This is a genomic window from Micromonospora sp. NPDC049497 (genome assembly GCF_044465805.1).
Taxonomy (GTDB): Bacteria; Actinomycetota; Actinomycetes; order Mycobacteriales; family Micromonosporaceae; genus Micromonospora.
This window is the reverse complement of record NZ_JBITMC010000003.1, coordinates 116,511-172,655: the sequence shown is the minus strand read 5'-3', so window position 1 is coordinate 172,655 and position 56,145 is coordinate 116,511. Positions and strand designations below refer to the sequence as shown.

The following is a 56,145-nucleotide window of genomic DNA, read 5'->3' as shown; positions in this document are numbered from 1 at the left end:
CGTCTCACCGGTGACAGGTTCGGCCCGCGTCGGCCGGCGACACCGACGTAGAGGTGGGTACTGGCGACGAGGAGCCTTACTCGCGGGAGTTGCAGGTGCACTGCTACGGCGGTCAGCCGAGCAGCGGGAACCAGCCGGCGACCTCGCCGAGCTCCATCCGGTCGTGCTCCGTCAGCGGCAGCCGGCCGGTCGCCTTCAGCAGGTACTCCTCGTCGTCCCAGCTCGCTGGTCGGACCGCGTCGTCGCTGAGCAGGCCGTCCATCGTCGCCACCGCCACCCGTAGCGCGGCCTGCCCCGGGCGGGGCGCGTCGGGCAGGTCGACCACCAGGTCCAGATGGTGGATCACGGCCTCGGTGGCGAGGGTGGTCAGCAGGTCGCGTACGCGGAGCACGTGACCCTGGGTGGTCACGCAGCTGTCGGGATCCGCGCGACCGGCGGCGCGGACGGCGGCGGGGGCGGTGTCGGTCCACACCCGGACGATGCCGCCGGGTCGGTGGAAGGCGGCGGCGGAGCGGCGGATCCACCAGGCGTGCCGCGTGTCGTCGTCGCCGGGCCGGAAGGACCGCCAGTAGCTGATGTCGTCGGTGTCGGGCGGGCCGTCGGCCGGGCTGGCCAGGGCTACCAGTGCCCGCTGGGCGTCGCCGACGACGTGCAGGAGCAGGTCCGCGACGAGCCAGCCCCGGCAGCGGGTGGGGCGTTGCAGGTCGGCGTCGTCGAGGTCCGCGACGGTCCGGGTGATGCCGTCGTACGCCTGCGCGAGCGGGATGTGGTGCCCACCGGACGTCATGCGACGCAGCCTCGCACAGCGGGTGCCGGTCGGCACGTGGACAAGGGGGAGCCGGGCCGGCGGGCTGCCGGCCCGGCCGCAGGAGCTCAGCCGAACATCTCGTCCAGGAAGCTCTTGTGCTTCTTGCGCTTGTAGTGGCCGTGGTAGCCGTGGTGCTGCTGCCCGTGGCCGTACGCGGGGGCGGGTGCCGGCGGGTAGCCGTGCGCGGGCGGCGGGGGCGCCGCGCCGTAGCCGGGCTGGTGCGGGGCGGGCGCGGGCGGCGGCGGAGGCGGCGGGTAACCGCCCTGGGCGTAACCCGGCTGCTGGGCGGGCTGCCCGGCGGGCGCACCACCCTGCTGGCGCTGCCAGTTAGCCTCCGCCTCGAACAGCTTCTCCAACTCGCCGCGGTCGAGGAAGATGCCTCGGCACTCCCCGCACTGGTCGATGACGACGCCGCTGCGCTCGTACTGGCGCATTTCTCCGTGACACTTGGGACAGGTGAGGCTCATCACCCGACGGTACCCGGTCTGCTCACGCCGTCGCGGTTAGCGCCTCGGTGACCTCGTCGTCGGAGACCTCGTGGAAATCGTCGTAGTAGCTGCTGACGGCCATGAACTCCGGCGGGTGCTGTGCGCAGACGACCTGGTCGGCTTCGGCGGCGAGCATCTCGTACGCCTCCTGGGAGCCGACCGGGACGGCGACGACGACCCGGCGGGCACCGAGGTGCCGGGCGACCTGGACGGCGGCGCGGGCCGTGGCACCGGTGGCGAGGCCGTCGTCGACGATGACGGCGGTGCGGCCGGTGAGATCCAGGGGTGGACGACCGGCGCGGTAGAGCTTCTCCCGGCGTTCCAGCTCGGCCTGCTCGCGGCCCCGGACCTCGGCGATGGCGTCCGCGTCGAGGCGGCTGGCGACCATGTCGTTGAGGACCTGCACGCCGCCGGGGCCGAGTGCGCCGAACGCGACCTCGGGTGCCCAGGGCATGCCGAGTTTGCGCACCACGAGCACGTCGAGCGGGGCGCCGAGCCGTTCGGCGACGACCTCCGCCACGGGTACGCCGCCGCGTACGAGGCCGAGGACGATGACGTCCCGGTCGCCGATCAGAGCGGTGAGCCGGTCGGCGAGCATCCGCCCAGCCTCGGCCCGGTCTCGGTACGTGGTCATGTCTTCAGGTCTACGCCCTGTCGAGGGATTCCGCCCCCCGGATGCCGGAACCGATGGAGGGAACCCGGGCGGCGATCGCGGGTGCCCACACCAGGAACGCGAGGGGGTAGAGGAGGTAACCGAAGCGGGTGGAGGGCATGAGCAGGATCGCGGCGAGCAGCCCGTACCCGCAGATGAGCGCGACGGTGGCGGCGTCGCGCGGTGGGCGGCGGGCGAGCCGGACGGCGATCGCCAGCCCGGCGGCGAGCAGCAGACCGGCGGCGATCGCGCGCCCGGTGGGAAGGGCGGTGGCGATCAGGTGGCCGGGGAACGGCGACTGGGCGGGGCTGGTGACGAGGCCGTGGCCGAGCGGGAAGCGGAGCACGTTCTCGACCAGGGCGTCCCGGTCGACCAGCAGCACCGGGAGCAGGGCGGCGGCGGGCAGGCCCAGCGCGCCGGTGGCGACGCGGAGGCCGGCGCGGCGGGTCAGGCCCCAGACGATCAGGACGAGCGCGACGGGCCAGGCGAACAGTTTCAGCGCTCCGGCGAGGCCCACCGCGATGCCGGCCCGGCCGGGGCGGTCGACGGCGGCGTAGGCGAGGGCCAGCAGGCAGAGGGCGAGGACGGGCAGGTCGTCGCCGCCGGTGGCGAGGGTGAGCGCGCAGACCGGCAGCACGGTGGCGGCCTGGACGGCGCGCAGCACCGGCGCGGAGGCGGGGGCGCCGGCGCCGCGGTGGCCCGGCCGGAGTGTGTGTACGGCCAGCGCCAGCGCGATCGCGGTGCCGAGCGCGAACCACACCCGGGCGTCGGTCCACCAGGCGTCGGCGGCGGCGCGGGGCAGGCCGAAGAGGGCCATGCCCGGCTGGTACGGGGTGTAGCCGAGAAGCTGCTCGCCAGGGGGCAGGGCGGCGATCGCGTCGTGGCCGAGGTACGGAGTGCCGGTGTCGGCGAGTCGTCGTCCGGAGTCCTCGACGACGAGGACCTCCTCCTGTGCCCGGTCGGTGCGCCCGCCGGCCCGCTCGACGCTCTGCAGGACCACCGGCAGCAGGGCGGTCGTCGCCCAGGTGACGGCGGTGACCGTCCACCGCGCGGGCAGCCCGGTCAGCCGGGCCGCCGCGTCGCGGCGGCGCAGGAGCAGTTGTCCGGTCACCGCGAGCGTGGCGAGGAGGTACCCGACGGCGGCGACCGCACCCCAGGCGCGGTGCGGGACCAGCGTGGAGGTGGCGGCGGTGACCGCGGCGAAGACGGCGGATACCGCGTACAGGCCGAGGTCGAGGGTGAGGCCGCCGGAGGCGGTGTCGAGGGCCCGCCAGCCGCGGCGGGTCGTCGGGGCGGGGGCGGTCACGGCCGCCAGTCTGGCAGAGGGCCCGGTCAGGCGGGCAGGTGCCGGTCGGTGCGGCCGCGCGTGGCCGGGCGGCGGCCGGGGGCGAGCCGGATCACCGCGCCACTGTCGTGCAGAGGCGGAACGAGGACGCCCGGGCTGCCACCGGAACCGCGGCGGAGCGTGGCGAGGAGGGTCCCGGCGGGCGTCGGCCGGGCGAAGAGGTGGCCCTGGCCGGCGGTGCAGCCCAGTTCCCAGAGCGCCCGGCGTTGCGGCTCGTTCTCCACGCCCTCGGCGACGACGGTGAGGTCGAGGCTGCGGCCCAGGTCGAGGGTGGACCGGATGACGGCGGCGGCCTCCGCGGAGGTCTCCATGGCGGTGACGAAGCTCCGGTCGATCTTCAGCTCGTGCACGGGGATGCGGGACAGCAGCGACAGGGATGAGTAGCCGGTGCCGAAGTCGTCCAGGGCCAGCCGGACGCCCTCGTCGCGGAGCCGGCTGAGCACGCGGTCGACGACGTCCAGCTGGCTGAGCGTCAGCGTCTCGGTCAGTTCCAGCACCAGCCGGTCCGGTGGCAGGTCGTGGGCGCGCAGGCGGGCCAGCACCGAGCCGGGGAAGCGGGCGTCGAGGAGGCTGCGTGGCGAGACGTTGACCGCCACCGGTACGTCGAAGCCGGCGTCCCGCCAGCTGCCCGCCGCGATGAGGGCCTGGTCGAGGATCGCCTCGGCGAAGGCCGGGAGCAGGCCGGACCGCTCCACGGCCTCCAGGAAGCGCAGCGGGTCGATCACGCCGTGGGTGGGGTGGTGCCAGCGGGCCAGTGCCTCGGCGCCGATCACCCCGCCGGTGCCCAGGTCGACGATGGGCTGGAAGTTCACCGTGAACTCGTGGTCGGCGACCGCGCGGGACAGGTCGCCGCCGAGGGTCAACCGGCCGATGTCGGCGGTGTCCCGGGTCGGCGCGTACGTGGAGATCCGCTGGCCGGCCCGCTTGGCCTGGTACATCGCCACGTCCGCGCGGCGTAGCAGCTCGGCGATGCCCCCGCTGGCCGGGGCGGCGGCGATGCCGCCGCTCGCCTCCACGCTGATCCGCATGCCGTCCAGGTCGAACGGCTCGTGAAGCGTCGCCAGCAGCGACTCCGCCCGATGGGCGGCCACCGCCGGGGCCGGCAGGCCACGCAGGAGCACGGCGAACTCGTCGCCGCCCAACCGGGCCACCAGGTCCCCGTCCTGGGCGGCGGCGCGCAGCCGCTCGGCGACCTGCACGAGCACCTGGTCGCCGGCGGCGTGCCCGAGCGTGTCGTTGACCTCCTTGAAGTGGTTGAGGTCGATCAGCACGAGCGCGGTGACGCCCTCGGCGTGGCGGCTGCTGAGCTGCTCGGCGCCCTGGTCGAGCAGGTGCCGGCGGTTGGCGAGGCCGGTCAGCGCGTCGTGGGTGGCCGCGTACGCGTGTTCCGCGGCGACCCTTGCCAGCTCGGCGTACGCCTGGGCGTTGCGGACCGCGGTGCACAGAGCCGAGGCGAAGGTACGCAGGGTGTACTGCTCCCGCTCGGACAGCTGCACCGGCCCGCGGAAGCGCAGGCGCAGTACGCCGACGTCGGCCGTGCGGTCGTGCCCCTCCAGCGGGGTGTCCAGCACGGTCCCGTCCACCGTGCCGGGATCCCCGGCCGGGCCGTCGTGGGTGATCCCGCCGGCCCCGCCGCGGACGGTCCGGCCGCCGTGGTGCAGCTCGATCTCCACCTCGTCGGCGGAGAAGAGCTCGGCGGCCTGGGTGACGGCGGTGGTGAGGACGGTGTCCAGGTCGACGACGTTGAGGGCGTCGGTGGTACGGGCGAGGCGTTGCCACGCATCGCGTTCCGACCGGTTCCGGACGCGATTGGAGTAGGCGAGGTGAAGACTCAGCACGAGCGGAGGGACGACGACTAGGAAGCTGGGGTTGCTGCGCAGGATGACAAGCGTCGAGACGATGACCAGGAATCTGGCTGCGACGCTGGCCAAGCGTAGGTCGTAGTGCTCCCGAAAAAGATCCCTGGCGCGAGTGCGGGTTGCCAGAGCGATCACGGGAATGGTCAGGACCTCATCCAGAAGAACGGCTGCAAGATAAGCTGCAAGAAGGGCTGGAACGAGGTCGATAAAGGGCTCGTCGCTGCCCCACCGCCAATCCGCCATGATCAAGATAAGACCTGCGGTGGCGGCCAGTAGCGAGTCCTTTGCCACACCGAATGCGAGCTTGAGTGGTGCCAGTCGCACGAGCGCCCGCGCGATTCCCATGCCGAGAGCGGTGGCCAGGATTGCCAGCGGGACCGGGGCCACGGCAAGGCCGATCATGAACGCGACCTCGGTCCAGGAGACGCCGTGGGTGGTAGCTCTGATCCGAATCCTGACGTTGACCTTGGCGGCCACGGTGACCAGGAAGGTCAGGGTTGTAAGAAGCGTCAGGGTTCGACTGAGGGGCTCGTCGCGCCGCGCGACCGCCCAGGTGGCACCGAGGAGGACCAGCGAGGCAGCGAACACGACGAGACCGACTAGCAGCAGAAGCCGCCTGTCGGTCTCGTTGTCGCGTTTCGTAACCTGAGTCACGTCTCCCCTGCACGGTCAACGCCTGCAGTGTGTGCTTCCACACTCTACGGACGTCCTTCACGCGCCGAAAGAGGCTGGTCACATCCAGTCGTGAGTCTTCATTTCCGGCCTCCGTCCCAGATTCGGTATGCGGTCTACTCTTTACCGACCCGGGGATCTTATGACGGTTGCAGCCCTCTTGGTACCGTTAGATGTCTTTTGCTGCATGATGCGCTAATGTGCGCGCTTGATGTTACTCACGGTTCTGATGTGAGGGCGACCGGTAAGGTTCGTCCGGCTCAATTATCAAGCATTTTCGACCGCCACTCCTCCCCCGGACGGATGCAGTGAATCGTGGGAGCTGGCTTTGGTTGTCGGCCGCAGTCGCCCTCAACGCATAGAGAAAATGTCGTCGCTCTCTGATATCTTCCGGAGGGCTCACGCTATTTGGCGTCTATGCGCTAATTGTGTGTTACGTACTAAAAGTCAGGGGGTTCAGCGGTGGAGGTACGACTCCTTGGTCCACTGGAGTTGCTGACCACGGTCGACTCACCTCTGGCGATCGGCACACCGAAACAGCGCCTCGTTCTGGCGATGCTGGCGACGGATGCCGGTCGGCTGGTCACCATCGATCAGCTTGTGGACGAACTCTGGCCGGTCGATCCGCCCGCTTCCGCAGTGGCGAACGTCCGTACGTACGCGGCGAATCTCCGGCGGCTCTTCGACGAGGTGTCGTCGTCCCGAGGGCTGCTGCTTCGGGAGACGGGCGGGCGCTGACCGGGCTGGCCGAGCAGCACGGCGCGGAGCTGTCGTCGTACCGGAAAGATAGGCTCCCGACCGTGACCGATCCCGCGCAGCTCACCCACGTCGACACCGCCGGTGCCGCCCGGATGGTCGACGTCTCCGCCAAGGAGATCAGCGGCCGGTCGGCCGTGGCCGCCGGTCGTCTGCGCACCACGACGGAGGTGATCGACCTGTTGCGGCGTGACGGCCTACCGAAGGGTGACGCGCTCGCCGTGGGCCGGCTGGCCGGCATCATGGGCGCCAAGCGCACGCCGGACCTCATCCCGCTGTGCCACCCCATCGCGCTGCACGGCGTCACCGTCGACCTCACGCTCACCGCCGACGCCGTCGAGATCACCGCGACGGCCCGGACGGCCGACCGCACCGGCGTGGAGATGGAGGCGCTGACCGCCGTGGCGGTCGCCGGCCTCGCGCTCGTCGACATGGTCAAGGCCGTCGACCCGGCGGCGAGCGTGGACGCCGTCCGGGTGCTCCGCAAGACCGGCGGCAAGACCGGCGAGTGGGTCCGACCGGAGGACCGGCCGTGATCCGGGCGCGGGTGGTCGTGGCCTCCAACAGGGCGTCCGCCGGGGTGTACGCCGACACCAGCGGCCCTCTCCTCGTCGCCGGCCTGCGCGACCTCGGCTGCGCGGTGGACGAGCCGGTGGTGGTGCCGGACGGCGACCCGGTGGGTGCGGCGCTGCGGGCCGCCGTCGCCGACGGGATGGACGTCGTGCTGACCAGCGGCGGCACCGGGATCAACCCCTCCGACCGCACGCCGGAGGTGACCCGGGCCCTGCTCGACCACGAGATCCCCGGGATCGCCGAGGCCATCCGTGCCCACAGCCGCGACAAGGTCCCGGCGGCGGCGCTCTCCCGAGGGCTGGCCGGCGTGATCGGCCGGACCCTGGTCGTCAACCTGCCCGGCTCGACCGGTGGCGCGCGGGACGGGCTCGCCGTGCTCGGGCCGATCCTCACCCACGCCGTCGACCAGCTCCGCGGCGGCGACCACCCGGCAGCGGAAGCGCCCGGCGGGGCGCACCGATAGGCTCGGCCGGTGAGCACGGAAACCGCATCGACCGCCGATCGGGTCGGCGCGCCCCCGCCGGCGGGCTGGGACGAGGCGCGCTCCCGGGTGTACGCGGTCGGCCTGGCCGCCGCGCTTCCGGCCGCGAGTCGCCCCCTCGCCGAGATCGACGGACACACCCTCGCCGAGCCGCTGACCACCCGGACGGACCTGCCCGCCTTCCCGACGTCGAGCGTCGACGGCTGGGCGGTCCGCGGTCCCGGCCCGTGGCGGATCGTCGGACGGGTGCTGGCCGGCAACACTCCCGCGCCGCTGGGCGAGGACTCCACGACCGTCGAGATCGCCACCGGCGCGATGGTCCCCGAGGGCACGACCGCGGTGCTGCGGGTGGAGGAGTCGACCCGTACCGCGGAGGGCCTCGTGGCCGGCACGCCGCGGCCCGCGCCGGAGTGGCGCGAGCCCGGCGAGGAGGCGTACGCCGGAGAGGACCTTCTCCCCGCCGGCACCCCGGTGGACCCGGCGCTGATCGGCCTGGCCGCCTCCTGCGGGCACGACAGCCTGCGGGTCCGGCGGCAGCCGCGCGCGGCGCTGCTGGTCTTCGGCGACGAACTGCTGACCGCCGGGCCGCCCGCCGCCGGGCGCGTCCGCGACGCGCTCGGGCCGGCGGTCCCGGCGTGGCTGCGCCGGTACGGCTGCCAGGTGCGCCCGTCGGACGTGGTCGGCCCGGTGGCGGACACGCTGCCCGCCCACGTCGCCGCGCTGCGGGGTGCGCTCACCAACGCCGACCTGGTCTGCACCACCGGCGGCACGATGCACGGGCCCGTCGACCACCTGCACCCGGCGTTGGAGGCGCTGGGCGCGGACTACGTGGTCAACACGGTGGCGGTGCGCCCCGGTTTCCCGATGCTGCTGGCCCGCCTCGTCGGCGCGGACGGTCGGGTCCGGTTCGTCGCCGGCCTGCCGGGCAACCCGCAGTCCGCGATCGTCGCCCTGGTGTCGCTGGTCGCGCCGTTGCTCGCGGGTCTCGCCGGCCGGCCGATGCCCGCCCTGCCGCACGCCACGCTCGCCGAGCCGGTGCCCGGTCGGGGCGCCTACACGCACCTGGCGCTGGTACGCCTCGACCGGGTCGCCGGCACCGCCCACCCGGTCCGGCACGTCGGGTCGGCGATGCTGCGCGGCCTGGCCGGCGCGGACGGGTTCGCGGTGATCCGTCCCGGCACCTCCGGTGAACCGGGCGACCGGGTGCCGGTCGTGCCGCTGCCCCTGCTGTCCGGGGAGCGTGCCTGGTGACCGCGCCCGCCACCACGTTCGGCACGGTGACCGACCGGCCGCTGGACCTCGCCGCGCACGAGGCGGCGGTCGCCGACCGCCGGGCCGGCGCGGTCGTCTCGTTCCAGGGCGTGGTCCGCGACCACGACCACGGCCGCGCCGTGACCAGCCTGGAGTACGAGGGTCACCCCACCGCCGAGCGGATCCTGCACGAGGTCGCCGCCGAGATCGCCGCCGACCCCGACGTGTACGCGGTGGCCGTGTCGCACCGCGTCGGCCCGCTCGCCATCGGCGACGTGGCCCTGGTCGCCGCCGTCAGCACCGCCCACCGTGCCGCCGCGTTCGCCGCCTGCGCCCGGCTGGTCGACGAGGTGAAGGCGCGGCTGCCGATCTGGAAGCGGCAGGTGTTCACCGACGGGACCGAGGAGTGGGTCAACTGCCCCTGAGGGCGACCACCCGCCGGTCCCGCGTCAGCGGCGGCCGTGGAACGTCGGCGTACGGCCCAGTCGGTCGGCGTAGAAGGCGGGCTCCGCCCCCGGACGCCACGGCAGGGCGGCGACCAGCACGATCAGCGCCAGCGCCAGCGAGTTCTCCATCAGGGCCCCGAACAGGCCGTCCTGGTAGTGCGACACCTCGGGAAGCTGGTGCTCGTACGGCCAGATCGGCGAGATCAGGAACAGCAGGTAGAGCACCACCGCCGCGACGCCGTGCCGCACACCGGTCAGCGTCGGGTACCAGATCGGGGAACGCAGCCCGTTCACGCCGGGCAGCCCGCCGTAGCCGGCCCGCTGAGCCGGACCGCGACTGGCCTCGTGGCGCCGGACCGCGGCGTCGGCCAGCACGATGATCGCCGGGATGACCCACACCAGGTGGTGGGTCCAGGAGATCGGGCTGATCACGCTGGTGGTGAGGCCGACCAGGGTGAAAGCGGTCAGCTCGTCGCCGTCGGCCCGCGCGTTCGCGGCCCGGGACAGACCGAGCGCCAGCATCAGCAGGGCGAACGACAGCCACAGCAGCCCGGGCGTCTCGATCGAGTCGTACAGCCGCGCGAGCAGGCCGGCGAGCGACTGGTTGGGCGTCATGTCCGCCGCGCCCACCCGCTCGGTCTGCCACAGCACACCCCCGAAGTAGGCGCGCGCCTCGGGGCCGACGACGGCGAACGAGCCCAGGGTCACCGTGATCACCGTGCCGACGGCCGTCGTCGCGGCCCGCCACTGACGGGTGATCATCAGGTAGAGGATGAACAGGGCAGGGGTCAGCTTGACCGCGGTGGCCAGACCGATCCCCACACCCGCCCAGGCGCCGCTGTAGACGAAGCGCAGCAGGAGCCCGTCGGTGGGGGCGACGTGGGTGCCCCGGCGGGCCCGCCACCGCAGACCGACCAGGTCGGCGATGATCAGCGCGAAGAGCAGCAGGTTCACCTGGCCGTAGCCGAGGGTCTCCCGCCCGGGCTCGATGGCCACGGCCAGCGGCGTCGCGATCGCCACGGTGAACCACAGTGGCCAGCCCAGCCGGTCGACGATCGGCCGGAGCAGGGCGGCCAGGACGACGGCCAGGGCGGCGATGCTGGCCGCCGCGTTGACCAGGCCCGCCGCGCCGACCGGCAGGTGCGCCATCGGCAGCATGACCAGACCGGCGAACGGCGGGTACGTGAAACCGAGGGTGGTGCCGGGTGCGATGAAGTCGTACAACTCGTGGCCGCTCGCCCACCACACCACCGCACCGTGGTAGATCTTCATGTCGAAGAAGTTGTACGGCCGCCCGAAAGCGCCGATGGCGAGCCATGCGGCGTAGGCGACGGCGGCCACGATGCCGGTCCGTACGACTGTCCTGCGATCAATACCACGCGTTACGCGGCGGACTGGGGCGAGGCGGTCCACCCGTCTACCGACAGTCGTCGGCATGGTGTGGCCACCCCCGTATAAATGTCGTCGCACCCGTCCAGGTCCTGCACGGAGCCTAGAACGGTCCTCCACGTCTGCGCCTCCCGCGTTATGCGACCGTGTCCGATCCCACACAAGTTTTTGACATTTCCGCCGCGTTAACTGCGTCCGGGTGGTTCAGGAGATTCGCGGCGTTGGTGGGGGTGGTGGCTGGTGGAGGGGAGGATCGACGCAGGTCAACCCGGCAGTCGTCGAGCCGTCGCCGCCGATCGTACGGCGATCCGGGCCTCTCGGCGGGCGGTACGGACAGCTCGCTGCACCGAACGTCGGGAGTGGCCGATCCGGTGACCGGTCCGCCACCGCAGACTCGGCTTGCCCTCGGTGTCGGCGGCGGCCAGCAGCAGCCCGCCGAAGAGACCGAGGTTCTTCAGGAAGTGGATCTGGTTGTTGTTGCGCGTGGCCGGGTCGTCGTTGCTCCAGAAGGGATGTCCGGCGATGGTGACCGGGACCAGCGTGCCGGCCAGGACCAGCGCGGCCGGCCGGGTGAAGCGCCCGGTGGCGAGCATCAGCCCGGCACCCAGTTGAACGGCGGCGTTGACCCGGATCAGTGTCTCGGTGTCGGTGGGGATGCGGGGATTGGCCCTCTGGAGCAGTGGCGTGACGCGGTCCGTCACCGGCTTGGCGGCGGGAGCCAGCCGACCCGGGTTCTGGAAGTTCTTCACCCCGCTCACCACGAAGATGCCGCTCAACATGGTACGGGCGAGGGAGCGCACAGGCTTCATGGATCAGTCATACCCCGTCGCGAGCCGTGCTACCCGTGCAACCGCCGATCCGAACCGGTCATCGTGAACGTCGCGCCACGCCAAATCGAGCGACCGTCTCGGATGGACCGGCTACGGCGGGTAACGTGCCCGGCGTGACGACACTGCGGCTCCGCCCGGAGGACCCGGCCGACACCGGCGCGGTCCGTCGGGTGCTCGCTGCGGCCTTCGCCCGTCCCGACGTGACCACCCCACCCGAGGTGGGGCTGGTCGACGAGCTGCGCGGCAGTGAGGCGTGGCTGCCCCCACTGGCGATGGTCGCCGAGTACGGCGGTGAGGTCGTCGGGTACGCGCTGCTCACCCGGGTCCGGGTGAAGTCCGACGGGCGCAGCGCGCCGGCCCTGGTGCTCGGCCCGGTGGCCGTCGCGCCGCACCGGCAGCGGATCGGCCTCGGCACGTCGGTGGTGCAGGCCGCCCTCGACGCGGCGACCGAGTTGGGTGAGGGGCTGGTCGTGGTGCTCGGCGATCCCGCGTACTACCGGCGGTTCGGCTTCGGCCGCGCCGACGCGATGGGACTGACCAGCCCGTGGTCCGGGCTCGGTGAGCCGTGGCAGGCGCTCGCGCTTCCACCCGCCACCAGCGGCGACGGCCCGCCGCCCCGGGGCGAGGTCGACTTCCCACCCCCCTGGGCCAAGGTCTGACCCTGCCGGACCCCGGTGACCCCGAACGGGTGGTCAGGCCGGTTGGGTGCGGAGGTAGCGGCCGAAGTGTGGAACGGTGAAGGCCACCGTGCCGCGCTCGCCGGAGTAGATGAGGCCCTTCTTGATCAGCGCGTCCCGGGCCGGGGAGAGGCTGGCCGGCTTACGGCCCAGCGCGCGGGCGATCTCGGCGGTCGGCACGGCGGCATCCATGTCGTCCCGTCCACCTCCGTCGGCCTCGCCCTCCACCAGCGACAGTGTCGCCATCGCCCGCATGTACTCGCGTTCCGCCGGGGTGGCCCGCTCGAAGCGGGAGCCGAAGAAACCGACCGCCAGCTCCGCTTCGGCCTCCGGCGCGGCGACCCGGACGTCGGCGGCGGTAATCGGCGAGCGGGGGGCATGGTCCCAGGTGGCCTTCCCGTACGCCTGGACGAAGTACGGGTAGCCGCCGGACTTCTCGTACAGCAGGTCCAGCGCCTTCTGCTCGTACTCGACCTCCTCCCGCTCGGCCGGCGCGCAGAGCGCCTGGTCGGCGGCGATCCGGTCGAGCCGGTCGATGCGCTGGTAGCGGAAGAGCCGCTCGGAGTACGACTTCGCGGCGCTGAGCACGGCCGGGAGGTGCGGCAGCCCGGCACCGACCACGATGAGCGGTGCGCCCAGCTGGGACAGCTCGTGGCAGGCGGCGCAGAGCGCGGAGACGTCCTCCGGGCCGAGGTCCTGCATCTCGTCGATGAACACGGCGATGCCGGTGCCGACGTCGGCAGCGATCGAGGCCGCGTCGGTGAGCAGCTCGACCAGGTCGATCTCGATGTCCCCGGAGTCGGCCCGACCGTGTGCCGCCGGTACGTCGATGCCGGGCTGCCAGCGGTCGCGCAGCTTCGGCGCGGCGGCGCCGCGGCCGGTGGGCGCGGACCGTTGGGCGAACGCCTTCAGGACGCCGAGGAAGGCGTCGATCCGGTCCGGGGCGCGGTGCCGGGGTGCCAGCTCGCGGACCGCCATGTGCAGCGCTGCGGCGACCGGCCGGCGCAGGGACTGGTCCGGTCGGGCCTCGATCTTGCCGGTGCCCCAGAGATGGTTGATGGCCTGCGAGCGCAGCGTGTTCAGCAGGACGGTCTTGCCGACGCCGCGCAGCCCGGTGAGCATCAGGCTGCGTTCGGGCCGCCCGCGGGCGATCCGTTCCAGCACGACGTCGAAGACGTCCAGCTCGCGTCCCCGCCCGGCGAGTTCGGGCGGGCGCTGGCCGGCGCCCGGGGCGTACGGGTTGCGGACCGGATCCACGCATCGGAGAGTATCGGGCCGTCTAGCGGCGAGGCTAGACATCCGTAGATGCGGCTACCGGCGTGTCGGCCCTCCTCGACACAAAACTAGGGCTGTCTAGCGTCCACGCTAGACAGCCCTAGTTTTGGTAATCAGCGGTTGGTAATCAGCGGCTGCTCGTCAGCGCTCCCGGAGGCAGAGCACGTAGTCGAGCAGGTCGACCGGGTTGTCGTGCACGTAGTTCACGGTCGCATCCGGTGCCCGGGTGGCACACCGCTCGCCGTCTACGGTGGCCGGGATCCGCAGCAACACCTCGTACGTGTCCGGACCGCACGGCACCTTGCGCAACTCGGCGTCGTCCTCGGTGCCGTCGTTGACCACGCAGTCGCCCCGCGCGAACTCCGCCTCGTCGTCCTCGGTCGGACTGGGCTCCGCCGTGGTCGGCGCGGGCGTCGGCGCCCCGGTCGGATCGGCGGGTGCCGTGGTCGCCGGCGCGGAGACCGACGGGTCGTCGGAGTCGTCGGCCACCTGCCAGACCGCCCAGCCGGCGAGAGCGAGGCACGGGCAGAGCAGGAGCAGCGCCACCAGCCCGATGATCAGCGCGATCCGGCCACCCCGCCGGTTGCCGGAGGGCGCCACCGGTGGCGGCGTCCCGTACCCGCCCGGGCCCGGCCACGGCGTACCCGCACCCGGGGCGGGCGTCGGCCCGGCCGGTGGGAACGGACCCGGCGGCGGGTAGCCCGCGCCGGAGGTCGGCGGCTGCGGCGGGCCCGCCGGTGGTTGCCCCGGACCCGCCGGCGGCTGCCCCCACAACGGTGCCGTGGGCGGCTCGCCGCCCGGCGTGGGCTGTCCCCAGTGCGGCACGGTGGGCTCCCCGCCCGTCGGTCGCGGGGGCTGTCCCCACTGCGGCAGCGTCGGATCGACCGGCTGGTTGTCGGACGGTCGGCGGTACGGGTCGTCAGGCTGGCCGGGCGTTCCGTTGGTCATCTCTCCCCCTGGCGGGTGCGACGGCTCAGCGCTGCTTCAGACAAAGCACGAAGTCGAGGGTGTCCAGTTCGCTGTCGAAGAAGTACCAGTTGGTGTAACCCTCGACCTTGGCGCACTTCGCGGCGGCGTCCTTCTCCCCGGTGGTCGCGCCGTCGATCCGCCGGAGCACCTCGTACGTCTTCGGGCCGCACTCGCTGATCAGCAGCTTCGGCTTGCCGCCGGCCGGCCCCTCGTTGCGGACGCACTGCCCCGCCTTGGCGAACCGCGGATCGGCCGACGACTCAGGTGCGGGCGCGCTCGGCGCGCTCGGCGTCGGCTCCGACCCGCCGGCCGGTTCGGTGGTCTCCACGGCGGCGGGCGCCGGCTCGGTCGGCCCGGCCGTCGGCGCCGGGTCGTCGCCGCGACCGAGCAGGTAGAGCACCGCCGCGCCGCCGACGACCAGGGCCAGCACCGCGGCGAGCACCGCGATCACCGCACCCCGGGACCGCTTGCGCTCCGCCGGGGGAACGGGCGCGCCGGCGTACGCGTACGGCCCGGCCCCGGGATCCGGGTGGGACGCGTACGGCTGGTCGCCGGTGCGGTACGGCTCCGCGCCGTACGCGGGCCCCGCGCCGTAGCCCGGACCGGACCCGTGACCCGGAGTGCCGCCGGGGCCGTAGCCGGGCCCACCACCGGGGCCGGGGCCGTAGCCGGGCGTGCTACCGGGGCCGTAGCCGGGTCGCGGGTCGGGGCCGGCGTAGCCCGGCTGACCCGGGCCGTAGGGCGCGTCCCCGTAGCCGGGCTGCGGATTCCCCTGGCGCTGCGGGTACGGGCCGTTCGGGTCGTCCCAGCCGCCCGGGCCGGATCCCCCGCCCTGTGGGCCGGGTCCGTCACCCGGTTGCTGTCCCCGCCACGGGTCTGGTCCCGCCCCACCCGGGGGTCCGTAGTTCGCCATGCACGCCCTCCTGCACGAGTGGTGAGAGGCCGGCCACCAACACCGGACGCCGACGCCCCCGCCACCGTAGCGTGGTCCAACGATGAGCTCACCTCCGCCAAGTGCCGCACCGTCCGCCGAGTCCCCGCCGTCGGCCACCGGTCCGCACCGCCCCACCGCCGCGCCGGTTCTGATCTGGACCGCATTGGTGCTGGTCTACGTCCTGTGGGGCTCGACCTACCTCGGCATCCGGATCGCCGTGGAGACGATGCCACCGCTCGGTTCGGCGGCGGCCCGGTTCGCCGTCGCGGGCCTCGTGCTGGCAGCCGTGCTGCGGCTGCGCCGTGGCCCCGGCGCGCTGCGGGTGGACCGGCGGCAGCTCGGGTCGGCCGCGCTCGTCGGGGTGCTGCTGCTGGCCGGCGGCAACGGCCTGGTGGTGCTCGCGGAGTCCGGCCCGCCCGGCGTGGCACTGCCGTCCGGAATCGCCGCGCTGCTGGTGGCCACCGTGCCGCTGCTGGTGGTGCTGCTCCGTTCCACCGTCGGCGACCGGCCGGGCCTGTGGACGTTCGTCGGAGTGACGCTGGGCTTCGCCGGCCTGGTCCTGCTGGTGCTGCCGACCGGCGGGACGGACGCCGTTCCGCTCGTCGGTGCGCTGACCGTGGTCGCCGCGGCCACGAGCTGGTCGGTCGGCTCGTTCCTGGCCGGACGGATCCGGATGCCCGCCGACCCGTTCGTGGCCACCGTCTACGAGATGGCCGCCGGTGCGGCGGTGCTCGCCGTCCTGGCCGCCGGCCGTGGCGAGTTCCGCGGCTTCGACCCGGCCGCCGTGTCCACCCGCTCGTGGCTCGCGCTGGCGTACCTCATGGTCGCCGGCTCGCTGGTCGCCTTCACCGCGTACGTGTGGCTGCTGCACCAGGCGCCGATCTCGCTGGTCAGCACGTACGCGTACGTCAACCCGGTGGTGGCGGTGGCGCTCGGCGCGCTGTTCGTGGCGGAGCCGGTCACCCCGCAGGTGCTGCTCGGTGGCGCGGTGATCGTCGCCGGCGTGGCGCTGGTGGTCACGACGGAACGACCCCGCCGGCAGTGAGCCGCGTTAAGAGGGGTCCCTTCCTCTACACCAGGCGTTAAGAAGGGGCCCTTCCTTACACCTCAGATGAGGCGGAGCTGGCGGTCCTTCGGCCGGCGGGGTTCGGCCTCGCCGAAGCGCTCGAACAGCCCCGGGTCGATGACGTCGAGGAACGGCGACGGGCGGCACTCGCGTTCCGACCCGTGTCGCACCCGCCGCGCCGCGTGGCTGACGTAGAGGCGGTCCTGGGCGCGGGTCAGCCCGACGAAGAACAGCCGGCGTTCCTCGGCGACCGCGTCCGCGTCCGGCTCGGAGCCGGGCCAGCGCAGCGGCAGCAGCCCGTCCTCCGCGCCGACCAGGAACACCACCGGGAACTCCAGGCCCTTCGCGGCGTGCAGGGTGAGCAGGGTGACCGCCTCGGCGCGCGGGTCGAGCGCGTCGACCTCCGCGCCGGTGGCGAGCTGGGACAGGAACAGCTCCAGGTCGTCGCCGCAGCGCCGGGCCAGCGGGGTCAACAGGTCGACCGCGGAGCGGACGTCCTCCGGCCGGACCGCGCCGGCGCCGTCCAGCGTCGGCACCGCGAAGCGCTCCGCGACCACCTGTCCGGCGAGGCGTACGCGGGCGGCCAACGAGCCGTCCAGCCCGTCGGCGTGGCGCAGCTCGCGCGCGATGGCGGCCACGCCGGGCCGGTCGCGCAGCCGGTCGTGCGAGCGCTTCTGCACCGGGATGTTCGCCCGGGACAGGGCGTCCACGATCGGCGCCGCCTGGGAGTCGGTGCGGTAGAGCACGGCGATGTCGGAGAACGACAGCGTGGTGGACCGGCCGTCGATCCGGCCGGAGTCGAGCGAACGGTGGGACAGCCCGCCGACCAGCTCGTCGACGGTACGGACCACGAAGTCGGCCTCGTCGGCGACGGAGGCCGCGGAGTAGCGGCCGACCATCGGGGCCTCCGGGTCGAGCCGGGCCGGGTCCAGTCGCCGGCCGCGGACCAGCGACGACGGCGCGATGGCCTGCACCGCGGCGGCCAGGATCGGCGCCGAGGAGCGGTAGTTGCGGTTGAGCCGGACCAGCCGGGCGTCGGTGAAGTCCTGCGAGAAGCGCAGGAAGTACCCGACGTCGGCGCCCCGGAACGAGTAGATCGCCTGGTCCGGGTCGCCGATGGCGCAGAGGTTGCCGTCGGCGGGGCTGAGCAGCCGCAGCAGCTCGTACTGGACGGCGTCGACGTCCTGGTACTCGTCGACGAAGATCCACCGCCAGCGCTCCCGGTAGCGCTCCACCAGCTTCCGGTCGCCCCGCAGCAGCGCCACCGGCAGGGTCAGCAGCTCGTCCAGGTCCACCAGGTCCTGCTTGCGCAGCAGCGCCGTGTAGCGGGCCGGGTCGTCGCCGGCCTCGCTCCGCGCCGCCGCCCGGTCCGCGTCGTCGGCGATCCGGAAGTCCGCCGGCACGCCGGCGGCCGCCGCGTTCTCCCGCAGGACGGCCAGGCCGAGTGAGTGGAACGTGCCGACGGTGACGTCCTCGGCGACCGGCCCGAGCAGCCCGTCGAGGCGGTGGCGCAGCTCCTCGGCGGCCCGCCGGGTGAACGTGATCGCCAGGCACTGCTCCGGGAAGACGTTCAGCTCCGCACACAGGTACGCGATCCGGTGCGTCAGCGTCCGGGTCTTGCCGGTGCCGGGCCCGGCCACGATGAGCAGCGGCCCGCCCGGTGCGGACGCCGCCACCCGCTGCATCGCGTCCAGCCGGTCCAGCAGGCCGGTGCCGACCTCCTCCATGCCGGCCAGCATCGGCTCGAACGGCTCGTGCGGCGAGGGCGGGGGAGCGATCGGGGGTGGGGGCGGCGGCGCGGCCCGGCGCTTCGGCGCGGCCTTCACGGCCGCCGTCGGGCGCCGGGGCTTCGCGGTGCCGGCCGGCTCCGCGGGGCGTCGCTGCGCGGGCACGGGTACGTCGAAGAGTGTCTCCTGCGCGGCGGCGTCGCCCGGGCCGCCCAGCTCGGCGGGGTCGAAGAGGGAGATGACGCCGTACTCGCCGTCGTAGCCGGGAACCCGGCGTACGTCGCCGCGCCGCAGCCGGCCGATCCCCTCGGCGAGCAGTTCGCCGCCGACCCGGCCGATCTCGTCCAGTGGCGTACGGGTGAGGATCTCCAGCTCCGGGCCGAGCGCGGCGACCAGGTCGTGGAGCTTCCCCTCGACCTTCTTCGACCGGGCGCCCACCCTGTTGATCTCCCCGAGGATCTCGGCGAGCTGCACCAGGTGGGTGACGTCCGGGGCGTGCGCCGGTCGGTGCCCCTCCGGGCGGTCGGCCAGTTCCTCGACCCGGCTCAGCACCCCGACGGTCAGCGGCCTGCCGCACTCCGGGCAGCGCCCGCCCGCCTCCCGGGTCCGCTCCGGCGACCAGTTGACGCCGCAGAGCCGGTGCCCGTCGGCGTGGTACTTGCCCTCCTCCGGGAAGAACTCGATCGTCCCGGCCAGCCCTTCCCCGGTCCGCAGGGCCTCGCGGATCGCGAAGTAGTCGCGGGCGGAGTCGAAGACGGTCGCCTCCCGGGCCAGCGCGGGGGGCGAGTGTGCGTCGGAGTTCGACACCAGCCGGTAGCGGTCCAGGCTGGCGACCCGCCAGTTCATCTCCGGGTCGGACGAGAGGCCGGTCTCCACCGCGAAGATGTGCTCGGCGAGGTCGGCGTAGCAGTCGGCGATCGCGTCGAAGCCGGACTTCGAGCCCAGCGCGGAGAACCACGGCGTCCAGATGTGCGCCGGCACGAGATAGCCGTCGGCGCTCGCCTCCAGGGTGATCTCCAGCAGGTCCCGGCTGTCCAGGCCGAGGATCGGCCGGCCGTCCGAGCCGAGGTTGCCGATCCGCCCCAGTGCCGTGTTGAACCGGGCCACCGCGTCCAGGTCGGGCAGGTAGATCAGGTGGTGCACCTTGCGCGTCCGGTCGTCACGCTTGTAGATCGTGGAGATCTCCACGCTGAGCATGAACCGCACCGCGTCCGTCTCGGCCTCGCTCGCCAGTCGGGGCGGGAGCCGCCGGGCGATGTCCCGCTCCGCCTCCGGGCTGAGCCGGTGCAGGCCGGGCTCGGCCGGGTGCAGCGTCTCGCGCAGGTGGTCGTACCAGGCGGGGTGGGTGAAGTCGCCGGTGCCCAGGACCGCGATGCCTTTGCGCCGGGCCCACCAGCCCAGGTTCGGCAGGGTCAGGTCGCGGCTGCACGCGCGGGAGTACTTCGAGTGGATGTGCAGGTCCGCGACGAAGGGCGGGAGGCCACCGGGGGGTGCGGCGCTGAACGGAGGCACGCCGCATCCTGTCACGACCGGCCAGACACCGCCCGGCCGCCACGCTCGGAGGTGAGCTGCGCTATGCCGATCGAAGCTCCACCAGGGTGATCTGGGGGTTGGCCCCGACCCGGACCGGCGGGCCCCAGAAGCCGGCGCCGTTGGTCACGTACACCTTCGTGCCGTCGACCTCCCCGAGCCCGGACACCACCGGCTGCTGGAGCTTGACCAGGTAGTTGAAGGGCACCATCTGGCCGCCGTGGGTGTGGCCGGACAACTGCAGGTCCACGCCGAACTTCGCCGCGTCGAACGCGGCGACCGGCTGGTGCGCGAGGAGCACGACCGGGCGGCTCGGGTCGCGGTCACCCAGCGCCGCCGCGTAGTCCGGCGGCCCGGCCACGCCGGTGCCCGCGGCCGTGGCGTCGTTGACGCCGGCCAGGTCGAGCACGCCGCCCCGGGCCGCGATCTCGACGCGCCGGTTCTGGAGGACGCGCAGCCCGAGCCGGTCCACCTCCCGGACCCACTCCTCCACGCCGGAGTAGTACTCGTGGTTGCCGGTGACGAAGTAGCTGCCGTACCGGGAACGCAGGTCGCGCAGGGGCGCCGCCGCCGGCCCCAACTCGGCGACCGAGCCGTCGACCATGTCGCCGACGACCGCGACGATGTCGGCGTCCAGGCGGTTGATGGCGGCCACGATCCGCTCGGTGTGCGCCCGTCCGCGCAACGGGCCGAGGTGGATGTCGGAGACCGTCGCGATCCGCAGGCCGTCCATGCTGCGGGGAAGCTTGGCCAGCGGGATCCGCACCCGGTCCAGCTCCGGCGGGCCGAGGGCGTTGCGGATGCCGTACCCGGTCAGGCCGGTGGCGGTGAGCCCCGCGAAGATCGCCGCACCGCGCGTGAGCAGCAACCGGCGGTCCGGGTCGTGGTCGGCCGGGGTGACGGCGTCGGTGGCCGGCGGGTCGGCGGGGCCCGCGGCCCCGACCAGGGCCGGTTCCGGCGCGGCCGTGGTCGGCTCGGCGGCGGTCAACCGGCGGCGCACCACCAGCCGGGCCACCAGCATCGGAATCTCCAACGCCACCATCAGGACGAGCAGGTAGAACATGACCGCGAGCCAGAGGTAGCCCGGCCACGCGAGCCAGTAGAGCCCGGCCTGGGTGCCCGCCATCGTGGCCGGCACGAGCAGCGCCAGCACCAGGGCGGTGATCCCGCCGACCCGCCGCCAGCGCCCCGGCACGGTGGTGTCCCGCACCAGCCGCTTCCAGAGGTAGAGGTGGATCAGTCCGGTGATGAGGCCGAGTGTGGCCACGAACCCGACTACCGCCAACACGTGGGCCTCCCTCAGCCGCCCGCGAAGGGGGGCAGCACGTCGATCGTGGCCCCGGCCGGAAGCGGTGCCTGACGATCATGACAGGTCACGCCGTCGACCAGGAAGCTCGCCACCCGCAGCACGCCGGCCAGCCGGTCGCCGTGCCGCGCGGACAGGTCGATGAGGAGTTCGTCCAGGCAACGACCGGCGGATGCGGTCTCCTCGGTGCGGCCGGCCGCCGCGCGCGCCCCCGCGAAGTAGCGGACGGTCAGCGTCCCGGCCGCCCCCGGCCGCTCCGCCGCGGCCGGTCGTGCGTCGTCCACGCTCAGCCTCCGATCGCCGACATCGGCCGGGCCGGCTGCAGGAAGGTCGGGTCGTCGATGCCGTGGCCGGCCCGCTTGCCCCGCGTCGCGGCCTGCCACCGCCCGGCCAGCTCCGCGTCGTCCGCCCCGGCCCGCAGCGCACCGCGCAGGTCGGACTCCTCGGTGGCGAAGAGGCAGTTCCGGATCTGGCCGTCGGCGGTCAGCCGGGTCCGGTCGCAGTCGCCACAGAACGGCCGGGTCACGCTGGCGATCACGCCGACCCGGGCCGGGCCGCCGTCGACCAGCCACGTCTCGGCCGGCGCCGCGCCCCGCTCGGCCGGATCGGCGACCAGCGTGAACTCCTGCTTGAGGGCGGCGAGGATCTCGTCGGCGGTCACCATCGTCGTGCGGTCCCAGCCGTGCTGGGCGTCCAACGGCATCTGCTCGATGAACCGTTGCTCGTAGCCGTGGTCGAGGGCGAACCGCAGCAGGGCCGGCGCCTCGTCGTCGTTGACGCCCCGCATCAGCACCGAGTTGACCTTGACCGGGGTGAGCCCGGCGTTCGCCGCACCGGCCAGCCCGGCCAGGACGTCGTCCAGGCGGTCCCGCCGGGTCAGCCGCGTGAACCGCTCCCGGTCCAGCGTGTCGAGCGACACGTTCACCCGGTCCAGACCGGCGGCCCGCAGGGTCGGGGCGAGCCGGTCCAGGCCGATGCCGTTGGTGGTCAGCGAGATGCGGGGGCGAGGCTCCAGCGCGGCGACCGCCGCCACGATGCCCACCAGACCGGGCCGGATCAGCGGCTCGCCGCCGGTGAACCGCACTTCGGTCACCCCGAGCTGCTGCACCGCCACCCGGATCAACCGGACGATCTCGTCGTCGCTCAGGAGCTGCGGCCCGGCCAGCCAGGGCAGGCCCTCGGCCGGCATGCAGTACGTGCAGCGCAGGTTGCACTTGTCGGTCAGGGAGACCCGGAGGTCCCGGGCGACGCGGCCGTACCGGTCGACGAGGACGCCGACGGTCGGCGGGGCGGCGCTCACCCGTCGACCGTAGCGCGCCCGAGCCCGGTCAGGGCTTCCCGGGCGGTCCGGGCGACCGCATCGCGGTACGCCCCGCCGAACTGGGCGGTGTGCACGAGCATCAGGTGGAGCTGGTGCAGCGCCACCCGCTGACGCCACCCGTCGGCGAGCGGCCACGCCTCGTCGTACGCGGCGATGATCCGGTCGTGGTGCGGGACAGCGCCGAAGAGCGCGAGCTGCGCGAGGTCGGTCTCCCGGTGCCCGCCGTGCGCCGCCGGGTCGACCAGCCACACCCGGTCGTCGGCGCCCCAGAGCACGTTGCCGGGCCACAGGTCACCGTGGATGCGGGCCGGCGGCTCGTCCCCGCCGACGTCGGAGATCCGCGCGACCACCGCCTCGACGGTTCCGCTCTCGGCGCCGGTCAGCGCGCCGTTGTCGACCGACATCCGCAGGTACGGCAGGAGCCGGCGCTCGGTGAACCAGCTCGACCACGGGCCCCCGTGCGGGGTGTTGTCGGCCGGGAGCGCACCGATGAAACCGGGCCACGCCGCCCCGAACGCCGGCGCACCGGCCCGGTGCATCCCGGCCAGGTCCCGGCCGAACCGCTCGGCCGCTTCCGCACTCGGCTCGCCCGGATCGACCCATTCCAGCGCCAGCAAATCCGGCAATGCCACCACCACCTCCGGTACGGCCACCGTCCCCGCCTCCCGCAGCCAGCGCAGTCCGGCCGCCTCGGTGGCGAAGAAGCCCTCCGGCGCCGGCCGGGCGGCGGTCTCCGGCCAGGTTTTCGCGAAGACCGAGTGGCCGTCGTCCAGGGTGAGGCGTGCGGCGGAACAGATGTCGCCCCCCGACACCGGCGTCTCCCGGATCCGCTGGTGGGTCAGGAACGTCGGCAGGTGCTCGGGGTGCGTCCGCAGGTACGCCAGATCCATGCAAGGCAACGTAACCCCTGACACCGACGACGGGAGGACCGCCGCCCGCAGGCGAAACGGCGTGAGCTGCGGGAACACGCTGCGTGACTGTGGATGACCCGCGTGTCGTCCACAGGGCCTGTCGGAGCGCCCCGCAGGACCGCAGGCTGCGGACATGACCTCGACCGACGCCCCCCGGCTCGCCGTCCGTTCCCCCGCCGACCTCGTCGCCGCCGTGCCGTACCTGCTCGGTTTCCACCCGACCGACAGCCTGGTGGTGGTGGCGATGCGGGGCCGCCGGGTCACCTTCGCCGCCCGGCTCGACCTGCCCGCTCCCGCCGACCCCGTCACACCCGCCCGGCACCTGGCCGTCGTGGTCGCCCGCCAGGCCGCCGAGACCGCCACGGTGCTCGGCTACGGGCCGGCGACCCGGGTCACGCCCGGTGTCGACGCGATACGCGCCGCCCTCGCCGACGAGGGCATCCCGGTCCTCGACGCCCTCCGGGTCACCGACGGCCGGTACTGGTCGTACCTCTGCGCCGAGCCGGAGTGCTGCCCGCCCGACGGCACCCCGTACGACGTGTCGGCCAGTGCGGTCACCGCGGCGGCGGTCTTCGCCGGTCAGGTCGCCCTGCCCGACCGCGCCGCCCTCGTCGCGCAGGTCGCCCCGGTCCAGGGGGCCGACCGCGCCGCCCTGACGCGGGCGGCGGAACGCGCCGAACGCCGGCTCACCGACCTGCTCGACCGGGCCTCGCGCACCGACCTGACGTCGGGCCGGTCGGTACGGGTCGCCGGAACGGCCGCGGTGCGCCTCGCGCTGCGGGGACAGCGGCGGGGGCGACGACTCACCGACGACGAGGTGGCGTGGTTGGCACTGCTCCTGACCGACGTGACGGTCCGGGACTTCGCCTGGGAACGCACCGACGGTCGGGACGAGGACATCGCGCTCTGGGCCGATGTGCTCCGACGCGCCGAGCCGGAGTTCGTCGCCGCTCCGGGCGCCCTGCTGGCGTTCGCCGCCTGGCAGGCGGGGCAGGGTGCGCTGGCGGCCGTGGCCCTGGAACGGACGCTGGCCCTGCACCCCGACCACTCGCTGGCCCGGCTCCTGGACGACCTGCTCCGGCACGGTGTACCACCGGCCCGGCTGGACGGATGGCCGGCGGTCGGTGTCCCCGGTGTGGTCCGCCGTCGGCGGCGGAGAAGTGACCGTGGCCCCCGCTGACCATCCGACGAGTGGTGGTGCCACCCGCCGCCACGGTGCTGCCGGCCGGGTGGAGCATCCTCGCCGTCGACCGACCGACCACGGCCGGCGACGGCGACGTCGGACGGACGTGCCACCGCGTGGAACGATGTACGCGATCTTCGTGCCGACGGACGAGTCCGTCTGCCTGGAACGGCCGGAGGATGATCAGGTGGTCGCACACCGAACGGTTCCGGCGTGAGCGCCGGCCTGCTGCTGTCCCTCGCCGGTCTGGCGCTGGTCGACAGCACCAGCATCGGCACCCTCTTCATCCCGGTCTGGCTGCTGCTCGCGCCGGGGCCGGTCAGCGTCCGGCGGATCCTGACCTACCTGGGCACCATCACCGCCTTCTACTTCGTCGTCGGCCTGCTCCTGTTCGCAGGCGGCAGCCGGCTGGCCGACGCGCTCGGAGGAGCGCTCGACAACCGGCCGGTGCTCTGGGCGCAACTGGTACTCGGTGTCGCGTTGTTCCTGCTGAGCTTCCGGTACGGCGGAAAGCGGAAGACGCGTACGGGCGGTGTGCTGCGCTGGCGGGACCGGGCCACGGCCGGCGACGCCTCGGCGCGGTGGCTGGTCGGGCTGGCCCTGTTCGCGGCGCTCGCGGAGGTGGCGACGATGCTGCCGTACCTCGGCGCGGTCGGCCTGCTGGCCACCTCCGGCGTGGGAGCGGCCGGAGTCGTGGGCCTGCTCGCCGGCTACTGCCTGGTGATGGTGCTGCCCGCGGTCCTGCTGCTGGCCGCGCGGGTGGCGCGGCCCGGGCGGATCGAGCCGCTGCTGGCCCGGCTCAACGACTGGATCACCCGGACGTCCGGCAGCACGCTGGGCTGGGTCCTCGCCATCGCCGGCTTCCTGCTGGCCCGCGACGCCGCCACCCGCCTCGACCTGTTCGACGCGCTCGACCGCTGGGGATCGTGACGCGGCCGGCGGCGCGAACGGGTCCGCCGCGGCGACGGCGTCACGTCGTGACGCGCTCCGGGTGGGCGTAGACGTTCATGGTCCGGTCCCGCAGGAAGCCGACCAGGGTGATGCCGGCCTCGTCGGCGAGGTCCGCGGCCAGGGTGCTGGGCGCGGACACCGCCGCGAGCAGCGGCGATCCGGCCATCCAGGCCTTCTGCGTCAGTTCGAAGCTGGCCCGCCCGCTCACCAGCAGCACGTGCCCGGCCAGCGGCAGCCGCCGCTCACGAACCGCCCAGCCGACCACCTTGTCCACGGCGTTGTGCCGGCCGACGTCCTCGCGCAGCACCACCAACTCCCCGTCGGCGGCGAACAACCCCGCCGCGTGCAGGCCGCCGGTGCGGTCGAAGCCCCGCTGCGCCGTACGCAGCCGCTCCGGAAGGTCGGCCAGGACCGCCGCCGGGACACGCAGCGGGTCGTCGGCCACCGCGAAGATCGACCGGGTACGTACCGCGTCGATGCTCGCCTTCCCGCACACCCCGCACGAGCTGGTCGTGTAGAAGTTCCGCGCCGGGTCCGTGGTGGGTTCCGGCACGCCGGGAGCGAGCGCGACGTCCACCACGTTGTACGTGTTGGGTGTCTCCGTGCCGGCGCAGAGTTGCGCGGTGAGCACGTCGTCGGTCGACCGGATCAGGCCCTCGGTGAGCAGAAACCCGATCGCCAGGTCCAGGTCGTCGCCGGGCGTCCGCATGGTGACGGCCAGCGGTCGACGTCGACCGGGACCGGCCGCGCCCACCCGGATCTCCAGCGGTTCCTCCCCGGCGAGGCTGTCCGGCCGGCGTACCGGTGTGCGGCCCTCGGCCACCGCGTCGAGGTCGATCCGGAGTACGCCCCGGCGGCCAGTCGCCCGTCCCATCCCGCCATCCTGCCTCGCCCACGCCCCCGCGGCACCCGCTCCCCGTCCCGCACCGGTCCCGTGCGACGCGGCACCTGCCACCAAAAGATCAACTCGACGTCACTGATACCGAGTCGATCAACACGTCTCCGGAGGGCGTCGCGGGGTTACCGTGTCCGGATGGGTGGATACGCGGCGGTGGTGCTGGCGGGTGGCGCCGCCCGACGCATGGGTGGGACGGACAAGCCGGCCCGACCGGTCGCCGGCCGACCGATGCGGGACCGGGTGCTGGCGGCGGTGCCGGACGCCGATCCGCGGATCCTGGTCGGCCCGGCGCCCGGGACGTCGGCCGGGGCGTCGGCCGGGGCGCTGGTCGGTGGCGGGCAGCCGCCCGGCGGATCAGTGGCCGCGCTCGACGGGGTACTGGTCACCCGGGAGCAACCCCCCGGCGGCGGACCGGTGGCCGCGCTCGCCGCCGGGCTGGATCTGCTGCCGGCGACGACCACCGTGGTGGCGGTGCTCGCCGCCGACCTCCCGCTGCTCACCCGCGATGCGATCGGCCACCTGCTCGGCCACCTCGACGCTCCGCAGCCCGCCGAAGCGACCTCGGCCGACACGCGGGCGTCAGCGCCGGGCGGGAGTGACGCCGCGACGATCGACGGGGTCTGCTTCGTCGACGCTGACGGGCGGCGGCAGACCCTGTGCGGGGTGTGGCGGGTCGACGCGCTGCGGGCCGCCCTGGACCGGCTCGCCGCCGAGCGGGGTGGGGTGCTCGCCGGGGCTCCGCTGCGGGCGCTGCTCGCCGGGCTGACCGTCGTCGAGGTGCCGTGGTCCTCGGACGGCCCGCCGCCGTGGTTCGACTGCGACACTGACGAGGACGTACGCCGGGCGGAGGAGTGGGCGCGATGACGGTGATGGACGACTGGATCACGGCGGCCTGCGCCGAGTTGGGGCTCGACCCCGCGCAGGTGCCGGTGCCCGCCGTGCTCGACCTGGCCCGGGACGTGGCGCACCAGGTTCTGCGGCCGGGCGCGCCGGTCAGCGCGTACCTCCTGGGGCTCGCGGTCGGTCGTGGCGCGGACCCGGCCGGCGCCGCGGCCCGGCTCCGCGACCTCGCCGCCACCTGGCCGGTGGAACTCGGCGCCGAACGTCCCGGCGAGAGTCCGGCCTGACCGGTCCGCCGACGGTGTCCGATCCCGGCCGGCGTTGATTCGTGACCCCGGTTCCGTGGGTAGGGTGACCTTGACGGACGGAGGCGATCATGACGGCAGACCACCCCTCGGCGCCGGCTGGTGAATCGCCCGGCAGCCTGCCGGAGCACCACGAGTCGATCCTGCTCGACGAGCCGACCACGGCAGACCTGCGGGAGAAGGTGACGCAGGCGTGGCGGGAGTTCGCGCGGGCGCTGGCCGAGCGGCTGGCCGCGCTGCCCGGCGGTTCCCACGTCGGGTTGACCCTCGACCCGACCGCCTCCGGTACGGGTGACGCCGTCTACTCGATCAGCATCGACGTGGGAGCGGACCGGGCAGTGGCGGCCCGCGCGGTGGGCAACGCGAGCCTCCCGGAGGGCTACCGCCTGGACCGGGCCGCGGTGGCGGACATGGTCGCGCTGGGCTGGTCCCCGCCGGGCGTGCTGGAGGGCTCCGGCGAGCACTTCGGGCTGCACGGCGGCGCCGAGGAGACCACCAAGCTGGCGGCGCTCTTCTCCCGGACCCTGCGGGACGTCTACGGCGCCCCGCACCCGGCCTTCCTGGTCTACCTGATCCACGACGCCGAGGGCGAGCCGCTGGAGAGCGGGCCGCTGGGCACCGCCCGCAGCGAGTTCGGCCCGGACCGGAACGTCGAGGCCGACCTGGACGAGGCGCTGGCGAAGGCCGCCGCGCAGCCCGCCGGGGACGACGTGCTGGGGCTGCCGGAGCGGGTCCGCACGGTCGTCTCGACGATGCTCAAGTCGGACGAGGACCGCCTCCAGGTCGACTCGGACGGCGACATCACCATCCGCGCCGGCTCGGCCATGGTCTTCGTACGGGTGCGGGACAACCCGCCCCTGGTCGACGTGTTCTCCCCGATCCTGACCGAGGTGGAGCCGACCGAGCGGCTGTACGTGAAGCTGTCCGAGCTGACCAACCGGATGCCGATCGGCCGGCTCTACTGCGCCGACGACACGGTGTGGGCGTCGATCCCGGTGTTCGGGCGGAACTTCCAGGCCACCCACCTGATGCTCGCCGTGCAGGTGATGACCGGTCTCGCGGACGAGCTGGACGACCGGCTGCACGGCGAGTTCGGCGGCAAGCGCTTCTTCGGCGAGGGCGACAAGCCTACGAAAAGCGACCAGGGCGAACACCGCACCGGCATGTACCTGTGACACCCCTGCCCCGCTGACGGTGGGTGGAGCCCGGTAACCCCGAATGAAACCGGGCCCCACCCACCGGGGGAGGGAGGGTCAGGTCGAGGGGAGCCAGGTGAGGCTCCGGGCGGTGGTCGGGTCGCTCGCCCGCAGGCCGGTCTCGGAGACCGTCCACAGCACGCCGCCGACCAGCAGCGACCGTGTGACGGACGGGTGGGACACCGTGCCGTGTTCGGTGAGAGCGTCGCCGGTCACCCGCAGCAGGCGTACGCCGTCGCCGACCGGGACGGCCACCAGCCCGGTCGACGGGTCGTGCAGGAAGGCGTGCGGGTCGTACTCGGCCGCCGACACGCCGTCGGGGTCGTGCCACTGGTCCAGCCGGGTCGGTCGGGTCGGGTCGCGCACGTCGAAGAGGGAGACCTGTACGCCCCGCACCCGCCCGCTGGTGTCCGCCTCCTGGCCCACACCGAGCAGCCGCCCGTCGGCCACCGGGTGCAGGTACGACGAGTAGCCGGTGATTTTCAGCTCTCCGGTGACCCGCGGCGCGGCCGGTTCGGTCAGGTCGAGGGTGTAGAGCGGGTCGGTGCGCCGGAACGTCACCACGTGTGCGGTGGCGCCGAGGTAGCGCACCGAGTAGATCCGCTCTCCCCGGCCGAGGCCGGTGACCGTGCCGACCGGGACGAGTGTGGCCCCCTGCTGCCGCAGCACGTGAACCCCGGACTCGGAGGTGCGTCCGCCGGCCTCGGTGGTGGTCGCCACCCGCAGGTGACCCTGCCACTCCGACATTGCGTACCGGTTGACCAGCCAACCCGGTACGGAGCCGGCGGCGGCGTACCGGGGGCGGCCCGGTGCGCTCGTGTCGAACCGGTGGATGTCGGTGGCCAGCTTGCCGCTGGGGCGGATCCAGCGTCGCGGGTCCGGCCGGTCACCCACCTCCCGCGCGCCGGCCAGGTAGAGGCTGTCCCCGGTGGCGTAGACGGCGTCCGCGTGGGTGGCGATGCTGACCGGGTCGCCGTCACCGAGCCGGCCGCCGCCGAGGTCGAAGCTGAGCACGGTGAGCACGCCGGAGCCGGTGGCCCGTTCCGTCCGGGTCAGCCGGTCGCAGCCGATCCGCCCGGTGTGCCGCTGCGAGCCGGCCGTCCACTCGTACGCCGGCAGCCAGGCGTCGAGGCCGGCGGTGGCCACCACCGCCCGGTTCGCCTCGGTCGCGCGGGCGTCGGGGTTGTCCTTCCGGCCGTCGAAGGGCGGGAAGATGACGCGGGCGGCGGACCGGACCACCACGCGTGCGGTGCCGCCGGTCTGGCGGGCGTCCAGCCGGTGGCCCTGGATCCGGTACGTCCCGAGCACGCGCGGAGTGCCGGCGAGGTCCACCAGGATCAGCTCGGTGCCGCCGAGCCTCGGGCCGTCGAGTCGCTCGCCACCCGGCCGTACCGGCGTGGGGACGTCGGAGAGCACCAGCGCCCGGTCGCCGTGCAGCAGCAGCTCGTTGCGTCCCCAGCGGTTCTCCGGGTCGGCGGTCAGGTCCAGCCGGCCGACGACGCGGCGGGTCGCCGGATCGACCACCCGCAGGACCTGGCCGGTGACCGTGACGATGCGCCGCCCGTCGGTCTTGACCAGGTCGGGTTCGTCGACGCCGACCTCCTGGATGTTGGTCGTGGAGTGCTCGGGGGCGTCGCCGTCCGCGCGGGCCGCTCCGGCCAGCATCGGGCCGCCGAGGCGCCTCCCGGTCCACGTGGTGTCCTCGCCGGAGAAGCCCCACGGGCCGACCGAGGCGGAGGCCGCCGACCGGAGGTCGGCCAGCGCCTCGGCGCAGGACTCGTAGGAGACCGGTCGGGGGGCGGACATCGCCGGATCGGCAGCGGACGCCCCAACGGCTCCGGTGGCCGACCGGTCGGCGGCCTGGAAGGTGGTCGCGCTCCCGGAGAGCAGGGCGAGGGTCAGCAGCGCCCCGCCGGTGAGCATGCCCCGTTTCATGGTCGATCGGACGCGGCGGACCCCCGCCGGGTTCCGGAGAATCCGACCGATCGGCAGCCGGTGTTCCCGGCAGGTGTTCGGGTCAGCCGGTGGACGGGCCGACGCCCGGGGACTCGACCAGCCGGGAGAGCACGATCGTGCTGCGGGTCGAGGTGACGAAGGACTCGGCACGCAGCCGCTCCAACGCCGCCTCCAGGTGTGCGATGTCGGCGGCCCGCAGGTGCACGAGGGCGTCGGCCTCGCCTGAGACCGTGTACGCCCCGACCACCTCGGGGTGCCGGCGGACGGCCACGCCGATCTGCACGGGGGTGGTCCGGCCGGCGCAGAACAGCTCGACGAACGCCTCGGTGGTCCAGCCGACGGCGGCCGGGTCCACGACGGCCGTGAATCCCTTGATGACCCCGGCGGACCGCAGCCGGTCGACCCGTCGTTTGACCGCCGGTGCGGAGAGCGACACCCGTTGTCCGATGTCCGCGTACGAGGCACGGGCGTCGGCGACGAGCAACGCAATGATCCGCTGGTCTACGGCATCTATCTGCAACGTTCCGCCTCTGGGAAGCAACGGTTCTGGCTGTTACCAAAGTTCTACGGTACCTACCCTTAGTCACCGTGAACCAGCAGCGAGTCTCGCGAAAGCGGACATATCTCATGTGCTCGCCTGAGCACTTCGCGGTCGAGTACGCGATCAACCCGTGGATGGACGTCACCACCGCGGTCGACGCGGAGTTGGCGGTCAAGCAGTGGGACCGTCTGCGGGAGACCCTGGGCGGCCTCGGTCACGACGTGCACCTGCTGACCCCGGAGCGGGGCCTGCCGGACATGGTCTTCGCGGCCAACGGCGCGTTCGTCGTCGACGGCACCGTGTACGGCGCGCAGTTCAAGCACGAGCAGCGGGCCGCCGAGGCCGCCGCGCACCGGGCCTTCTACGAGTCGCAGGGCTGGCGGTTCATCGCGCCGAGCGAGACCAACGAGGGCGAGGGTGACTTCGCGTACCTGCCGGAAGCCCACGGCGGCCTGGTCCTCGCGGGCCACGGCTTCCGCACCGAGCTGCCGGCGCACGCCGAGGCGCAGGAGGCGCTCGGCCGGCCGGTGGTGTCGCTGCGCCTGGTCGACCCGCGCTTCTACCACCTGGACGTCGCGCTCGCCTCGATCGACGACGAGAACGTCGTCTACTACCCGGGCGCCTTCTCGGCAGCCAGCCAGAGGGTCCTGACGCAGCTCTTCCCGGACGCGGTGATCGCCGACGACTCCGACGCGCTCGCCTTCGGCCTGAATCTGGTCAGCGACGGCCTCAACGTCGTGCTCAACAGCGAGGCGACGCGGCTCGCGGGCAAGCTCAAGGCCGCCGGCTACCACCCGGTGCCGGTGGAGCTGGGTGAGCTGAAGAAGGGCGGCGGCAGCGTGAAGTGCTGCATCGCCGAGCTGCGCCACTGACCGGACGCGACGACGAAGGGCCGGCCCCACCCGGGGCCGGCCCTTCGTCGTACGGGGCTCAGCCGAGCGTGGCGAGCTCGTTGATCAGGACGTTGGAGAGCACCTGACCGTCGAGCTGGACCTCGCGGAGGTACCACTTCTGCTGCGGGGTACGTGGCTGGTTGAACTGCCAGGTGCCGCGCGGGCTGTCGATCTGACCGATCTTGCCCAGGGCCAGGTTGAGCTGCTGCGAGGTGGGGTTCTCCCCGGCCAGGCGAATCGCCTGGTCCAGCACCTGCGCGGCGTCGTACGACGCCATCGCGTACGTGGTCGGGGTGGTGTTGTGCTTCTTGCGGTACGCGGAGGCGAAGACCCGGTTGGCCGTGTTGCTGAGGTCGGCCGAGTAGTTCAGCGCGGTCTGGATGCCCAGCGCCGTCGCCGGGCTCTCGGCGAAGCTCTCCAGCACCCGGCCCTCGGTGAGGAAACCGGGGGCGTAGACCTTGCCCCGGTAGCCCTCGCCACGCAGTTGCCGGATGAACTCGACCGCCGTCGCCCCGTCGTAGTGACAGAAGATCGCGGTCGGTTTCGGTGTGCGGTTGATCGCCCGCCTGATGTCCGACACGAACGCGCTCTTCGACGGGTTGGCGACGTCCTTGGTCCACACGACCGCGTCCTTGATCCGCCGGTCGGTCTCGCCGAACTCCACCCGGAAGCCGCGCAGCACGTCCTGGCTGGCCGGCGTCTCCGGCATGATGATCGCGACCTGTTCCGACGGTTTGAGCTGGCGGCGCATGTGCTGCCCGAGGGCCCGGCCCACCTCGTCCAGCACGTACGAGGTGCGCCAGATGTAGACGACGCTCTGCAGGCTGGTCGGCGACGCGTTGGAGCCGATCAGTGGCACCCGGGCCTGCTCGACGGTGTCCCGGATGCCGAACATGACGGCCGGGTTGGCCACACCGGTGAGGGCCAGCACCCCCTGCTTGAGCAGCGATTCGACGGCCGCCTTGCCGGTCGCTCCGCTCGCGCCCTCGTCGGCGGTGAGCAGCTCGACGGGGTGCCCACCCAGTCTCCGGTCCTGCAGCTCCAGGAAGAGTTGGAACCCGTTGGCGATCTCGTCGCCGATCGCCTTGAACCCGCCGGACGTCGGCACGACGAGGCCGATCTTGATCGGGCGTCCGTCGCCGAGCGAGGCGCCTCCCGGGTCCTCGTCCGAGCCGCAGGCGGCCACCAGTCCGGTCGTACCGAGCGCGGCCAGCAGCTTGAGTGCTCGCCTGCGGTTCATTTGCGACACCGAGTTCCTTCCCCCGGAAGCGTTGCTGGGCGGTCAGCGCCCCTCCGGCGTTCTACCTGGTTGACGACGCTCCGTCAATCCCTAGTGATCTTTAAGTAGATTCCGCAACCCAGTGGCAACGTGCGGCCACGCCTCCGACTCCGGGTCGATGAGCCCGAAATGCTCGCAAAACGGCAGCTCAACGAGCGCGACTTCGGCACCGGCCGCCTGTCCGGCGGCGACAAGATCGCGACTCATGGCGACCGGCACCTGCCGGTCCAGCGTTCCGTGGACGACTACTGTGCGTTGCCGAAGCGGCACCAGCATCCGTGGATCGGCGGCCGCGTACCGCTCGGGCACGTCGTCCGGGCCGCCACCGAGGAGCGCGGCCACCGCGCCGGAGTCCAGATCCAGCCGGTACGCCTCGGCCAGGTCCGACACCGGGGCCAGGGCCAGGACGCCGGCCACCGCGGCGGGCGCGGTCGCCGCCACGTACAGGGCGAGGTGGCCGCCCGCGGAGTGCCCGACCAGGACCGGCGGACCGGGAGCCACCCGCCCGGGCAGCGCCTCCGCCGCGAGCCGGGGCAGCTCCGTCACGCCGGTCAGGACGTCCGTGAACGTGCCGGGCCAGCCGCCGCCGGGCTGGCCGGTCCGGCGGTACTCCAGTTGGGCCACCGGGTGCCCGAGCGCGGCCAGGGCGGTGGCCAGTGGTCCGGTGTGCCGGCGGTCGTACTCCGCCCGCCAGAAGCCTCCGTGCACCACCACGACGAGCGGCCGGGCCGGACCGGAGCCGGCCGGGCGGCGCAGGTCGGCCACCTGGTCCGGATGGTCGCCGTAGGCGATGGTCGCGTCCGGCGCCGGGGTGGGACGGCTGAGCACGGCGCGTGGGTCGGCGGACATGGCGCGACCGTAGCGCGGCTCACGCCGCGGATGCCCGCCGGGAGTCGGTCCCGAGGCGCACGGGCGGGCTCGGCTGGGTAAAGATGGGTGCCATGACCCAGACGCACTCCGCGGGAGAGAACGACGAGCCGGAGCAGGACGGCACCGGACACTCGGGCACGGTCGTGGTGATCGGCCCGGACGGCCAACCGGTCGGCACCGTGCAGGCCGACGAGGGCGGCGGCGAGGACCCGACCCGACTGGTCGAGCAGCCGGCCAAGGTGATGCGGATCGGCAGCATGATCAAGCAGCTGCTGGAGGAGGTCAAGGCCGCGCCGCTGGACGACGCCAGCCGGCACCGGATGCGGGAGATCCACGAGCGCTCGATCGTGGAGCTGAAGGAGGGGCTCGCCCCCGAGCTGCGGGAGGAGCTGGAACGCATCTCGCTGCCCTTCACCGAGGAGAAGGCGCCCAGCGAAGGCGAGCTGCGCATCGCGCACGCCCAGCTCGTCGGCTGGCTGGAGGGCCTGTTCCACGGCATCCAGGCGGCCCTGGTGGCACAGCAGATGGCTGCCCGGGTGCAACTGGAGCAGATGCGCTCCGGCCGGCAGGCGCTGCCCAGCGGTCCCGGCGGCGTGATGCCGGGCATGCCCGGCATGGGCCAGCCGCAGGGCGGCGAGGGACACAGCACCGGCCAGTACCTGTGACCGTCGGCGGCCGGCCGGTCGCGGGCCGGCCGGCCGCTCACCCCACCCCGAAAGCCTTCTCCAGGTACGCGGCCACGCCGTCGGACGTGTTGGCCGCCGTCACCTCGTCGGCGACCGCCAGGACGGCGGGGTGCGCGTTGGCCACCGCGACCGCCCGGCCGGCCCAGGTGAGCATCGGCAGGTCGTTGGGCATGTCCCCGAAGGCCAGCACGTCGGCGGCGTCGATGCCGTGCCGGGCGCAGTACCAGGCCAGCCCGGCCGCCTTGGTCACCCCCGCACCCGAGATCTCGACGAGCCCCGAGTACGACGAGTGGGTCGCCTCGGCGAGCCCGGCCACCGCCCCGGCGACCAGCGCGACGAAGGCGTCCGGGTCCTGCTCGCCGGCCCGGGCCAGCAGCTTCACCGCCGGGGCGGCCAGCAGCTCCTCCGGTGTCGCCACGGCCCGGATCGCGGCGTGGTCGGCGTCCCACCGCAGCGGGTAGTGCGCCTCGTGCCGCATCTCCCGGCTGTCCACGATCTCCACCGCGAAGCTGATCTCGGGCACCTCCGCCCGCAGCCGCCGGGCCACCTCCGCCAGCAGGTCCGGGGCGAGCGGATCGGCGCGCAGGACCTCGTCGTCCACCGGGTCGTAGACGACCGCCCCGTTCGCGCAGACCGCCGGCAGCGGTTCGGCCAGCTGCTCGTACACCAGCTTGAGCCAACGGATGGGGCGGCCGGTGACGAGGACGACCGGCGTGCCGCGCGCGGTGAGCCGCGCGAGCACGGCGGCGGTACGCGGACTGAGCGTCCGGTCGTCCCGGAGCAGGGTGCCGTCGATGTCCGTGGCGATCAGCCGGGGTCGCTCTCCCATCAGCGCGACAGTAGCCGATCCAGGTACACCGCCACACCGTCGTCGTCGTTGCGCAGGGTGACCTCGTCGGCGGCGGCACGGACCGTCGGGTGAGCGTTGGAGACCGCCACCCGCGACCAGCCGGCCCAGGAGAACATCGGCAGGTCGTTGGGCATGTCACCGAAGACCAGCACCTCGGCGGGGTCGACGCCGAGGCTCTGCGCCACCACGCTCAACCCGGTCGCCTTGTCGACCCCCGGCGGGCAGATCTCGATGAAGCCGAGCCCGGCCTGGGTCAGCGTGGCCACGTCGGACGGGATGATCTGCCGCGCGACGTCCAGCAGCTCGTCCACGTGGTGGTCGGCGGTCCGCGCGAACGCCTTGATCACGTCACAGGAGAGGCACTCGGCACGACTGCGCGCCTCGAACCGGTCCTGGTAGGGCCAGCTCGGGTGGTAGTCGCCCCAGAGCGGCGCGTCGTGCTCGTCGGACGCCTCGACCATCACGGTCAGCGGCCCGGCCGCGGCCTCCAGGTCGGCCAGCAGGGCGGCCAGCACGTCGCCGCGGAGACGCTCGTCGCGCAGGACCACCGGTCCCGTGGGGTCGCTCTGGTCGACCACCCGGCCGCCACCGGCCATCACCAGGAAGTCGGCGGCGCGGATGTCGTTGCGGGTCAGCTCGGTGAGCCGGGGACCACGGCCGGTGGCGCCGACCACCGGGATCCCGGCGGCCCGCACCCGGTCGAGCACCTCGTGCGTGTACGCGGAGACCGTCTCGTCGCTGCGGACGAGCGTCCCGTCGAGGTCGGTGGCGATCAGCTTGGGCAGGCCCGGGCGGGTCATGGTTCCTCCTTCGCCCGCCGCCGTCGCAACCAGCCGTTCCGGTGCTCGGACCCGGAGTGACGGCGGGCAGCAACCGTACCTCGTGGAACCGGTCGCAACCATGGCTTCCAGGCGAATCGGATACCAACGCCCGGGGCACCTCCGGTGGCCCGCCGGTCAGGGCCGGCGGCGCAGGTCAGGAGGGAGATTCCGGCCGGGCGAAGGGGATCGTGGGCGCGACGGTCAGGTCGGCCGGGGCGGGCAGCTCGGCCTCCGGGTCGTCGGCACTCCAGCGACGTCGACGGGGGGACGCGGTGGTGCCCACCGCCGCGACCGGAGCGTCCGACGGTGTCGGCCAGAGCGCGGCGCCGAGGAGGACGCAGGCGACGAAGGCGGTCACCAGCCCCCGCCCGTACTCGATCGCGAACCCCTCCTGCTCGCCGTAGTACAGGGCGCGCCGGTCGGTGTCACCCAGGTGCGTGGCGGCCGCGGCGAGCAGGGCCAGGAGGGCCACCGCCAGGGCGAGACCGACGATCCGGGCATTCGGCCGTACGGGCGGGGTGCCGCGGAGCGCGAGCGCCACCGCGCAGCTCAGCACCAGCAGTCCGACGAGGTATCCGGTGCCGAAGCCACCCATCTCCGAGACCCCCTCGGGCACCCGGATCAGCTCCCCGTTCGGGCCCGAGTTCGGCAGGGTCAGCACCAGCCACTCGCCGACCAGGGAGGCCAGCGCGGCCGCCGCTCCCAGACCGGCCAGCACGACCGGCAGCCGGCGGTCCCGGGCGACCCCGGCGAGGGACCGCCCGAACCGGCCCCGGGGTTTCCGGTCGGCGCCGCCCCACTCCACGACGGCGGTGCCGTCGGACCGGTCGTCCTGCCGGGGGATGGAGATCTCGTGCGACATCGGTCACCCTTCCGCGTCGGCGGACCCACGCCGAATCATGGCACAGCCGGCACCCGACGGGTCGAACCGCGCAAGCCGGCGGCCACCCGGTCGGTCGCCCGGCGGTTTTCTTTCGACTAGCGTCATCGCCATGCCTATTCGTACCGCTTCCGCACGTTGGCAGGGCAACCTCACCGAGGGGTCCGGCACCGTCCGCACCGGCAAGGGCGGCCTGGAGGGGAACTACTCCTTCAAGTCGCGCTTCGAGGAAGGTGAGGGCACGAACCCGGAGGAGCTGATCGGGGCCGCGCACGCCGGCTGCTTCTCGATGGCGTTCTCCAAGGCGCTCGCCGACGCCGGTTCGACCCCCACCTCGGTGGAGACGACCGCCAAGGTGCACCTGGACAAGACCGACGCCGGCATGACCGTGACCCGCATCGAGCTGGACACCGTCGGCGCGGTGCCCGGCATCGACGAGGCCGAGTTCGCCAAGCTGGCCGAGGCCGCGAAGCAGAACTGCCCGATCTCCCGCCTGCTCTCTCCCGGCGCCGAGATCACCCTGAACGCCCGCCTCGTCTCCTGACACCCGTCCCTCGCCGTTCCGCGCCCGGCCGCCGGCCACGCGGAACGGCGGGGCGGGGACAATGGGGCGGTGGCCGTGGAGATGAGCCGGGAGCGGTTCGAGGACCTCGTGGGTGAGGCGCTCGACGAGGTACCGGAGGAACTGCTCGCCCTGATGAGCAACGTGGTGATCCTCGTCGAGGACGACCCACCCCCGGGCGAGGACCTGCTGGGCCTGTACGAGGGCCACGCCCTCACCGACCGGGGCTGGGACTACTCCGGCGTCCTGCCGGACCGCATCCTCATCTACCGCAACCCGATCCTGCGCATCTGCGACAACGACGACGACGTCATCGACGAGGTCGCGGTGACCGTGGTGCACGAGATCGCCCACCACTTCGGCATCGACGACGAGCGCCTCCACGAGCTGGGCTGGGCCTGAGAGCCGGCGTGGACGGGGCTGAGAGTCCGCTCAGCCGATGGCCGCTGCTTGCGTCCCTGACCTACCGTCGCCGGAGAGGCACCGGCGACTTCAGGAGGCACTTCCATGCGCAGCGAACTCTTCTCCGCCGACAACCTGGAGAAGGAGTCCGCGCAGCCCGGCATGCGGCTGCAGAACTCCAAGATGCTGAAGATCGAACTCAACGGCGAGGCGATGGCCCGGGTCGGCTCGATGGTGGCCTACCAGGGGCAGGTGCAGTTCCAGGCGCTCGGTTCCGGCGGGCTGGGCAAGTTCCTCAAGCAGAAGCTCACCGGCGAGGGCGTACCCCTGATGAAGGTGTCCGGGCGCGGCGACGTCTTCCTCGCCGACTTCGCCAAGGACGTGCACGTCATCGACCTGGAGCCGGGCGACGCCCTCTCCATCAACGGCTCCAGCGTGCTCGCCTTCGACTCCACCCTCCAGTACGACATCCGCATGGTCGGCGGTGCCGGCATGGCGTCGTCGTCCGGGCTGTTCAACTGCGTCTTCAGCGGCCACGGCCGGATCGCCATCACCACCAAGGGCACCCCGGTGGTCCTCAACGTCGACGCACCCACCTACGTCGATCCGCAGGCGGTGGTCTGCTGGTCGGCCAACCTCCAGACCGGCTACCACCGCGCCGAGCAGCTCGGCCTCGGCACGCTGCTCGGCCGGCGTACCGGTGAGCAGTTCACGATGAGCTTCGCCGGTCAGGGCTTCGTGGTCGTCCAGCCCTCCGAGGAGCCCCCGATCATGGGCAGCGGCCAGCAGGAGCAGCAGGGCGGCCTCCTGGGCGGCCTTCTCAGCTGACGCCCCGGCAGGTGTCCCGCCGCACGGCGGGACACCTGCTCCTCAGGTGAGGTCGCCGGCGCGGAGGCGGGCCAGCCAGGCGGAGGCGTCGGCGTAGTCGGCGTCGGACAGGCCCGCCGGGGCGGGGACCGGCCGGTCACCCGTCGCCGGAATCCAACGGTGCCGGGGGTACGACCCGAGGAATCGCACGTCGGCGCAGACACGTCGCAGGCCCTGCAACGCCTCGCCCAGGCGTACGTCGGCGACGTGGCCGCTGCAGTCGAGGAAGAAGACGTACCGGCCGAGCGCCTCGCCGGTCGGTCGCGACTCGATGCGCGTGAGGTTGACGCCCCGGACGGCCAACTCCATCAGCACCGACAGCAGCGCACCCACCCGGTCGTGGGCGATGTAGACGGCGAGCGAGGTCACGTCGTCGCCGGTCGGCGGCGGGGGCGGGCCGGGGCGGGACACCAGCGCGAACCGGGTCACCGCGTCCGGATGGTCGGCGATCTTGTCGGCGAGCAGCTCCAGCCGGTGCCGGCTCGCCCCGATGGGGGCGCAGATCGCGGCGTCGTACTCCCCGGCGGCGGCACCGGCCGCTGCCGCGCCGTTGGAGAGCACGTCGACCACCACCGCGTCCGGCAGGTGCGCGCGCAGCCAGTTCCGGCACTGGGTGGACGCCTGCGGGTGCGCGGCGACCGAGCGGATCCCCTCGGGCGTCGTGCCGGGCCGGGCCGCGAGCACGAACTCCACCGGCAGGATCACCTCACGGGTGATCACCAGGGGCTCCCCCTCGGCCAGCTCGTCCAGGGTCACCCCGACCGCGCCGCCGATCGAGTTCTCCATCGGCACCAGGGCCGCGTCGGCCTCACCGGCCCGTACGCTCTCCAGCGCCTCGCCGACGCTGCGGGCGGGCGTACGGGTGCCCCGCTCGGCGGCGGGCACACGGTGCAGCGCCTGCTCCGCGAAGGTGCCCTCGGGCCCGAGGTAGACGAAGCGGGTCGGCGGCGTTCCGGGCATGCCGTCAGCCTACGCACCCGGGCCGGCGGCCGGGTCGCCGTCGCAGGCCAGGGTCCGGATGGCGGGCGGCCCGGCGGCGCGGACCTCGACGGTGCAGACGTCGGTGCCGGCGGTCACCAGACGCGGTGACCGGGACGGGCCCTCGGTCACCACGTGCAGCTGTTCGTACCCGGTCACGTCGAGCACGGTGTAGTGCCAGTCCCCGGCGCAGAGGGGACCGGTCCGGACCCGGACGGTCGCGTCGCGGGGGAGCAGACCGGCCCGGCCGCGCACCAGCTCGGTGACCCGCTGCCCGGACGGGCCGTCGGCACAGGCCACGGCGGTGAGCCCGGCGGACGGGGTCGGGCTGGTCAGCCCGGTCGCGGGCAGGCCGCCGGGCACCGTCGGGGCGGGCGGCGTGGAGGGTACGCCGGTGGGGCTCGCCGCGGCACTGCCGGACGCCCGAGGGGTCGGTGAGGCGGTCGGCTGCCGCAGCTCGGGAGGGGCGCCACAGCCGCCGGCCGTCGTCACGGCCAGCGCCGCGACGACGGCGAGCCGGACCGGTCGGGCAGGTGGGTGCGGACGCCGGCACGGTGTGGACCGGCGGAACAGGGTGGGCGGCACGGGCCGGTCCTCGGGGAGATATCGGGGAACGTCGCTGCGGCCGGGGGTGGCCGAGCCCATCGTAGGAGGATCGGACGGCGGGGTGAAGGTCAGGTGAGCACGCGGTGCCCGGCGCGCTCCAGCGCGATGACGGCCTCGCTCAGCCGTACGGCGGGAACCAGCAGGTAGTCGGTGTCGTACGTGGAGAAGGCAACCACGCTGACGCGGGCCGCGGCCATCGGATCCACCAGCGACGCCAGGGTGCCGGACACGGCGAGGTCCAGCGGGCCCGACACCCGCAGGCACCGCCAGGAGGTCTCCACCACGGCCTGTTCGGGTGCCCGTTCGGCCGGACAGATCACCGAGATCCCGTCGGCGGTCCAACTGACCGTCACGACGTCGCCGTCGCTCAGGCCGCCCGGGAGGGTGGGCGGCAGGGAGGAGGCGGCCGCCAGGCGGCACACGGCGTACTCCCCCGGCAGCAGAGCGATATCGAGCATGAGGGCACCTTACGGCCTCGGTGAGGGCCCGCCCCAGCTTCGCCGCGTGCGTCGAACGCCACACCGGGTCGCAGGTCAGACCTCGGAGAAGAACGTGAGGGATCCGGCGACCCTCCCGTCGCTGAGCACCGGCGTGGAGATCGCGTCGACGGTCGCGTCGTGGTCGTCCTCCGAGGCTGCCTGGATGCGGAGCAGCCCGCGCGCGAGGCGACCGGAGGTGAGAGCCAGCATCGGGGGGATCTTGTCGATCTCAGCCTCGGTCAGCTCACGGGGGTTGGCGGTGAAGTCGAGCAGCCGCAGGCCCCCGTCCAGCAGCGGAAACCCGACGAGGTCCTCCGGGGCGCCCAGGCAGAGCAGCTCGCAGCCGGAGGCGGAGACCGCCACCACCTTGGTCTCGGCGTCGATGAGGAGGCACGGCTCCTCGGCGCGGGCGACGGTCGTCGACCACTGCCCGAAGTTGTCGGACTCCTGCTCCGTCGATGTCCCTGCCGCCGGCACGAACGCTTCCGAGAGCGAGAGTTCGACGTGGGCCACCGCGCCTCCTATGTACACCGACGGTATGTCCACGCTAGCCGGTCGCGACTGCGGGCCGCAGGCCGCGCTGGACTCGCCGGACCGCCGGTGGTGCCGGGTGCCCGGGCCGAGCGGCCGGCGACGGCGCGACCGACGGGTGCCGACCGCATCCGGGCCGCGTGGCGTCGCGGCTGACGTTACCGCCGGCCGGCCGGCTTGTCAGTGGCCGTTCGGCCCTCCTCGTACCACCGGTAGTCGGCAGCGGGACGGTACGTGCCGTTCATCCACGTGGACGGGTGCTGCGCGACCCGGGAGAGCTTCTCGGCGGTGGCCGGGCTGATCCGGCTGCCTCCGGCCACGAGCAGGCGGTCCAGCTCGCGGTGGGTGGCCATGAGGCAGTCCTTGGGCAGGCCGTACACGCTGATGACGCCGGAGCCGACGAACGTCAGCACCGGCGTCACCGGGATCGGCAGCCCCACGGCCTGGGAGAGGGCCTTGCTGGCCCGCTTGGCGTCCCGCCGGGCCTCGGCCACGTACGGGGGGCGCTTGCCGTTGATCTGGACCACGTCACCGGCCACCAGCACCCGGGTCCGGCCGTGGTCGGCGATGGTGACCGCGAAGAGCCCACTCGGGCCGATGGCGAGGAAGCCGGCCCGGTCGTCCTGGCCGGTCTCCAGCAGGAGGTCGCTCACGTCGGTGCGCGGCCACTCGATCACGTGCCAGGCCGGACCGAGGTGGTCGAGCTGGCCGAGCGCCCGCGCGCCGGCCGCCTCCAACCGCCGTGCGCCCCGTTCGGCCCGCCGCCGGCGCGCCCACTCCAACGGGGACGGACGGACCGGCGCGAGGACCCCGGCGCTCTCCGCGCGGGGGTGTGGCACCGCCACGGGCGGCAGTGCCCGGGCGGACGGTACGGTTCGACGAGCGGGAAAGACAGTCATCGCGACCTCCGGCAAAAGGTCCCTCGAAGTTATCTTCTCACTACCCTACGTTGCTACTCCCCCGGGTCGGCAAGTTGGAGCGCCGGAGTGAGTGCGGATGAATGCCATATTCATCCACAGTTGTTTTACCGGATACCGCCAAACCCTGCCTACGCTGCGAGGCGTGACCCACTACGTGGACAGCGAGGTCGCCCGGCTGGGCACGGTGATGCTGCACCGCCCCGGCCCGGAACTCGCCCGGCTGACCCCGCGCAACAACGACTCGCTCCTCTTCGACGCCATCCCGTGGGTGGGCCGCGCGCAGGAGGAACACGACGCCTTCGCCACCGCCCTGCGCGAGCGCGGCGTCGAGGTCCTCTACCTCGCCACCCTCCTGGCCGAGACGCTCGCCGTCGCGGACGCGCGCGCCGAACTCACCGAGGAGGTGCTCCGCTCACCCCGCCTCGGCGACTCCCTGCGGGCCCGCGTCGCCGACCACCTGACCTACCTGGACCCGGTCGCGTTGGCCGACGTGCTGATCGCCGGGCTCGCCCACGAGGAACTGCGGATCAGCCGGGACCGCCCGGGCGGCCTGGTCTACACCCTGATGGACCGGCACGACTTCGTCATCGACCCGCTGCCGAACCTGCTCTTCACCCGGGACTCCTCGGTGTGGATCGGTGACCGGGTCGGCGTGACCAGCCTCGCCATGCCGGCGCGGCGGCGGGAGACCACGCTGACCGACGCCATCTACCGGCACCATCCCCGCTTCGCCGGCACCGAGTTCGTCTACCACCCGGAACTGGAACACCTGGAGGGCGGCGACGTGCTGCTGCTCGCCCCCGGGGTGCTCGCCGTGGGCGTGGGCGAGCGGACCACCCCGGCCGGCGCGGAGCGCCTCGCCCGACAGGTCTTCGCCGCCGGCCTGGCGCACACCATCCTGGTCGTACCGATCGCGCAGGAGCGGGCGACCATGCACCTGGACACCGTCTGCACCATGGTCGACGTCGACGCCGTGCTGATGTACCCGAACATCGCCAGCACGCTCATGGCGTACACCGTCGTCGCCGGCGCGGACGGCGAGAATCCGCGGGTGGACGGCCCGGCGCCGTTCCTGCGGGCCGCCGCCGACGCGATGGACCTGGACCAGCTCCGGGTGATCGACACGGGCCTCGACCCGGTCACGGCGGAACGCGAGCAGTGGGACGACGGCAACAACACCCTCGCCCTCGCGCCCCGGCTCTGCGTCGGCTACGAACGCAACACCGAGACCAACGCGCAGCTCGAACGCGCCGGCATCGAGGTCATCCCCATCGCCAGCTCGGAGCTGGGCTCGGGCCGGGGCGGCCCGCGCTGCATGTCCTGCCCCCTCGTCCGCGACCCCCTCCGGGGGTGAGGAAGGGGCGCCGCGCGGTCAGCGGAGGGTCAGTTGGCGGCCGAGGAGGCCGTGCCGGGCGCGGCGACCAGCGGCGTCCAGGCCGGTTGCGTCGGCGAGAGCCTCGGCGTACCGCTTGGCGAAGTCGGCGACCGGCTGCTCCCAGTCGGCGGCCGGGACGTCCTCGGGCAGGTCCCAGACGGGGACCAGCCGTCCGTGGGCGCGGAACATGCCGGCGAACTTCGTCCCTTCGCCGAGGGTGAGGGTGCCGGCGACGCTGAGCCGGGCCAGCGCGTCCAGGGCGGCGTCCTCGTCGTCCGGGAGCACCCAGCGCACGTGCGCCTTCTCCGGGACCTGGCACCAGTACGCGGCCCGCGCGGCGGCCAGCCGGACCGTCGGGTAGATCGCCGCGTTCGCCCGCTCCAGGGACGCCTGCACGGTCGGATCGTCGGCCGCGCCCGGGTCGAGCCAGAACTCGAAGCCGTCGTGCATCGTGATCTCCAGCGGCCCGTCCACCAGGATGTCCTGGAGCCGAGGGCCGGGGCCGGGCATCGGCGGTACGGCGACCTGGCCGCCCGGCTCGGTACGCAGCGCGCACAGCAGCGCCTCGGCCAGGTCGCGGGAGACGTCACCGGACTGCTGGTGGCGCTGGAGGCCGATGAAGACCCGACCGTCCGGCTTCGTCATGGCCGGCGCGGCCATCGGGAGCACGGTGGCCAGGACCACCTCGCGGTCGCCGAACTCCTCCACCAGCGCGGGGGCCAGCTTCAGCGGGGCCGAGGCGGCCGGCACAAGCTCGCGCAGGGCGATCCACTCCGGTTCGTCGGCCAACCCCTCGAACGGTCGGGGGACGAAGATGTCGCGCACCTTCTCCCGCTTCGGGGTGGTGTCCGCTGCTCGCTGGCTCTTTCGACGCTTGCTCACGGCGAGACAGCCTAGAGGCCGGGAGCGGGCCGGGTGGGGAGGACCCGCCTTCAGCCGGCGACCACCAGATCCGGACGGGGGCCGGCGACCGGGTCGAACTCGGCCCAGACGCTCTGGCCGAGGCCGTCCCGCTCGACCCCCCAGCGGCTGGCCAGCCCGGAGACGATGTGCAGGCCGCGGCCGTCGGCGGCCTCCGGGTCGGCGGCCCGGATCTTGGGGCCCGCACCGGCGCCGCCGTCGGTCACCCGGAGCAGGATCCGCTGGCCGTCCGGGGACGCCCCCAGTCGCCACGACACCCGGATCACCCCGCCGGGCAGCGGGTCGGCGTGCCGGACCGCGTTGCCGACCAGCTCGGCCAGGACGGCGACCAGGTCGGCCAGTCGGCTCGCCGGGACGATCGGGGCCAGTTCGGCGGCGAGCCGGTGCCGGGCCAGCCGCGCTCCCGTGCCGTGGTGAGGCACCACCACGCACCATGCTCGTTCGGACGCTCGCGTCGACACCTCGCCCCTCCACGCCCCCGTGGCCACCACCGGTCACCCGCGGGGCAGCCGCACCTCTGCGACCGTACCGCCAGCGGCCCTCGGTCGGAGGGATACCCATCCATTCTGTAGTTCAACGATCCGGCGGACGAGGTAGAGACCCAGTCCGGCGCCCGGGTAGCGACGGCGGTCCCCGGACTCGCCCTGCCAGAACCGGTCGAAGGCGCGTTCCACGTGCTCCGGACGGATGCCGATGCCCTGGTCGCTGACCCGGAAGGAGACGGTCTGCCCGTCGCAGGACGCGGTGACGGTGATCGGGGTGTCGGGTGGGGAGTACTTTCCGGCGTTGGTGCTCAGCTCGGTCAGCACGGTGGCCAGGCTCGGCCGGTGACCGAGCGCCTTGGGCAGGTCGGCCGGCAGGTCGACCACCATCCGGTGGCGCAGGTCGGAGGGCAGGTCGGCGATCGCGGCCGCCAGGGCGTCACCGAGGTCGAACGGCGCGGGCGGCTCCTCGCCCGGCCCCGCGCCGGTGGCCGAGGAGAGCAGCCGGTCCACCAGCCGGGCCAGCTCGTTCGCCCGCTGCCCGATGACGCGGGCGGCCTGCCGTCGGTCCGCCTCGGTCAGGGACTCCCAGTGGTCGGTCAGGGTGTCCGCGTACCCCTTGATGACGGTGACGGGCGTCCGCAGCTCGTGGCTGGTCACCGCGACGAAGAGGTCCCGGTCGTGGTCACGGCGCTGCTGGTCGGTGATGTCGCGGAAGGTGACCACCCGCAGGATGCCGGGCCCGGGCAGCTCGCCCGAGGTGATCCGCAGCCAGCGGCCGTCCGGCAGCCGGTGGTCGAGGACCTGCCCGGACGGGGGCAGCGGGAAGGGCAGTGGCTGGTTGAGCGCCTGGGTGGCGGCGATGCCGGTGACCTCGGCGCCGGCCGGGTTCCACAGTCGGACCCGGTTGTCCCGGTCGACGACGGCCAGCCCGTCCGCGAGCGCCGCCACGACCGGCCCGTCGCCGTGCACCGGCAGGCCGCTCTGGTCCCCGTACATGTGGGCGATGCAGGAGGCGAGGTAACCGACCACCCCGTGCTGCCCGGCGTCCGGCTCGGTGCCGCCGGCCGGGTAGAGCGCGTGCAGGCTGCCCACGGTCAGCCCACCGATCTCGGCCCGGGAGACCACCATCGTGACGAGGTCCCGGCCGGCGAGTTCCGCGGCGAGCTTGCCGCGGAGGTGGTCGGTGCGGACCTGCTGGACCCGGTCGCCGGAGAGCAGGCAGACGGTGGCCGGGTCGTCGACCGGCAGCGGCCGGCCGACGGTCCACTCGACGGCGCCGGTCGCGGCGATCACCCGGCCTCCGGTCGGCGCGAACTCGACGAAGGCCATGCCGGCCGCCCCGAGCGCGGACTGGGCGACGCGGAGGAGTTGGTTGAGGACGGGGAGTCCGGTGTCCCCGGAGTTGATCATCTCGATCACCACGGTGTGGCCGGCGACGAGGGCGGGGAAGTCGATACGCTCCGGCATGGGGAGAGTCTGCCCCCTCGCCCGGCTCCCGGACACCCCCGCGGGGGGCGGTCACCGACCGAGACGGGCCAGTGCCATCGCCGGTCGGTCCGTGATGACCCCGTCCACCCCGGCGGCCAGGACCAGGTCCAGGTCCGCCGGGTCGTTGACGGTCCAGACGTACACCTGGTTGCCGGCCGCCCGCAGCGCGGGCACGAGCCCCGGACGGGCCCGGACCAGCGCGATGCCGGGGCCGACGACGCGGGTGCCGAGCGGCAGCCGGCCGGGCCGCAGCCAGCGGGGAAGGACCTCCAGCAACAGCACCGTCGGCAGCGCGGGGGCGAAGGAGCGGATCCGGCGTACGGCCAGCGGGGAGAAGGACATCACCGTGACCTGGACCAGATCGTCCGGCGCGGGCCGGTGGAGGCCGTAGCGGTGCAGCAGTTCGACCAGCCGGCGCTCGACGTGCGCACCGTAGCGCGAGGGGTGCTTGGTCTCGATCAGCAACCGTACCGGCCGGCCGGCGGCGCGGACGGCGTCCAGCAGCCGTTCCAGGGTGAGCAGCCGGGTCCGCGAGTCGTCGAGGACCTCGTCGCCGTCGGCGGGCACGGCGCCGGGGTGCCACGAGCCGAAGTCGAGACTCTCCAGCTCGGCGAGCGTACGCACGCTGACCAGCCCGCGACCGTTGCTGGTGCGGTCCAGCCGGCGGTCGTGCACGCACACGAGGTGCCCGTCCCGGGTCAGCCGGACGTCGCACTCCAACCCGTCCGCCCCCTCGTCGAGGGCGCGCAGGTACGCGGCGAGGGTGTGCTCCGGGAGGTCGTACGACGAGCCGCGGTGTGCGAAGACCAGGGGTCCACACATGCCGTGGGCCGCCTTACAGGACCCGGCCCGGCTGCCCGTCCTGGCCGACCACCGGTCGACCGGCGGCGGCCCACTCACCCATCCCGCCCGCCACGTTGCGCACCTGGTCCCAGCCGTTGCGCATGAGGTAGGTGACGACCTGCGCGGAGCGACCGCCGGAGCGGCAGATGACGGCCACGTCGCGGTCGGCGGGCACCTCGGCCATCCGGGCCGGCAGCTCCATCATCGGCAGGTGGTGGGCCTGCGGGGCGTGGCCGGCGGCCCACTCGTCGTCCTCCCGGACGTCGAGCAGGTAGGTGTCGTCGGCGATCTCGGGCAGGGTCACGGTGGGTACCTGGGGTCCGAACACGGTCACCAAGCCTAGACCCTCCGGCCGGGCCGGTCCGGTCGGCGGCGGATCGTGGCCACGGTTCCTCAGAGCTGGTTGATCCAGCGCGGGTTCGCGCGCGCCCACTCCGGCATCCGGGTGCCCCGGACCGCGGCGAACAGACCGCCGCCGCCGTTCTCCAGCACCACGTAGGAGACCGGACCGATGGTCTGCGGGTAGGACGGCACCCGCACCCCGCGCAGGGCGTGCGAGGGCAGGTCGCGCAGCGCGAGAAGGAGGTCCTCCAGGGGTATGCCGTTGGTGTCCACGGTCAGCGAGTCGCCCACCGCGCGGATGAGCTGGTCGAGCTTGACCGGGTTGGTGGTCAGCGAGGTCCGGCCGGCGCGGTCCAGCATCGCCCGCAGCAGTTGCTGCTGGTGCGTCTGCCGGTCGTAGTCGCCGTTCGGCAGGCCGTAGCGCTGGCGTACGTAGTCGAGGGCCTCACCGCCGTCCATCTGCCGGCAGCCGGGGCTGAAGACCCGGTCGGTGTGGACCGACCGGACCTCGGTGTCGACGCACATGCGGACACCGCCGAGGAGGTCGATGACCTTGCGGAAGCCGGAGAAGTCGACCAGGGCGGCGCCGTCGAAGCGGATCCCGGTCAGCCGGGACAGGGTGGCCGAGAGCAGTTGGGTGCCGCCCATCCCGCCGCCGCCGTGCTCGTACGCGGCATTGATCTTGTCCTGCCCGCCGCCGTAGCCCCTCCGGGCGGGGATGGGGACCAGCAGGTCGCGGGGGACGGAGACCAGGAACGCCTCCCGTCCGCCGGCCGGGACGTGCACGATGAGGATGCTGTCGGCGCGGCGGTCCTCGGCGCTGCCGCTCTGCCAACGGTCGGTCCCGACGAGGAGGTAGTTCAGCGGCCCGTCCGGGTCGGTCCGGTCGCGGCGGGCGCTCGGGTCGAGCAGTTGCTCCTCGACGACCACACGGTCGTACCGGTCCTGGAGCACGCGGAGGCCGACCACTGCGAGACCGGCCAGCAGCACGAGGGTCAGCCCGAGGCCGAGCAGGAACCGGGACCAGCGGGGGCGGGCGCGCGCGACGCCTCCGGTCCGCTCCCGGCCGTCCCGCCCCGACCTGGACGTGGTGCCTCCCTAGCCTGACGTGAACAATCTTCACGCCAGGCTACGGGGCGGTCGCACTCCGTCAGCGGGGTTCCGGGAATTCCCCGCCCTACTTGCGGGTGGAGAGCACCTCGGGGTTGGCGACCACGAAGTCGGCCAACTTGTCCTGCCGGACGGCCCGGAACATCTCGAGGGTCTGCTCGCTGAGGGCTTCCCGGTTGTTCGAGTTGCCGTTGAAGGTGCCGCCGTTGGTGCGCAGCATCGTCAGGTCGCTGCCGCTGACGCCGCGCATCGTAAAGACGAAGTCGGCCACCGGCACACCGCCGGTGTCCAGCATGAACGCTTCGCCGGCCGCCTTGATCAGCCCGTTCAGCTTGATCGGATTGGTCAGGGTGCCGTTCTGGCTGGCCTTCTTGGCCATCGCCTTGATCAGCTGCTGCTGGTTCTGCTGGCGCGCGTAGTCGCCGCCCGTCAGGCCGTAGCGCTGCCGGGAGTAGTCCAGCGCCGCCCAGCCCTCCATCTCCCGGCAGCCCTTCTTGTGCACCACCGGGGTTCGTTCCTTGCCGGTCTTCTTGGCGTCCGCGTTCCACATCGGCTTACCGTCGACGTACGACATGTGGTACGACGTGACCTCCTGGCTGACGCAGATGCGCACCGAGCCCAGGGAGTCGATGATCTTCTTGAAACCGCCGAAGTTGATGATCGCCGCGCCGTCGAAACTGACCCCGGTGAGCTTCTTGATGGTCTGCGCCATCAACTGGGCCCCACCCTCCCAGCCCCCGCCGTTCTTGGCGCCGTGCTGGAAGGCGGCATTGATCTTGTCGACGCCCCCGTTCCAGCCACTCTTGGCGAACGCGGGGATCTCGGCCTCGGTGTCCCGGGGGATCGAGATCAGGTAGGCCTGGTCGTGGGTGGCCGGGATGTGCAGCACGATGATGCTGTCCGCCCGCACGTCGTCGGCGGCCCACGACTGGCGGGCGTCCACACCGAGCAGCAGCATGTCGATCGGGCCCTTGAGGCTCGCGCCGCCCTCGGCGTCGGACTTCCCCGCGTCGCCGAGGAGATTGCCCTGGGCGATGTTGCTGGTGGCCTGACCGATCACCGCCTTGCTGCCGACGATCGCGACGCCGCTGGTCACCATCAGTACGGCGCCGACGATCAGCGTGATGCGAGCCCAGAGCGGATCCCTGCGACGCTTGCGCTTGCACTTCGACGGAGCGTCCGGCGTGCCGCCGGGGGGCCGGCCGTACGCGGTGCCGGTCGGTCTCCCGCCCGGAACGGGCTGGTGGGGGATACCGACGGAGGTTCGGGCGGACGGGCGGGATGGCTCCAGCGCCGGCGGGCGACCGCTGGTCTGAACCGGCATGCTTGCTCCAGTTCGCGTGGTCGGGGGGCGGCACCACTGTACGGACGCTTTTCCGTCCTGGCGAGGTCATCGCGCGGCCAATTCCCGTTGTCCAGCCGTTGTCCCGGCGATCTGGCCGATCGTCCATGTCAATACGACCGATCGGCGGCTGGCGTCCTCGGTCGAGAAGGCCAACCGCCGATCGGTATCGACGTCGGTGCGTGCCGGTGTGGCGTCAGCCGCCGGCGCTGTCCGTCTTCTGGTTGGCCTTCACCCAGTCGGTCATGGTGTCGGCGGCCATCGCCTTGTACATCCCCAGCGCCTTTTCGCGGTCGGAGACCACGACCGACTCGCCGTTGATCGTCTGGCTGCCGTTGTGCGGGCTGGTCACGAAGGTCAGGTTCTCACCGCGCAGATTGCGGAACTGGAGCGCCATGTCGACGAGCGAGAAGCCCTCGTCGACGGTCACCGCCGCGGTCACCGACTTGAGGAACGCGTTCAGCTTCTTCGGGTTGGTCAGCGTGCCGGTGCTCGCCGCCTTGTCCATCAACGCGCGGAGGAACTCCTGCTGGTGCCGCATCCGGTCGAAGTCACCGTTGGGGAACTGCTTGCGCTGCCGGATCCAGTCCAGTGCCTCGGCGCCGTCCATGTGGTTCACGCCCTTGGTGAAGGTCCGGTACGGCTTGTGGATCGAGGTGACCGTCCGCTCCACCTTGAGGTCCACGCCGCCGAGAGCGTCGGTGACCTGCTTGAACCCGGCGAAGTCGATCGCCATCACGTGGTCCATCCGGACGTCGGTGAAGCACTCGACGGTCCGTACGGCCAGCGGCAGGCCACCGAAGGCGAAGGCGGCGTTGACCTTGCCGCGCTGGCCCGAGCCGCACTCGGCGTTCGCGCCCTCCGGGATCGGCACGTAGAGGTCGCGGGGGATGGACACCAGGTAGGCCTCCTGGTGGTTGCTCGGGATGTGCATCACGATGATCGTGTCGGCGCGCCACTGGCTCTTCTGGTCGACCGGTGCGTCCGGATCCCGGGAGTCGGTGCCGACCATCAGGATGTTGAGTGCACCGTCGACGGCCTTGGCCGGGCGTCCGCCGGTGATCTCCGAGAACGGGTCGGTGCGGGCCAGGTCGTTGTTGAGGCCGCGGGCGTAGAACCAGGCGCCGGTCCCACCGAGCAGCGCCAGCACCAGCACCGCCACGCCGGCCACCAGGCCGATCCGGCCCCAGCGTGGACGCGGGCCACGGCGACCGGGACCGCCCGGACCGCCCGGGCCCTCGGGGCCGGACGGTTCGCCGGGGCCACCCGGGCCGCCGCCCTGCGGCGTGTCGTACGACGGGTACCAGCGGGCGTCCGCCGGCCCGGCGCGCCCGGCGTCCCGGCCGGAGCCGGGCACCGACGCGCGCCCGGCGCTGCGGTGCAGGTACGGGAGCGGGACACCGGCTGGCGTGGTCGCTGACATGTAACTCAGGGTACGTAGGTCGGGCCAGTGTCGCCCCGAAGCGGAGCCGGAGTGGGTGGACCGGATCCGGGCGGCGGCTACCCTAGCCGCTCGCGGAAGTACTCGATCGTGCGCCGCAGGCCGTCGGAGGGCGAAACCTCCGGCTCGTATCCGAGCAGCTCACGGGCGAGCGTGAGGTCGGGCCGGCGCATCTCCGGGTCGTCGGCGCTGCGGGTGACGTAGGTCACCTCGGAGCTGCTTCCGGACAGTGACACGATCGTCTCGGCCAGTTGCCGCATGGTCATCTCGTTCTCGGTGCCGCAGTTGATCGGCCCGGTCTCGGTCGAGTCCAGCAGCAGCAGGATCCCCCGGACCAGGTCCGCGACGTAGCAGATCGAGCGGGTCTGGTTGCCGGTGCCGTGCACGGTGATCGGCTCGTTGCGCAGGGCCTGCGAGATGAAGGTCGGGATGGCCCGGCCGTCGTCCGGGCGCATCCGCGGACCGTACGTGTTGAAGATCCGGACGATGGCCGCGTCCAGCCCCCGGCTGCGGTGGTACGCCATGGTGGCGGCCTCGGAGAAGCGCTTCGCCTCGTCGTAGACGGCACGGATGCCGATCGGGTTGACGTTGCCCCAGTACGTCTCGCGCTGCGGGTGCTCCTTCGGGTCCCCGTACGCCTCCGAGGTGGAGGCCATCAGGAACCGGGCACCGTCGGCGGTGGCGCGCTCCAGCAGGTGCAGGGTGCCCACCGAGCCGACGCGCAGGATCTCCACCGGCAGCTTCTCGAAGTCGGTCGGGCTGGCCGGTGACGCCATGTGCAGGATGGCGTCGAACCGCTCGGCTATCGCCGGGTGGTGGGTCGGCAGCCCGTCGGAGATGTCCGCCTCGACCAGGGTGAAGGTCGGCTTGTCCAGCAGGTGGGCGACGTTCTCCTTCGACCCCGTGACGAAGTTGTCCAGCACGACCACGGTGCAGCCGCGGGCGATCAGTACGTCCACGAGGTGCGACGGGACGAAGCCGGCGCCGCCGGTGACGAGGATGCGGTGGCCGGGTCCGAATCGTTCAGCAACCTTCATGGGCGCCAGCCTACCGGTGTAAGGAGGGGCCCCCTGTTAACGCCTGGCGTTGTACAGGGGACCCCTCTTAACAAGCGGTGCGGGTCAGTGCGCGCCGGCTCCGGTCAGGGACCGGACCTCCAGCTCGGCGTACTTGTCGTCGTCACGCTCCTTGGAGATGACCGTCCCGATCCAGCCGCAGAGGAAGCCGAACGGGATGGACAGGATGCCCGGGTTGGACAGCGGGAACCACTGCCAGTCCTGGTCGGGGAACATCGAGTTGGGTGCCCCGGAGACCACCGGGGAGAAGAACACCAGGAGCACCGCGGCGAGCAGGCCGCCGTAGATGGCCCACACCGCGCCGGAGGTGTTGAACCGCTTCCAGAACAGGCTGTAGAGGATCGCCGGCAGGTTGCCCGACGCGGCGACCGCGAAGGCCAGCGCCACCAGGAAGGCGACGTTCAGGTTCTGCGCGAAGATCGACAGCGCGATGGCGACCGCGCCGATGACCAGCGCGGAGATCCGGGCGACCGCCACCTCCTGCCGCTCCGATGCCTGGCCGTTCCGCAGCACGTTGGCGTAGAAGTCGTGGGCCAGGCTGGACGACGACGCCAGCGTCAGGCCGGCCACCACCGCCAGGATGGTGGCGAACGCGACCGCGGCGATGATGGCGAGCAGGGTGGCCCCGCCCAGGTCGCCGCCGAGGAAGTCGATGCCGAGCCGTTCGGCCAACTGTGGTGCGGCGGTGTTGCCGGCCTTGTCCTGGGCGGTGATCGCCTCGCTGCCGACCAGTGCCGCCGCGCCGAAGCCGAGCGCCAGGGTGAGCAGGTAGAACGTGCCGATGATGCCGATCGCCCACAACACGCTCTTGCGGGCGGCCTTCGCCGTCGGGACCGTGTAGAAGCGGATCAGGATGTGCGGCAGGCCGGCGGTCCCGAGCACCAGCGCGATGCCGAGTGACAGCAGGTCCACCTTGTTGTAGAAGGTCTGGGTCGCGTTGCCGGCCACCTCGACGCCGTACCGCAGTCCCGGTTCGAGGAACGCCGACCCCTTGCCGGACGAGGCGGCGGCGTCGCCGAGCAGCGACGACAGGTTGAAGTTGTACTTCGCCAGCACCAGCACCGTCATGATCGTCGCGCCGCCCATGAGCAGGAACGCCTTGACGATCTGCACGTAGGTGGTGCCCTTCATCCCGCCCACGGTGACGTAGATGATCATCAGGGCGCCGACCATGATGATGGTGGCGATCTTCGCGGCGTCCGCGTCCATGCCGAGGAAGGTCGTACCCGGCTTGATGCCCAGCAGCAGCGCGACCAGCGCGCCCGCGCCGACCATCTGGGCCAGCAGGTAGAAGATCGACACGGTGATCGTGGAGACCGCCGCCGCCGTACGCACCGGGCGCTGCCGCATCCGGAACGCCAGCACGTCGGCCATCGTGTAGCGGCCGGAGTTCCGCAGCAGCTCCGCGACCAGCAGCAGTGCCACCAGCCAGGCGACCAGGAAGCCGATCGAGTAGAGGAAGCCGTCGTAGCCGTACAGCGCGATGATGCCGGCGATGCCGAGGAACGAGGCCGCCGACATGTAGTCGCCGCCGATCGCCATGCCGTTCTGGAAGCCGGAGAAGGACCGGCCGCCGGCGTAGAAGTCGGTGGCGGTCTTGGTCTGCCGGCTGGCCCAGATGGTGATGGCCAGGGTCACCGCCACGAAGACCAGGAACAGCGTGATGGTGAGGTTCCGGGCGGTGGTGTCGCCCGCCTCAGCCGCGAGGACCATGCTCATGGGTCACCTCCCCCATCTCCGCGCGGATCCGGTCGGCGACCGGGTCGATCTTCCGGTCGGCGTACCGGGAGTAGAGCCAGGCGATCAGGAACGTGGAGACGAACTGGAGCAGACCGAAGACCAGGGCGACGTTGATGTTGCCGACCAGCTTCGTGCCCATGAAGTCCCGCGCGTACGCGGACAGGATCACGTAGAGCGCGTACCACAGGAAGAACGCAACGGTCATCGGGAAGATGAAGCCGCGTAGCGCGCGCCGCAACCCGGCGAACTCGTCGGACCGCTGGACGGCGACGTACCGCTCCGCCGCTGACGCGGCGGGTGTGGCCGGGGGTGTGTCCGTGGACATCTGTGGATCACCACCTTCACAGGCATCGGGGAGTTTCGCGCACGGTAGAAAGCGCGCTCCCCGCCAGGGAAGGCCGAGATCGGCGTCGGTCGACGGCTGCGCCGAACGGCAGCATGGCTGCGCCGAGTGACCTGGGTCACTCCGGTGAACGGTACGGTCGGCGGCGGCTCAGGTCAGCTCGCGGTACCGGCCCCGGTAGTGCAGCAGGGGATCCGTCTCCTCGACCAGCTCGACGGCCTCGACGGTGGCCTCGACCAGCAGCGCCCACCCGTACTCCCGGGCCGTGTCGAGCCGGCACCCCGCCCACCCGCCGGCGTCGGTCGGCACCGGGCCGTAGGGTGTCTCGGTCCACGCGCCGGCCGCGAAGAGCCCGCCGGGGGACGGGAAGAGACCGGCGAACCGGTCGGCCAACTGGCGGTGTGCCGGGCTGAGCGGCGCCACCGCGAACCGGCCCGCCTCGTCGACCGCCGCCCACAGGTCCGACTCCGCGTCGATCAGGCCGAGGAGGCGGTCCGGCTCACCCTCCGCGACCAGCGTCGAGGACACCGTCAGGCCCGCCGGTCCGGGCGCCGTCCAGAGGGTCACCGGCGACGCCAGTCGGCCACGAAGCCGGCGTACGGGGGAACGCTGGTCGGCGGGTACGGCGAACGGGTCGGTGTGGTGGATCTCGGCACCCGGCTCTGGATTCACGTGAAACATTGTGCCGTCCCTCGACCCGGCCCAGTCGAGGAAGCGCTCCTGTAGCCCGGCGGTGGCAGGTGGACACGTGGCGCGCCTTCATCGCCTCGCCCCGCACCTGTCCGGGAAGGTAAGTGCGACGAGCCTGATGTCTGGGAGACATAATCATGTCACCCAGACATCAGCCTCTCGGAACTCCGTCTCCGTCCCCCGGAGCGC

The 56,145-nt window shown here is 73.0% G+C and carries 56 protein-coding genes and 2 pseudogenes; 18 read left to right on the top strand and 40 right to left on the bottom strand.

Annotation, left to right across the window (positions count from 1 at the left end; all coding sequences use genetic code 11):
• Positions 1-112 precede the first annotated feature (112 nt).
• The 5 genes from ACIBR0_RS06400 to ACIBR0_RS06380 form a co-directional block, all read right to left on the bottom strand.
• Complete coding sequence (locus ACIBR0_RS06400) at positions 113-787, bottom strand: maleylpyruvate isomerase N-terminal domain-containing protein (RefSeq protein WP_396712987.1); 675 nt, start codon at positions 785-787, stop codon at positions 113-115.
• Positions 788-873: 86 nt separating this feature from the next.
• Positions 874-1,278, bottom strand: coding sequence for a zf-TFIIB domain-containing protein (locus ACIBR0_RS06395; RefSeq protein ID WP_357035067.1), 405 nt, complete (start codon positions 1,276-1,278; stop codon positions 874-876).
• A 19-nt stretch (positions 1,279-1,297) separates the two neighbouring features.
• Positions 1,298-1,930: a phosphoribosyltransferase gene (locus ACIBR0_RS06390; RefSeq protein WP_396712986.1), complete on the bottom strand. Its 633-nt coding sequence runs from the start codon at positions 1,928-1,930 to the stop codon at positions 1,298-1,300.
• Between the two features lie 10 nt (positions 1,931-1,940).
• Positions 1,941-3,254, bottom strand: coding sequence for a glycosyltransferase 87 family protein (locus ACIBR0_RS06385; RefSeq protein WP_396712985.1), 1,314 nt, complete (start codon positions 3,252-3,254; stop codon positions 1,941-1,943).
• A 26-nt stretch (positions 3,255-3,280) separates the two neighbouring features.
• Positions 3,281-5,761: a putative bifunctional diguanylate cyclase/phosphodiesterase gene (locus ACIBR0_RS06380; RefSeq protein ID WP_396713258.1), complete on the bottom strand. Its 2,481-nt coding sequence runs from the start codon at positions 5,759-5,761 to the stop codon at positions 3,281-3,283.
• Positions 5,762-6,286: 525 nt separating this feature from the next.
• Here ACIBR0_RS06380 and ACIBR0_RS06375 point away from each other — a divergent pair.
• The 5 genes from ACIBR0_RS06375 to ACIBR0_RS06355 all read left to right on the top strand — a co-directional run bounded on the left by ACIBR0_RS06375 (position 6,287) and on the right by ACIBR0_RS06355 (position 9,310).
• On the top strand, positions 6,287-6,562 hold the full coding sequence (locus ACIBR0_RS06375; RefSeq protein ID WP_396712984.1) for a winged helix-turn-helix domain-containing protein: 276 nt from the start codon (positions 6,287-6,289) through the stop codon (positions 6,560-6,562).
• A gap of 62 nt (positions 6,563-6,624) precedes the next feature.
• Positions 6,625-7,116: a cyclic pyranopterin monophosphate synthase MoaC gene (moaC, locus tag ACIBR0_RS06370; protein WP_396712983.1), complete on the top strand. Its 492-nt coding sequence runs from the start codon at positions 6,625-6,627 to the stop codon at positions 7,114-7,116.
• Positions 7,113-7,616, top strand: coding sequence for a MogA/MoaB family molybdenum cofactor biosynthesis protein (locus ACIBR0_RS06365; protein ID WP_357035837.1), 504 nt, complete (start codon positions 7,113-7,115; stop codon positions 7,614-7,616). The genes moaC and ACIBR0_RS06365 overlap by 4 nt, the downstream gene beginning before the upstream one ends.
• A 9-nt stretch (positions 7,617-7,625) precedes the next feature.
• The gene (locus tag ACIBR0_RS06360) at positions 7,626-8,885 is read left to right on the top strand and encodes a molybdopterin molybdotransferase MoeA (protein WP_396712982.1); all 1,260 of its coding nucleotides are present in this window, start codon (positions 7,626-7,628) and stop codon (positions 8,883-8,885) included.
• Positions 8,882-9,310, top strand: a complete 429-nt coding sequence (locus ACIBR0_RS06355; protein WP_396712981.1) for a molybdenum cofactor biosynthesis protein MoaE — start codon at positions 8,882-8,884, stop codon at positions 9,308-9,310. The genes ACIBR0_RS06360 and ACIBR0_RS06355 overlap by 4 nt, the downstream gene beginning before the upstream one ends.
• Positions 9,311-9,334: 24 nt before the next feature.
• Here ACIBR0_RS06355 and ACIBR0_RS06350 read toward each other — a convergent pair whose 3' ends face one another.
• Both ACIBR0_RS06350 and ACIBR0_RS06345 read right to left on the bottom strand, forming a co-directional pair.
• Complete coding sequence (locus ACIBR0_RS06350) at positions 9,335-10,768, bottom strand: glycosyltransferase 87 family protein (RefSeq protein ID WP_396712980.1); 1,434 nt, start codon at positions 10,766-10,768, stop codon at positions 9,335-9,337.
• Between the two features lie 215 nt (positions 10,769-10,983).
• Positions 10,984-11,529 carry a DoxX family protein gene (locus ACIBR0_RS06345; protein ID WP_357036934.1) on the bottom strand — a complete coding sequence of 182 codons (546 nt, stop codon included), beginning with the start codon at positions 11,527-11,529 and terminating at the stop codon, positions 10,984-10,986.
• Positions 11,530-11,654: 125 nt separating this feature from the next.
• Here ACIBR0_RS06345 and ACIBR0_RS06340 point away from each other — a divergent pair, with 125 nt between their 5' ends.
• Positions 11,655-12,209 (top strand): GNAT family N-acetyltransferase, encoded by a 555-nt coding sequence (locus tag ACIBR0_RS06340; RefSeq protein WP_396712979.1) that lies wholly within the window; start codon positions 11,655-11,657, stop codon positions 12,207-12,209.
• 33 nt (positions 12,210-12,242) lie between these two features.
• Here the strand turns inward: ACIBR0_RS06340 and ACIBR0_RS06335 are convergent, their stop codons facing one another.
• From ACIBR0_RS06335 to ACIBR0_RS06325, 3 genes and pseudogenes are all read right to left on the bottom strand, one after another.
• On the bottom strand, positions 12,243-13,484 hold the full coding sequence (locus ACIBR0_RS06335) for an ATP-binding protein (protein WP_357036940.1): 1,242 nt from the start codon (positions 13,482-13,484) through the stop codon (positions 12,243-12,245).
• Between the two features lie 159 nt (positions 13,485-13,643).
• Positions 13,644-14,063, bottom strand: coding sequence for a hypothetical protein (locus tag ACIBR0_RS06330; protein WP_396713256.1), 420 nt, complete (start codon positions 14,061-14,063; stop codon positions 13,644-13,646).
• A 412-nt stretch (positions 14,064-14,475) separates the two neighbouring features.
• Positions 14,476-14,994, bottom strand: a pseudogene (locus ACIBR0_RS06325) (flagellar basal body protein FliL); the annotation flags it as partial.
• Positions 14,995-15,466: 472 nt separating this feature from the next.
• Here ACIBR0_RS06325 and ACIBR0_RS06320 point away from each other — a divergent pair.
• On the top strand, positions 15,467-16,450 hold the full coding sequence (locus ACIBR0_RS06320; protein ID WP_396712978.1) for an EamA family transporter: 984 nt from the start codon (positions 15,467-15,469) through the stop codon (positions 16,448-16,450).
• A gap of 62 nt (positions 16,451-16,512) precedes the next feature.
• On the opposite strand, the gene ACIBR0_RS06315 is transcribed toward ACIBR0_RS06320, so the two are convergent.
• From ACIBR0_RS06315 to ACIBR0_RS06295, 5 genes are all read right to left on the bottom strand, one after another.
• A complete protein-coding gene (locus ACIBR0_RS06315) occupies positions 16,513-19,710 on the bottom strand; it encodes a UvrD-helicase domain-containing protein (protein WP_396712977.1) in 3,198 nt (1,065 codons plus the stop codon).
• Positions 19,711-19,771: 61 nt separating this feature from the next.
• Positions 19,772-21,016 carry a metallophosphoesterase gene (locus ACIBR0_RS06310; protein ID WP_396712976.1) on the bottom strand — a complete coding sequence of 415 codons (1,245 nt, stop codon included), beginning with the start codon at positions 21,014-21,016 and terminating at the stop codon, positions 19,772-19,774.
• Between the two features lie 11 nt (positions 21,017-21,027).
• Positions 21,028-21,318, bottom strand: a complete 291-nt coding sequence (locus ACIBR0_RS06305) for a MoaD/ThiS family protein (RefSeq protein WP_396712975.1) — start codon at positions 21,316-21,318, stop codon at positions 21,028-21,030.
• A 2-nt stretch (positions 21,319-21,320) separates the two neighbouring features.
• Positions 21,321-22,334 (bottom strand): GTP 3',8-cyclase MoaA, encoded by a 1,014-nt coding sequence (moaA, locus tag ACIBR0_RS06300; RefSeq protein ID WP_396712974.1) that lies wholly within the window; start codon positions 22,332-22,334, stop codon positions 21,321-21,323.
• Entirely contained in the window at positions 22,331-23,245 is a 915-nt protein-coding gene (locus ACIBR0_RS06295; protein ID WP_396712973.1) for a fructosamine kinase family protein, read from the bottom strand. Before ACIBR0_RS06295 ends, moaA begins: the two co-directional genes overlap by 4 nt.
• Positions 23,246-23,399: 154 nt before the next feature.
• On the opposite strand from ACIBR0_RS06295, the gene ACIBR0_RS06290 reads away from it, so the two are divergent.
• Together ACIBR0_RS06290 and ACIBR0_RS06285 are read left to right on the top strand one after the other, a co-directional pair.
• Positions 23,400-24,446 carry a DUF4192 domain-containing protein gene (locus ACIBR0_RS06290; RefSeq protein WP_396712972.1) on the top strand — a complete coding sequence of 349 codons (1,047 nt, stop codon included), beginning with the start codon at positions 23,400-23,402 and terminating at the stop codon, positions 24,444-24,446.
• Positions 24,447-24,662: 216 nt separating this feature from the next.
• Positions 24,663-25,379, top strand: a complete 717-nt coding sequence (locus ACIBR0_RS06285; RefSeq protein WP_396712971.1) for a GAP family protein — start codon at positions 24,663-24,665, stop codon at positions 25,377-25,379.
• Positions 25,380-25,419: 40 nt separating this feature from the next.
• Here ACIBR0_RS06285 and fdhD read toward each other — a convergent pair whose 3' ends face one another.
• Entirely contained in the window at positions 25,420-26,274 is an 855-nt protein-coding gene (gene fdhD, locus ACIBR0_RS06280) for a formate dehydrogenase accessory sulfurtransferase FdhD (protein WP_396712970.1), read from the bottom strand.
• 159 nt (positions 26,275-26,433) lie between these two features.
• Between fdhD and ACIBR0_RS06275 the strand changes: the two genes are divergently transcribed.
• The 3 genes from ACIBR0_RS06275 (at position 26,434) to ACIBR0_RS06265 (ending at position 28,618) form a co-directional block, all read left to right on the top strand.
• The gene (locus ACIBR0_RS06275) at positions 26,434-27,162 is read left to right on the top strand and encodes a molybdenum cofactor guanylyltransferase (RefSeq protein ID WP_396712969.1); all 729 of its coding nucleotides are present in this window, start codon (positions 26,434-26,436) and stop codon (positions 27,160-27,162) included.
• A complete protein-coding gene (locus ACIBR0_RS06270; RefSeq protein ID WP_357032745.1) occupies positions 27,159-27,425 on the top strand; it encodes a DUF6457 domain-containing protein in 267 nt (88 codons plus the stop codon). Before ACIBR0_RS06275 ends, ACIBR0_RS06270 begins: the two co-directional genes overlap by 4 nt.
• A gap of 89 nt (positions 27,426-27,514) precedes the next feature.
• Positions 27,515-28,618, top strand: a complete 1,104-nt coding sequence (locus ACIBR0_RS06265) for a T3SS (YopN, CesT) and YbjN peptide-binding chaperone 1 (protein ID WP_396712968.1) — start codon at positions 27,515-27,517, stop codon at positions 28,616-28,618.
• A gap of 78 nt (positions 28,619-28,696) precedes the next feature.
• On the opposite strand, the gene ACIBR0_RS06260 is transcribed toward ACIBR0_RS06265, so the two are convergent.
• Positions 28,697-30,574, bottom strand: coding sequence for a beta-propeller domain-containing protein (locus ACIBR0_RS06260; RefSeq protein WP_396712967.1), 1,878 nt, complete (start codon positions 30,572-30,574; stop codon positions 28,697-28,699).
• Positions 30,575-30,656: 82 nt separating this feature from the next.
• Entirely contained in the window at positions 30,657-31,115 is a 459-nt protein-coding gene (locus ACIBR0_RS06255; protein ID WP_357032753.1) for an Lrp/AsnC family transcriptional regulator, read from the bottom strand.
• A gap of 68 nt (positions 31,116-31,183) precedes the next feature.
• Between ACIBR0_RS06255 and ddaH the strand changes: the two genes are divergently transcribed.
• Positions 31,184-32,008, top strand: coding sequence for a dimethylargininase (ddaH, locus tag ACIBR0_RS06250; protein WP_396712966.1), 825 nt, complete (start codon positions 31,184-31,186; stop codon positions 32,006-32,008).
• Between the two features lie 58 nt (positions 32,009-32,066).
• Here ddaH and ACIBR0_RS06245 read toward each other — a convergent pair whose 3' ends face one another.
• Together ACIBR0_RS06245 and ACIBR0_RS06240 are read right to left on the bottom strand one after the other, a co-directional pair.
• Entirely contained in the window at positions 32,067-33,278 is a 1,212-nt protein-coding gene (locus ACIBR0_RS06245; RefSeq protein WP_396712965.1) for an ABC transporter substrate-binding protein, read from the bottom strand.
• 81 nt (positions 33,279-33,359) lie between these two features.
• Positions 33,360-34,157, bottom strand: a complete 798-nt coding sequence (locus ACIBR0_RS06240; RefSeq protein ID WP_396712964.1) for an alpha/beta hydrolase family protein — start codon at positions 34,155-34,157, stop codon at positions 33,360-33,362.
• Positions 34,158-34,240: 83 nt separating this feature from the next.
• Between ACIBR0_RS06240 and ACIBR0_RS06235 the strand changes: the two genes are divergently transcribed.
• A complete protein-coding gene (locus ACIBR0_RS06235; RefSeq protein ID WP_396712963.1) occupies positions 34,241-34,843 on the top strand; it encodes a bacterial proteasome activator family protein in 603 nt (200 codons plus the stop codon).
• Positions 34,844-34,880: 37 nt separating this feature from the next.
• Here the strand turns inward: ACIBR0_RS06235 and ACIBR0_RS06230 are convergent, their stop codons facing one another.
• From ACIBR0_RS06230 to ACIBR0_RS06220, 3 genes are all read right to left on the bottom strand, one after another.
• Positions 34,881-35,693: an HAD family hydrolase gene (locus ACIBR0_RS06230; RefSeq protein WP_396712962.1), complete on the bottom strand. Its 813-nt coding sequence runs from the start codon at positions 35,691-35,693 to the stop codon at positions 34,881-34,883.
• Positions 35,693-36,514: an HAD family hydrolase gene (locus ACIBR0_RS06225; protein WP_396712961.1), complete on the bottom strand. Its 822-nt coding sequence runs from the start codon at positions 36,512-36,514 to the stop codon at positions 35,693-35,695. The genes ACIBR0_RS06230 and ACIBR0_RS06225 overlap by 1 nt, the downstream gene beginning before the upstream one ends.
• 175 nt (positions 36,515-36,689) lie before the next feature.
• Positions 36,690-37,397: a hypothetical protein gene (locus ACIBR0_RS06220; RefSeq protein ID WP_396712960.1), complete on the bottom strand. Its 708-nt coding sequence runs from the start codon at positions 37,395-37,397 to the stop codon at positions 36,690-36,692.
• Positions 37,398-37,527: 130 nt separating this feature from the next.
• Between ACIBR0_RS06220 and ACIBR0_RS06215 the strand changes: the two genes are divergently transcribed.
• The 3 genes from ACIBR0_RS06215 (at position 37,528) to ACIBR0_RS06205 (ending at position 39,207) form a co-directional block, all read left to right on the top strand.
• Positions 37,528-37,959, top strand: a complete 432-nt coding sequence (locus ACIBR0_RS06215; protein ID WP_357032778.1) for an OsmC family protein — start codon at positions 37,528-37,530, stop codon at positions 37,957-37,959.
• 75 nt (positions 37,960-38,034) lie between these two features.
• A complete protein-coding gene (locus tag ACIBR0_RS06210; RefSeq protein WP_357032790.1) occupies positions 38,035-38,379 on the top strand; it encodes a metallopeptidase family protein in 345 nt (114 codons plus the stop codon).
• A 105-nt stretch (positions 38,380-38,484) separates the two neighbouring features.
• Positions 38,485-39,207 (top strand): AIM24 family protein, encoded by a 723-nt coding sequence (locus tag ACIBR0_RS06205; protein ID WP_396712959.1) that lies wholly within the window; start codon positions 38,485-38,487, stop codon positions 39,205-39,207.
• A 42-nt stretch (positions 39,208-39,249) separates the two neighbouring features.
• Here ACIBR0_RS06205 and pheA read toward each other — a convergent pair whose 3' ends face one another.
• The 5 genes from pheA to ACIBR0_RS06180 form a co-directional block, all read right to left on the bottom strand.
• Positions 39,250-40,206, bottom strand: a complete 957-nt coding sequence (gene pheA, locus ACIBR0_RS06200; protein ID WP_396712958.1) for a prephenate dehydratase — start codon at positions 40,204-40,206, stop codon at positions 39,250-39,252.
• A gap of 9 nt (positions 40,207-40,215) precedes the next feature.
• Positions 40,216-40,809 (bottom strand): hypothetical protein, encoded by a 594-nt coding sequence (locus tag ACIBR0_RS06195; protein ID WP_396712957.1) that lies wholly within the window; start codon positions 40,807-40,809, stop codon positions 40,216-40,218.
• An 89-nt stretch (positions 40,810-40,898) separates the two neighbouring features.
• Entirely contained in the window at positions 40,899-41,288 is a 390-nt protein-coding gene (locus tag ACIBR0_RS06190) for an ACT domain-containing protein (protein WP_396712956.1), read from the bottom strand.
• Between the two features lie 75 nt (positions 41,289-41,363).
• The gene (locus ACIBR0_RS06185) at positions 41,364-41,822 is read right to left on the bottom strand and encodes a hypothetical protein (RefSeq protein ID WP_396712955.1); all 459 of its coding nucleotides are present in this window, start codon (positions 41,820-41,822) and stop codon (positions 41,364-41,366) included.
• A gap of 176 nt (positions 41,823-41,998) precedes the next feature.
• Positions 41,999-42,739 (bottom strand): hypothetical protein, encoded by a 741-nt coding sequence (locus ACIBR0_RS06180; protein ID WP_396712954.1) that lies wholly within the window; start codon positions 42,737-42,739, stop codon positions 41,999-42,001.
• Between the two features lie 208 nt (positions 42,740-42,947).
• Between ACIBR0_RS06180 and ACIBR0_RS06175 the strand changes: the two genes are divergently transcribed.
• Complete coding sequence (locus ACIBR0_RS06175; protein WP_396713254.1) at positions 42,948-44,114, top strand: arginine deiminase; 1,167 nt, start codon at positions 42,948-42,950, stop codon at positions 44,112-44,114.
• Between the two features lie 18 nt (positions 44,115-44,132).
• Here ACIBR0_RS06175 and ACIBR0_RS06170 read toward each other — a convergent pair whose 3' ends face one another.
• The 12 genes and pseudogenes from ACIBR0_RS06170 to ACIBR0_RS06115 all read right to left on the bottom strand — a co-directional run.
• Positions 44,133-45,017: a DUF5926 family protein gene (locus ACIBR0_RS06170; protein WP_396712953.1), complete on the bottom strand. Its 885-nt coding sequence runs from the start codon at positions 45,015-45,017 to the stop codon at positions 44,133-44,135.
• Between the two features lie 50 nt (positions 45,018-45,067).
• A complete protein-coding gene (locus ACIBR0_RS06165) occupies positions 45,068-45,484 on the bottom strand; it encodes an ATP-binding protein (protein WP_396712952.1) in 417 nt (138 codons plus the stop codon).
• A 66-nt stretch (positions 45,485-45,550) separates the two neighbouring features.
• Positions 45,551-47,008 (bottom strand): ATP-binding protein, encoded by a 1,458-nt coding sequence (locus ACIBR0_RS06160; protein WP_396712951.1) that lies wholly within the window; start codon positions 47,006-47,008, stop codon positions 45,551-45,553.
• A gap of 51 nt (positions 47,009-47,059) precedes the next feature.
• Positions 47,060-47,851 carry a glycerophosphodiester phosphodiesterase gene (locus ACIBR0_RS06155; RefSeq protein WP_396712950.1) on the bottom strand — a complete coding sequence of 264 codons (792 nt, stop codon included), beginning with the start codon at positions 47,849-47,851 and terminating at the stop codon, positions 47,060-47,062.
• Between the two features lie 13 nt (positions 47,852-47,864).
• Positions 47,865-48,200, bottom strand: coding sequence for a rhodanese-like domain-containing protein (locus ACIBR0_RS06150; RefSeq protein ID WP_396712949.1), 336 nt, complete (start codon positions 48,198-48,200; stop codon positions 47,865-47,867).
• Between the two features lie 65 nt (positions 48,201-48,265).
• A complete protein-coding gene (locus ACIBR0_RS06145) occupies positions 48,266-49,204 on the bottom strand; it encodes an LCP family protein (RefSeq protein WP_396712948.1) in 939 nt (312 codons plus the stop codon).
• Positions 49,205-49,391: 187 nt separating this feature from the next.
• Positions 49,392-50,648: an LCP family protein gene (locus ACIBR0_RS06140; RefSeq protein WP_396712947.1), complete on the bottom strand. Its 1,257-nt coding sequence runs from the start codon at positions 50,646-50,648 to the stop codon at positions 49,392-49,394.
• A 214-nt stretch (positions 50,649-50,862) separates the two neighbouring features.
• Entirely contained in the window at positions 50,863-52,089 is a 1,227-nt protein-coding gene (locus ACIBR0_RS06135) for an LCP family protein (RefSeq protein ID WP_396712946.1), read from the bottom strand.
• A gap of 77 nt (positions 52,090-52,166) precedes the next feature.
• Entirely contained in the window at positions 52,167-53,144 is a 978-nt protein-coding gene (locus ACIBR0_RS06130; protein ID WP_396712945.1) for an NAD-dependent epimerase/dehydratase family protein, read from the bottom strand.
• A gap of 84 nt (positions 53,145-53,228) precedes the next feature.
• Positions 53,229-54,902: a cation acetate symporter gene (locus ACIBR0_RS06125; protein ID WP_396712944.1), complete on the bottom strand. Its 1,674-nt coding sequence runs from the start codon at positions 54,900-54,902 to the stop codon at positions 53,229-53,231.
• Positions 54,880-55,248 (bottom strand): DUF485 domain-containing protein, encoded by a 369-nt coding sequence (locus tag ACIBR0_RS06120; RefSeq protein WP_396712943.1) that lies wholly within the window; start codon positions 55,246-55,248, stop codon positions 54,880-54,882. The genes ACIBR0_RS06125 and ACIBR0_RS06120 overlap by 23 nt, the downstream gene beginning before the upstream one ends.
• Before the next feature lie 168 nt (positions 55,249-55,416).
• Positions 55,417-55,995, bottom strand: a pseudogene (locus tag ACIBR0_RS06115) (flavin reductase family protein); the annotation flags it as partial.
• Between the last annotated feature and the right edge of the window lie 150 nt (positions 55,996-56,145).

Coding starts and splice junctions, on each gene's coding strand:
- ACIBR0_RS06400 (WP_396712987.1), bottom strand. CDS start 787: ATGACGTCCGGTGGGCACCACATCCCGCTCGCGCAGGCGTACGACGGC.
- ACIBR0_RS06390 (WP_396712986.1), bottom strand. CDS start 1,930: ATGACCACGTACCGAGACCGGGCCGAGGCTGGGCGGATGCTCGCCGAC.
- ACIBR0_RS06350 (WP_396712980.1), bottom strand. CDS start 10,768: ATGCCGACGACTGTCGGTAGACGGGTGGACCGCCTCGCCCCAGTCCGC.
- ACIBR0_RS06345 (WP_357036934.1), bottom strand. CDS start 11,529: ATGAAGCCTGTGCGCTCCCTCGCCCGTACCATGTTGAGCGGCATCTTC.
- ACIBR0_RS06320 (WP_396712978.1), top strand. CDS start 15,467: ATGAGCTCACCTCCGCCAAGTGCCGCACCGTCCGCCGAGTCCCCGCCG.
- ACIBR0_RS06295 (WP_396712973.1), bottom strand. CDS start 23,245: ATGGATCTGGCGTACCTGCGGACGCACCCCGAGCACCTGCCGACGTTC.
- ACIBR0_RS06290 (WP_396712972.1), top strand. CDS start 23,400: ATGACCTCGACCGACGCCCCCCGGCTCGCCGTCCGTTCCCCCGCCGAC.
- fdhD (WP_396712970.1), bottom strand. CDS start 26,274: ATGGGACGGGCGACTGGCCGCCGGGGCGTACTCCGGATCGACCTCGAC.
- ACIBR0_RS06275 (WP_396712969.1), top strand. CDS start 26,434: ATGGGTGGATACGCGGCGGTGGTGCTGGCGGGTGGCGCCGCCCGACGC.
- ACIBR0_RS06270 (WP_357032745.1), top strand. CDS start 27,159: ATGACGGTGATGGACGACTGGATCACGGCGGCCTGCGCCGAGTTGGGG.
- ACIBR0_RS06265 (WP_396712968.1), top strand. CDS start 27,515: ATGACGGCAGACCACCCCTCGGCGCCGGCTGGTGAATCGCCCGGCAGC.
- ACIBR0_RS06260 (WP_396712967.1), bottom strand. CDS start 30,574: ATGAAACGGGGCATGCTCACCGGCGGGGCGCTGCTGACCCTCGCCCTG.
- ACIBR0_RS06240 (WP_396712964.1), bottom strand. CDS start 34,157: ATGTCCGCCGACCCACGCGCCGTGCTCAGCCGTCCCACCCCGGCGCCG.
- ACIBR0_RS06235 (WP_396712963.1), top strand. CDS start 34,241: ATGGGTGCCATGACCCAGACGCACTCCGCGGGAGAGAACGACGAGCCG.
- ACIBR0_RS06230 (WP_396712962.1), bottom strand. CDS start 35,693: ATGGGAGAGCGACCCCGGCTGATCGCCACGGACATCGACGGCACCCTG.
- ACIBR0_RS06225 (WP_396712961.1), bottom strand. CDS start 36,514: ATGACCCGCCCGGGCCTGCCCAAGCTGATCGCCACCGACCTCGACGGG.
- ACIBR0_RS06220 (WP_396712960.1), bottom strand. CDS start 37,397: ATGTCGCACGAGATCTCCATCCCCCGGCAGGACGACCGGTCCGACGGC.
- ACIBR0_RS06215 (WP_357032778.1), top strand. CDS start 37,528: ATGCCTATTCGTACCGCTTCCGCACGTTGGCAGGGCAACCTCACCGAG.
- ACIBR0_RS06205 (WP_396712959.1), top strand. CDS start 38,485: ATGCGCAGCGAACTCTTCTCCGCCGACAACCTGGAGAAGGAGTCCGCG.
- pheA (WP_396712958.1), bottom strand. CDS start 40,206: ATGCCCGGAACGCCGCCGACCCGCTTCGTCTACCTCGGGCCCGAGGGC.
- ACIBR0_RS06190 (WP_396712956.1), bottom strand. CDS start 41,288: ATGCTCGATATCGCTCTGCTGCCGGGGGAGTACGCCGTGTGCCGCCTG.
- ACIBR0_RS06180 (WP_396712954.1), bottom strand. CDS start 42,739: ATGACTGTCTTTCCCGCTCGTCGAACCGTACCGTCCGCCCGGGCACTG.
- ACIBR0_RS06175 (WP_396713254.1), top strand. CDS start 42,948: ATGCTGCACCGCCCCGGCCCGGAACTCGCCCGGCTGACCCCGCGCAAC.
- ACIBR0_RS06160 (WP_396712951.1), bottom strand. CDS start 47,008: ATGCCGGAGCGTATCGACTTCCCCGCCCTCGTCGCCGGCCACACCGTG.
- ACIBR0_RS06155 (WP_396712950.1), bottom strand. CDS start 47,851: ATGTGTGGACCCCTGGTCTTCGCACACCGCGGCTCGTCGTACGACCTC.
- ACIBR0_RS06140 (WP_396712947.1), bottom strand. CDS start 50,648: ATGCCGGTTCAGACCAGCGGTCGCCCGCCGGCGCTGGAGCCATCCCGC.
- ACIBR0_RS06135 (WP_396712946.1), bottom strand. CDS start 52,089: ATGTCAGCGACCACGCCAGCCGGTGTCCCGCTCCCGTACCTGCACCGC.
- ACIBR0_RS06130 (WP_396712945.1), bottom strand. CDS start 53,144: ATGAAGGTTGCTGAACGATTCGGACCCGGCCACCGCATCCTCGTCACC.
- ACIBR0_RS06125 (WP_396712944.1), bottom strand. CDS start 54,902: ATGAGCATGGTCCTCGCGGCTGAGGCGGGCGACACCACCGCCCGGAAC.
- ACIBR0_RS06120 (WP_396712943.1), bottom strand. CDS start 55,248: ATGTCCACGGACACACCCCCGGCCACACCCGCCGCGTCAGCGGCGGAG.